Here is a 57671-nt window from a genome sequence, read left to right as displayed (position 1 = left end):
ACAGCCAGACCGGCTCGATGCCGATCTCCCGGTGGAAGAAGTCCATGAACTTCGGCCCGTTCTCCACGGGCACCTCGACGTCCTGGATGACCGCCTCCTGCTGGGGCTGCTTGCGCAGCTTCGCCCAGCGGGACGTCAGCCGGTGCCGCCGGTCGAACGCGACGATCTTGCGGTACACGTCGGAGCGGCGGTAGCGGCGCGGCCAGAACCGCCGGATCTCCGGGTTCTGTACGCCGAACGCCCGCGAACACCAGAACCAGTCGGTGTCCCAGCGCCAGATGTAGTCGTGGATCGTCAGATAGTCGGTCGTACGCTCGCGCAGCGACTGGTAGTAGATCTTCTCGCCGGTGTAGTCGCTGGTGCGTACCGAGCCGGCGTCGCTGGGCTCGCCGTCGGCGTACACGTCGTCGTCGGTGAACGCGGCGAGCGTCAGGTACATCTCGTCCGGGCTGAACACCGTGCCGTCGACGAACTCGACCGGCTCGCCGTCGTGGCTGCCCTCCGCGCAGATCCGGGCCATCGTCGCCCAGCATTCCTCCGCGTCGGCGAACTTGACGTGCCGAAGCTTCACGTACGGCCGCACCGGCTGCAGCTCGATCTTCAACCGCAGGGTGTAGCCGAGCGTCCCGTACGAGTTCGGGAAGGCGTGGAAGAGCTCGGCGTGCTCGTTGTCGGCCGTGGCCACCACGATCTGCCCGTCGCCGGTGAGGATCTCCATCTCCAGCACGGACTCGTGCGGCAGTCCGTTGCGAAAGGAGCTCGACTCGATGCCGAGACCGGCGACCGCCCCGCCCAGCGTGATCGTCTTCAGCTGCGGTACGACGAACGGCATGAAGCCCTCGACCAGGGTGGCGTCGACCAGCCGCTCGTAGGTGACCATGCCCTGGACGTCGGCCGTGCCGGCGACCGGGTCGACCGAGAGCACCTGGTCGAACGCGGACACGTCGAGACCCGCCGGGCGCTGCTCCTTACCGCTGGAGAAGCGGAACAGGTTCGAGGTCTTCTTGGCCAGCTTCACCGGCGCGCCCGCCGGCAGCGCGGCGTACTGCGCGCTCAGGACCTGCTTCGCGCGCTCGTGCTCGGCGTACCGATCAGTAAGTCCTCCCACGGTGGCACCGTACATGCACCTGCAGCCACTTGTCAGGTAATGGTTCGATGTCGATGATTGCGCGCATGGGGGACGCACTTCCGGCATGGCTCACTGGCTCGGAACTCTTCGCGGCCCTGGTGATCATCATCACCATAGTGGTGGTCGTCCGGGTGAGCAGCTGGCTGTACTTCCGGCTGCGCTACCGCGACGGTCTGCCGCTGGTCCTGCAGCCGCCGCCCGACCCGGACGAGGCCGACCTGGTGGCGGAGCTGGCCGCGTACATCGGGGCGGATCTGAGCGGCGCGCTGGCGCCCGGCGCGCTCACCCGCGCCACGCCGCCGACCCCCACGGAGGAGCAGCTCGCCTCCCCCACCGGCTTCGTCGCCGCGATCGCCGCGCTCGCCGTCGCCCGCCGGCCGGGCCTGCACGTGCAGCTCACCCGGATCGACCGGGCCGACGACGACGATCCCGAGTGGCGGATGACCGTCACCATCATCAAGCAGCCCAGCGGCCGGATCCTCGCGTCGCAGACCATCGAGGCGCCCCGGTCCGACATCGTCGCCCACATCGGCAGCTTCTGCGTCCACCAGGTCCACGGCCAGCTCGCCTTCGGCCGCGAAACCCCCCGGTGGGAACGCTGGCACTCCGCCGACGGGTACCGGCTGTACCGGGAAGGGCTGGCGCTGCGTACCGAGGGCCTGCAGATCCAGGCGGACTCCTTCGGCCTGCAGGCGGAGGCCCACCAGCTGCGCCGGGAGAACGACCGGGAGCGCCTGGAGACCACGACCGGCCGCCGCCGCACCGAGACCGGGAACCGGCGCGCGGCCGACCTGGACGAGGCCGTGGCCGCGGCCCGGCTGCGCTGGACCGACCTGCTCGAACAGGCCGCCGACCGGTTCCGCAGCGCGTCCGTCGCCGACCCGGCCAACCTGCTCCCGCTGCTCGCGCGGGCCGCGCTGACCGAGATCCTGGGCGACCGGCAGACCTCCCGCCGGCTCTACGAGATCGCCCGCAGCCTCTGGCCCGAGCAGATCGAGTCCACGTACCGGCTGCTCACCTACGATCTGTCCCGCGGGCCGGCGCCGTCGCCCTTCGACCCCGCCCCGCTGACCAACCGCCAGGCCGCCGCCGACGTCACCCGCATGCTGCGGCTGTGGCGGATCACCGCGCTGTGGGCGCGTACCTGGCTGCCGCGCTGGTGGGCACCGGGCGAACGCCGGTACTGGGCGTCCTGGCGGCGGCCGAGCCATCCGCGTACGCCCCGGCTGACCCTGCGGTCCAAACGCAAGGACCTCCGCACGGCGGCCCGCGTCGCCCTGCTCAACGTCGAGCTGCGCCGCCTGCTGGGCGAGTTCGACGCCGTCGACGAGCGCCGGGTCCGCGTACGGCGGCTGTTCGAGCAGATCGACCGGCAGCTGTCCCGGGGCAAGTGGCGCTGGCGGCTGCGGCGGCGTACGTCCGTCGACCGGCTGCTGACCGCCCGCCGCCGGATCACCAACTTCACCATGACCCGCCAGCGCCCCAGCCGCATCGCCACCCGCGGCTGGCTCGCCCAGTACAACGCCGCCGCCTTCTACTCCACCGCCCTGCTCGTGCCGCCCGCGCTGCGCCCGCCGCTCCGCCCGCCCGCCCCCGGCACCTGGACCGACGACGGCTGGCGCCGCGGCTGCGTCCTCGCCGCGGTCAGCCACCTGGCCCACGTGCTGCGCGACCCCTACAACCAGCTCGACCCCGCCTGGCTGCGCAACGACCCCGACCTCGAACCCCTGGCCAAGGCCCTCATGGACATCGGCATCGACGGCCCGCCGTTCGCCTCCTGGGCGATCTACGCCGGCCTCGTCGGCCGCCTGCCCGGCCCCGAGAATCCTCTGCCTGTACGCGTGGACGGCCCGGACGCGTCCGTCACCGGCACGGGCGGGGCGTTCGGCGAGCTGCTCCGCCGTATGCGCCGCCGCCGTCGTGGCCGGTAGCGCGATTTTGTCGGTGACCCGGGCTAGGTTCGGCGTATGGAGCCGTTCCGGATCGCTGTCTCCGACGAGGTGCTGCACGACCTGGCCGACCGCCTGGCCCGCCGCCGACCGCAGAGCCCGCCCGTGACCGGCGGCGGCGAATCGGCCGCCACGGTCGCCGAGATCGACCGGCTCGTCGCGTACTGGGCGGACGGCTTCGACTGGCGCGCGCAGGAGCGCAGGCTCAACGACCTCCCCCAGTTCCGCGCGACGGTCGACGGCGTCGGCCTCCACTTCGTCCACGTACGCGGCACCGGCCCCGATCCGACCCCGCTCCTGCTGACGAACGGCTGGCCCAGCTCCTTCATCGAGTACGCGACGGTCATCCCGCTCCTCGCCGCGGCCGGCTTCTCCGTCGTCGCCCCGGCGCTGGTGGGCTACGGATTCTCCGATCGCGGCCTTGACCGGCGGCTGACCCGCGTGGAGATCGCCGCACTCTTCGACAAGCTGATGACCGAGCAGCTCGGATACGCCCGCTACGTCGCGCACGGCGACGACATCGGCGGCGGCATCGTCAACCGCCTCGGCATCCACCATCCCGGGACGGTCGCGGCGGTCCAGAGCGCCAACTGGATCATCCCGCCCCTGCCGGCCGACGCCGACGAGGCCGAGCACGCGTACGTGGCCGCCGACGCGGAATGGCACCGCAGCCTCGGCGGATACTCCCACGTCCAGGCGACCCGGCCGCACCTCCTGGCCGAGGCGCTGAACGACTCACCGCTCGGGCTGGCCGCCTGGATCCTGGAGAAGTGGCTCACCTGGAGCGATCCGGCGACCCGGGGCCGGCTGTCCGACGACGACCTCCTCGCCAACGTCACGCTCTACTGGATCACCCAGACCATCGGCAGCTCCGTACGCCTCTACGCCCTCGCGTCGCCGCCCACGCCGACCGACGTGATCACCGTTCCAGCCTCGGTCCTCGTCCCCCACGAACCGGACCTCCCGATGCCGCCGGACGCGTTGCTGCACCGGGGTTACGCGGATCTCCGGCGGATCTCCCACGTGCCGGCCGGCGGTCATTTCCTGGCCGCCGAGGCACCGGAGACGTTCGTGGCGGAGATCGAAGCCGCCTTCGCCGACTTCCGCTGACTTCGTGATCGTCCCGGCTCCGTGATCCCGTTGGGATCAGGGAAGTCACCCGAATCATGGCCCAAGATTCGGGTGACTTCCGTGATCCAAGCCGGATCTTGGGGAGGGGCAGCGGGGTTCAGTGAGGGGCGGCCGGGATGAGAGGGGTGTGGATGAGGCGGATGATGGACTGGCTCATGCGTTCGTAGTCGCCGTCGTTGGGCAGCTCGCCGCGCAGCCGGAAGCCGGCCATCACGCCGATGCGGTCGGCGAGGGTGACGATCTCGGGCAGGTCCGACGAGATGAGCAGGATCGCCATCCCCTGCCCGGCCAGGCCCGCGATGAGTTCGTGGAAGGCGGCCTTGGTGCGTACGTCGATGCCGACCGTGGGCTCGTCGACGATGAGGATGCCGCAGTCGGCCGCGAGCCATTTGGCCAGGCTGACCTTCTGCTGGTTGCCGCCGGACAGCTGCCCGGCGAGCTGTTTCGGGGTGGCGAGCCGGATGCCGAGGCGCTGGCGGTAATCGTCCACAAGGGAGGCTTCGGCCCGGTCGCGGATCAGGCCGAGGCGTGTCAGGCGGTGCCAGACGGTCACGCCGATGTTGCGGGTGATCGGCTGTTCCAGGAACAGCCCCTCCTCTTTGCGGTTCTCCGTCACGTAGCCGATCCGGTGGCGGCGCAGCGCCTCGCCGACGCCGGAGATGCGTACCGGGGTGCCGTGGACGGAGACGGTTCCCGCCGTGACGGAACCGAGGCCCAGCAACGCTTTCGCGAGCTCCGTACGCCCGGCTCCCACCAGCCCGTACAGGCCGTAGATCTCGCCGGGCGCGACGTCGAACGAGACGTCCGCGTGGCCGTAGGAGGTGGCGACGTCCGTCAACGACAGCGCCGCGGCGTCCGAGGAAAGAGGCGTACGCGCGGCCAGCGACACCGCGGCGTGGGCCCGGCCGACCATCAGGTCGACGACCTCGTCCCGGGTGTACGCCGACAGCGGCTGCCCTTCGGCGACACTGCGCCCGTCCCGCAGGACCGTGACGGTGTCGGCGACCGCGAAGACCTCTTCGAGTTTGTGGCTCACCAGCACGACCGCGTGGCCGCTGCCGGTGAGTTTGCGGACGATCGCGTACAGGCGGTCGGCCTCGTCGCCGGTCAGGGAGGCCGTCGGCTCGTCGAGGAGCAGGACGCGGTTGTCCACCGACAGCGCCTTGGCGATCTCGACGAGCTGGGCCTGCGCCACCGACAGGGTGGACACCGGCGCGTCCGGGTCCAGGTCGAGATCGAGCAGGTCGAGGCAGCGCCGCGCCTCGTCGCGTACGCGAGATCGTCGCACCACCCCGAACCGCCGGGGCAGATGGTGCAGCACGATGTTCTCGGCCACGCTGAACTCGGTGACGAGATTGCGTTCCTGGTGCACGACGCCGATCCCGGCCCGCAGCGCGTCCAGCGGGCCGGTGAAGTGCACCGGCTTGCCGTCGAGTTCGATGGTGCCGCCGTCCGGGCGGTAGACGCCGGTCAGGATCTTGACCAGGGTGCTCTTGCCGGCACCGTTCTCGCCGAGCAGGGCGTGCACGCTTCCGGCCGCCAGGGACAGCGAGGCGCCGTCGAGCGCGCGTACGCCGGGGAAGGTCTTCACCAGACCCGAAGCCGAGAGAATCATGACGTCCTCCGGGACGAGCCGGCCGAGGTGGCCGGACGGGAGGGGCGGGACGCGAGCTTGCCGCGGACCGCGCCGATGAGGACGACGCCGAGCACGACGGCGCCGACGATCAGGTCGACCCATTGCTGGCCGATGCCGAACTGGGCGCGGGCCACGTCGACGAGCCGGACGAGGAACGCGGCCAGGCAGGTGCCGGTGACGCTGACGACGCCGCCGGCGAGCGCGACGCCGCCGATGATCGGCGCGGCGAAGCTGGGCAGCAGCAGGTCGTCGCCGATGCTGGCGTTGACCGAGCCGGACAGCGCGACCGTGAGCACGGCGGCGACCCCGGCGAGCAGGCCCGACAATGCGTGCGCGAGCAGGATCGAGCGGTCGTTCGAGACACCGGAGAGCCGTGCGGCGAAAGGACTCCCGCCGCTGGCGAGCAGGTGCCGCCCGGCCACGGTACGCGCGAAGAACAGCCCCACGCCGATCGCGACGACCACGGCCACCACGAAGACGACGGGCAGCCCGAGGATCGAGGCGCGGCCCAGCCGGACGAGCCCGGGTGAGTAGTCCTGGAACGTGTCCGGCCCGTGTACGCCGTACCGCAGACCCTCGATGATCGTCATCGTCGCCAGGGTCACGATGAACGCGTTGATCCGGGTGAAGACGACGAGCAGGCCGTTGACGAGGCCGACGAGGGCCCCGAGGGCGAGGGCGGCCAGGACGGCGAGCCAGGCCGGCAGGCCCGCCTCGATCATCAGCCAGGCCGACGCCATCGCGCAGAAGCCGGTCAGCACCCCGACCGACAGGTTCATCTGCCCGATCGCGAGTACCACCATCTGGGCCAGCCCGATGACCATCGGGACGGCGAGGAAGCGGAAGAAGGCGGCCAGCGTACCGGCGGAGAGCATGTTGCCGCTGGTGGCGATCGTCAGCCCGACGAAACCGGCGAAGGCCACCACGCCCAGGGTGAACTCGGAGGTCCGGAACACACGCGGGGAGAAGGCGACGGCGGTCATGCCCGGGCCCCCCGCCGCTCGGCGAGGACGTGGCGGACCCGGTCGAGCGAGAGCGCGACGATGAGCACCAGCCCGATGTACAGCTTGAGCTGGTCGACCTGGAACTGGAGCAAGTTGAGTCCCTTGTAGATGACCTGGGTGATGGTGGCGCCGAGGAAGGTGCCGAGGACGCTGACCGCGCCGCCGACCAGCAGGGTGCCGCCGAGGACCGGGGCGAGGAAGGACGGCAGCAGGAACGCGTCGCCGATGCCGGCCGAGAAGGCGCCGTTGTTGACCGCCAGCAGGAACCCGGCGAGGCCGGACAGCAGCCCCGAGAGGGCGTGCGCCTGGACGACGCGTCGGCCGACCGGGATGCCCGACAGCTCGGCCGCCTTGACGCTGGCGCCGGTCATGAGGATCTCCCGGCCGGTACGCGACCAGCGGAACAGCAGCCCGACCAGCAGCGCGGCCACCACGGCGATCGGCACGATGAGCGGGACCGGCGGGCCGCAGACGTTGCCGGCGCAGTAGTCGGCGAACGTGTCCGTACGCAGCGCGGCCATGCCGCCGGGCTGGGCGCCGAACGAGACGCCGTCGGTGGCCTTCGCGTACAGCAGGGAGACCAGTCCGACAAGGGCGAAGTCGAGGGCCAGGGTCACCACGAACGAGTTCACCCCGGTACGCGAGATCACCAGTCCGGCCAGCGCTCCGAGCCCGGCGCCGACGGCCAGGCCGATGAGCACGTCGACGACGAGCGGCGTACCGAGTTCCTGGTACGCGAGCCCCATCGCGAAGGCGCTCATGGCGGCCATCCGGCCGACGGCCATGTTCATGTGGCCGAGGGAGAGGACGGCCAGCTGGGCGAGGCCGACGACCACGTACACGCTGATGTCGGCCTGCATCGGGACGAGGGTGAAGTCGACGTCCAGAAAGGACGGTCGCAGCGCCGTGAACAGGACGACGAGCACCACCAGCAGGACCAGCAGGCCGAGCCGCGGATTCGCCCACAGGGGCAGGGAACGCGCCCGGGCCGCCGGAGCCTCCGGCGGCGTCTCCAGCAGGGCTGTCATCGCGCTCTCCGATCGATCGCGTCGGGGCGCCGGGAGGAAACCAGGCCGATCACTGCACTCTCCGATCGTCGATCGCGTCGCGGTCCCAGTCGATGCCGAGGCCGGGGACGTCGGGGGCCAGGGCGTGCCCGTCGCGTACCTCGATCTCCCGACGGGTGATCGCCCGCAGCTGCGGTATGTGTTCGAGATAGCGGCTGTTGGGGACCGCACAGCACAGGCTGACGTGCAGCTCCATCAGGAAGTGCGGGCACACTAGCAGGTTGTGCGCCTGCGCGAGGTGCGCGATCTTCAGCCACGGCGTGATGCCGCCGACCCGGGCCACGTCCGCCTGCACGATCCCGACCGCGCCGCGGCGGATGTACTCGGCGAACTGCGTGACCGAGTACATCGACTCGCCGACGGCCACCGGGACGCTCGTCGCCGCGGCCAGCGCCGCGTGCCCGGAGATGTCGTCCGCGGGCAGCGGCTCCTCGAACCAGTAGGGGTCCGACGGTTCCAGCAGCCGGGCGCGCCGGATCGCCTCCGGGGCCGTCAGCGACTGGTTGGCGTCGACCATGATGTCGAACTCGGGGCCCACCGCGGCGCGTACCGCGGCGAGGCGCTCCGCGTCCGCGACCGGCGAGCGGCCCACCTTGATCTTCACGCCCGGCCAGCCCGCCGCCTGCGCCGCGCGGGCGCCCGCGACCAGCTCGTCCGTCTCCAGGTGCAGCCAGCCGCCTTCGGTGTCATACAGGGGTACGCGGTCCTTCGCGCCCCCCGCCAGCACCCACAGCGGTACGCCGGCCGCCCGGCAGCGCCAGTCCCACAGCGCGGTGTCGACGGCGGCCAGCGCGAGCGAGGTGATCGCGCCGGTGGTGGTGGACCGGTTGGCGGCGAACAGGTCCAGCCAGACGGCCTCGACGCGGCGCGGGTCGGCGCCGGTCAACCGGGGCAGGAGGCTGTCGCGCAGCAGGGCGAGGACGGCCCGCCCGCCGGTCCCGATGGTGTACGCGTAGCCCGTACCCGTCCCGCCGTCGTCCACGGAGATCTCGACGAACACGGTCTCCTGCTTGACGAACGACTGCACGGCGTCGGTACGCACCGTCTCGACGGCCACGTCGACCAGACTGGCCGTGGCCTGGGTGATGCGCGGCACCCGGGTTCCTTCCACGAAGTCTCGAAAGGGGCCCGGCCGGTGGGAGTGGCCGGGCCCCGGTTGGATCACTTGCAGGTGAGGTACTGCGCGTCGAAGTCGGACTTGAGGGAGTCCGTCTTCGCCTGGCGGTCGGTGTCGTAGCTGTCCACATTGGCCTTGGTGACCACGAACGAGCCCGAGTCGACGACCACACCGGGGGTCTTCATCGTGCAGCCGCCGGCCAGCTTCATCAGCGCGTATCCGCCGACGTAGGCCTGCCCGACGGGGTTCTGCAGCACGGTCGCGGCGACCGAGCCGTCCTTGACGCCGGCGATGATCGTCGGGTCGTCGTCGATCGCGATCACCTTGATCGGCAGCCCCGCCTGCTTGACCCCCGCCGCGGACGCGACCGCCGGGTTGTACGCGGTGTTGACGATGCCGTTGATCTGCGTACCCTTGGCCGCGAGCAGGTCGGCGACGGCCTTCTGCGCGGTCTGCAGGTCGGTGTCGATGTCGGTGATGGTGTCGATGACCTTCACCTTGCCGCCGGCCTCGTCGACCGCCTTCTGTACGCCGGCGATGCGCCGCTGGGTGTTCGAGTCGACCTTGTTGCCGGTCAGGTGGACGAGGTTGCCCTGGCCGCCCATCGCCTCGATCGCCGCCTTGGCGGCCTTGTACGCCGCCTGCTGCACATCGGTGGACAGGCAGAAGTCGGCCTTGTCGGTGTCGCCCGCGGGACAGGAGGCGAGCGAGCCGACCACGAAGCCCTTCTGCTTGAGGTTGTCGAAGGTGTTGTTGATGTTCTCCGGGGCCACGCCGAAGATGCCGAAGGCGTTGTAGCCCTGGGCGGCGAGCGACGTGAGGACGTCGTTCTGCTTCGTCTGGTCCCAGCCGGACGTCTCGTTGAACGTCACGTCACCGAGGCCGAAGTCCGTCTTGGCCTTGTCACCGGCCGCCTTCCAGGGCTGGAAGTACGGGTGGGCGCCGCCCGGGACGAGGGCGAGCTTCACCTGTGCGGGGGTGAGGGTCTTGCTGCCGGACGACGCGTCGTCGCTCTTCTTGGTGCACGCCGAGGTGGCACCGAGAGCGAGCACGAGTATGGCGACGACCGAGCCGAGCCGCGCCGACGGTCGGAGGACCGCATCCTTGCTCATGACCCATCCTTTTCTACAGATCCTTGCGAGGGATCGTGGATCCTATAGGATATTGCTTGAATGTGTACTCGGTAACATCCCCGCCGTCAAGGCTCAGCTTGGCGGCACCCCCCGATCGCCCGAGCAGATCGTCCGAGAAGAGCGAAGATGTCGAACCTCGCCCCGTTGCGCCGCTCCACACTGGTCGAAGACGTCTACGAGCGCGTCAAGGCGCTGGTCATGGAGCACACCCTCGCCCCCGGCGAGCGGGTGAACATCGACGCGCTGGCGCGCGAGCTGGAGGTCTCGGCCACCCCCGTGCGGGAGGCCATGGCCCGCCTGGAATCCGACGGCCTGGTCCGCAAGCGGCCGCTCGCCGGCTACACCGTCAGCCCGCTGCTGAGCCGCCAGGAGTTCACCGACATGTTCGACATGCGCGTGGTCCTGGAGGGCGCGGCCGCGCGCTGGGCCGCGACGCGCGCGTCGGCCGAGGCCCGCGCGGCCATCTCCGCCGAGGCCGAGACCGTCGCGCCGCTCGACTCGTCGGACGGCCGCCGCTCGCACGCCGCCTTCACCGCCGTCGACGCGCGCTTCCACGACCTCATCGCCGACACCGCGGCCAATCCGCTGCTGCGCGACTCCATCCACCGGCTGCACGCCCACCTGCACATCCACCGCCTCTATTTCCCGTACGCGCAGACGGGCACCACCGGTGAGGAGCACCGCCGGATCTCGGCGGCCATCGCGGCGGGCGACCCGGACGGCGCCGAAGCCGCGATGCGGGCCCACCTCGACGCCGCCCGGAGCCGCCATCTGCCCGCGTTCGACTGAAATTCCTCCCATGTGGATAAGCGACTAAATCGTCTCCAACTGGTGCAACCTCGGGCGTGATACAGAGGTTGACGGGCGTAAACCTCCGACGTTTACTGTGTACAGCCCAGGTCCCGCCGTCCCCGGGACCGCCGTGGGAACACACCCCGTCCCCTCCCACCACCACGCCCCGAAAGGAGCCCGGTGTCGATGAAACGCATCAGTACGCTGGGTGCGGCCCTGACTCTCCTCGCGACAGGTCTCGTCGCGTTGGGCCACACGCAGTCCGCCTCCGCGTCCACGACGGATGCCGCGTTCAACTCCACGACCGGCGCGCTCAACGTCGACTACGCGAGCTATCTGTCCAAGCACGACCTCGTCTACAACACCCCCAACACGAATCCGCTGTACGGCCTGACGGTCGGCAACGGGCGTACGGGGGCGATGGCGTGGAGCCAGAACGGCCTCACGATGCAGGTGTCCGGGGCCGACCTCGCCGAGCAGTCGACGTACGCGGCCGGCCTGTTCAACCTCAACACGACACCGTCCCTGGACAGCGGGTACTCGACCTATCAGCAGCGGCTGTCGCTGTACGACGGCACGGTCACCACCAAGTACGACACCAACCGCACGGTCACGGTCCTCGGCTCGCCCAACTCCGAGGTCATGGGCGTCCACGTGGACGACTCGCGTACCGGGGTGTCGGCGGTGACGCTCGAACTGTCGCTGTGGGACCCGAGCACCGTGTCCAACAGCGCCGACGTCCCCGACCTCAACACCTGGCGGACGGTCTCGACCTACGCCGACTCCACCGGCGCCGGCTTCAGCCGCGGCCAGACCGACGCCAACGGGTTCGGCTACACCTTCGGCGCCACCGTCGAGGGCGCGAACTACACCGCGGCCGTGGTCAACGGGACCCGCGTACGGCTCACGATCACGCCCAGCGCGAGCTACACGATCTGGTTCACGGCTTCCAGCCGGATCAACGCCGCCAACCGCGACTCGGTCACCGCGGCGAAGAACGCCCTCTCGTCCGTCAAATCCACCGGGTACGCGACGACGCTGACCAACTACAAGAACTGGTGGCACTCGTTCTGGGGCAAGTCGTTCGTCCAGTACTCGAACTCGGCGGGCGACGCGGACTACCTGGAGAACGTCTACTACCTCGCGACGTACATGATCGCCGCGGGCGGCTACGGGAACTACCCGTTCCACTTCATCAACGGCGTGTTCCGGGCGACCGGCGACCAGACGAAGTGGAGCAACGGCTACTGGTACTGGAACCAGCGCGACGTCTACAACTCGTTCTACGCGAGCAACCACTCCGATCTGCTGGCCAACTTCAACAAGCTCTACAGCCGCAACTACGCCGCCCTCAAGTCCTACACGAGTACGCGCTACGGCATCGACGGGCTCTGGGTGCCGGAGACGATGGGCTGGGACGGCAACGCCCGCGGCACGATCAACTCGGACTACGTCAACGACATCTACTCGACGGGCACCGAGGCCGCCTACAACATGTACCTGCAGTACCGGTACACCAACGACTCGGCGTACCTGCAGAACACGGCGTACCCGTTCATGCGGGACGTGGTGAAGTTCTACGCGGCCAAGCTGTCGAAGGACACAGGCGGCAAGTACTACATGGCCTCCTCGAACTCGCACGAGACCTACTGGGAGGTCAAGAACGCGATCACCGATCTCGCCGCCGTACGCCTTCTCTTCCCGATCGTCATCTCGGTGAGCAACCAGCTCGGCCAGGACAGCGGGTCCCGGGCGACCTGGCAGTCCATCGTGGACAATCTGGCGCCGTACCAGACGGGCAACGGCGCGTACCTGCCGCACGACCCGCCGATCTCCTCGACGCACAACGGCGAGAACGTGGCGTCCGAGCTGATCTGGCCCTACGACCGGACCGGCATCGGGGCGGCCGACTACCAGACCGCGCTCAACACCTGGAACGTCCGGCCGTTCCCCTACGGCAACGTGTGGGCCGACGACGCCGTCCAGGCCGCCCGCCTCGGCCTCGGCGACCAGGCGTTCAACGGGATGCGCACGATGCTGCAGAAGTACCAGAACTACCCCAACGGCATGACCAGCAACGACAACGGGGTGTTCGAGTACCTCGGCGTACACCTGACGGCGCTGAACGAGTCGCTGCTGCAGAGCTACAACGGCAAGATCCGGGTGTTCCCGGCCGCGCCGACCGACTCGTCCTTCGTCGGCAGGTTCACCCTGACGGCCGAGGACGGGTTCCAGGTCAGCTCGGAACGGGAGGCCGGCGAGATCAAGTACGTCGGGCTCAAGAGCCTCTACGGCAAGAACGCCGTGGTCGTGAACCCCTGGGGCACCCAGTCCGTCCAGGTACGCCGGACCTCCGACAACGCGATCGTGCTGACCTCGTCGGCGGGCGAGCTCAGCTTCGCCACGTCGGCCGGTGCGGTCTACGTGGTCGAACGAACCGGCAAGCCGCTCTCCGCGTACTCGTCGGTGACCTTGAACGGGACCGCGAACCAGGGGGTGAAGACGCTGCGCAACACGGCGTCGACCCTGGGCATCGGCGGCACGGGCAGCGGGCCGGCGACGGTGAACGACACGCAGCTGACCTATGACTCGGGCTGGTACTACACCAGCTCGCGCGGGTACGGCGACTACAACGACGACACCCACCACACGAACACGGTGGGGGTCGCGGCGTCCTACACCTTCACCGGCACGGGCGTGGACTACCTGTCCGAACGCAACGGCGACATGGGCAACGTCGACGTCTACCTCGACGGCGTCTTCCAGACCAACGTGAACCTCTACGTCAGCGGCGCGCGCCAGGCGCAGCAGGTGGTCTACTCGAAGACCGGCCTGGCGAGCGGCAGCCACACGATCCGGATCGTCAACAAGAGCACGGCGGTCGGGATGGTCGACGCGCTGCGGATCACGACCGGCGGCACGCCGGCCTCGTTCACGGCGCTGCGGGCCACGGCCAACAGCCAGTACGTGACGGCCGGGGCGAACCCGCTCATCGCCGACGCGACCGCGATCGGCGCCGGCCAGAAGTTCGACCTCATCAACCAGGGTGGCTCGAACGTCGCCCTGCGCGCCCAGGTCAACGGCTTGTACGTGTGCGCGGAGAACGCGGGCGCGGCGTCGCTGATCGCCAACCGCACGGCCGTCGGCGGGTGGGAGACGTTCCAGCTGATCCAGAACTCCAACGGGACGGTCAGCTTCCTCGCCCAGGCCAACGGGAAATACGTGACGGCCGAGAACGGCGGGGCGGCGGCGCTGATCGCCAACCGCACGGCCATCGGCCCCTGGGAGCAGTTCACCCTCGTAGCCCCCTAGCCCCTAGCTCCATTTTCGACGATCTTGCGCGAATGTTCGGGCATCCGGGGCATAACCGGACGCCTCACGAGACATTCGCGCAAGATCGTCGGGAAGATCACGGCGGCGGGTACGGTGGGCGGCATGGCAGGTCCCGTGGCGCTCGTCGGCTCCGGCGAGTACACCGACGCGATGATCGACGTCGACAAGCAACTGCTCGACGGCCGCCCCCGGCGGTTCGTGCAGATACCGACCGCCGCCGCCCCCGAGGGCGAGCAGGTGCTCGACAAGTGGGTCGGCATGGGTGTCGCGCACGCCGCGAAGCTCGACGCCGAGCCGGTGCCCCTGCGCGTACGCGACCGGGCCGACGCGGACGATCCGGCGATCGTCGCCCAGCTCGACGGAGCCGGACTGATCTACTTCTCCGGCGGCAACCCGCTGTTCCTCTCCGACACCCTGCGCGACACCGCCCTGTGGCGCCGCGTCGTCGAGCTCCACGAGGCCGGGACCGCGCTCGGCGGATGCAGTGCGGGCGCGATGGCGTTCGGCGCCTGGGTACCCGACATCCGCCATCCCACCCAGGCGGGCCGGCCCGGTCTCGGGCTCCTCCCGCAGCTGAGAGTCCTGCCGCACTTCGACCGCTTCCTCGGCCGGATGCCGGACCTGCTGCTGCGGCCGTTCATGAAACCGATCCCCGGCGTACACACGGTGGGGGTCGACGAGGACACGGCCCTGGTCGGCGGGCCGGAGCACTACGTCGTCCAGGGGCGGCAGTCGGCCTGGATCCTCTCCGCGGGCGACCGCACCGAGTACGCCGCCGGCGCGACCGTGGAGTTGCCCGCGCACGCACAGTGATCGGTGCAGGCGGCATCGCCGCAGCTCGGGACAGTCCAGACCAGATGGTGCGGGATCGGAAGAAGATCAGTAGTATCGGCGAGACTTCCCCGGTCCCCCCTGAAGAGGTCGCATGTCTGGACGCTTCCTGCAGCAGCGAAGCGCATCGATCCGATCACGGGTCCTGCTGCTTCTGCTCGCACCGCTGCTGCCACTGATCGGCATCTGGGTTTTCAGCACGACCCAGACGGTCAGCACCGCGACGAACCTGCTCGACGGGCAGACCATGGCCGACCATATCGGCCTGCCCACCAGCGAGGTGGTCTTCCAGCTGCAGAGGGAGCGCAAGCTGTCGACCCGGCTCGCGGGCGGCGACACCGGGGTGGCGGGCGACCTGAAGGCCCAGCGCATGCAGACCGACGTCGCGGTGGCCGCCCTGCGCGGCGAGGCCGGCTCCACGGCCGTCGTCGACACCGCCGGCGACCAGGCGCTGGCCGGGATCCAGACGCTGGTCAAGACGCTGGAGACGCTGCCGGTCGAACGCGCCGCGGTCGACACGAAACGCAAGTCGCGCCTGGACATCCTTTCGTCGTACGACGACATGATCGACAAAGCTTTCACGGTCTACTATTCGATCTCCGAGGTCATCGACAACCACGAGATCGCCAACCAGGCCTCGCTGTCGGTCTCGCTGACCGAGGCCCGCGAGATGTACAGCCGCGAGGACGCCATCCTCGCCGGCGCGCTGGCCGGCGGGAGCTTCGCCGCCGGGGAGCGCAGCCTGCTCGTGCAGTCCATCGGTACGCAGCGCCACCTCTACGACGCGGCCGCCCGGCGACTGTCCCCCGAGGACGCCCTGCGGTACGCCGAGATCCAGAAGGGCGACGCGTACCTGCGGGTGCGCTCGGCCGAGGACAAGCTCGTCGAGATGACCCGCAACCAGGTGACCGGGATCGACCCGGCCATCTGGAACGCCGACTACACCCTGCTCAACCAGCAGCTGGGCGACCTGGAGTCGGCGGTGACCCGGCGTACGATCGCCGCGGCCGGTCCGGCGGGCACGGCCGTCCTGGTACGCCTCGGCGTCGCCGGCGGTATCGGCCTGATCCTGATCGCGGTGCTGCTGTTCGTCTCCATCCGGGCCTCGCGGTCGATCCTGCGCCGCATCGCGTCCCTGCGCCAGCACGCGCTCAGCGTCGCCGACCACGGCCTGCCGGCGATCATCGCCAAGCTCCGGGCCGGCGAGTCGGTCGACATCGAGGCGACCGCTCCCCCGCTGCCGCCCGCCGACGACGAACTCGGCCAGCTCGACGGGGCGTTCGCCCTGATGCAGCGCACCGCCGTCCTCGCGGCCGTGCAGGAGGCGCAGCTGCGTACCGGGCTGAACCAGGTGTTCCTCAACCTCGGCCGGCGTACGCAGACCCTCGTGCACCGCCAGCTCGCCCTGCTGGACGCGATGGAGCGGCGGATCACCGACCCCCGCGACCTCGAAGACCTCTACCGGATCGACCACCTGGGCGCGCGTATGCGCCGGCACGCCGAGGACCTCGTGATCCTCGCGGGTGCCGTGCCCGGCCGGGGCTGGCGCAACCCGGTGCCGCTGCACGACGTCCTGCGCTCGTCCGTGTCCGAGGTGGAGGAGTACACCCGGATCACGCTCATCCCGCTGCCGGAGATGGCGCTGGCCGGGCGGGCGGTGAGCGACGTCGTGCACCTGATCGCGGAGCTGCTGGAGAACGCGACCGCCTTCTCCCCCCGCGAGACCCACGTACGCCTGTCGGGCCAGCTCGTGCCGAACGGCTTCGCCGTCGAGATCGAGGACCGGGGCGTCGGCATGCCGGCCGACGACATCCTGCGGGCCAACTCGCGGCTGGCCGAGCCGCCGGACTTCGATCCCGCGCACAGCTCCCGGCTGGGCCTGTTCGTGGTCGCCCGGCTGGCCGCCCGGCACAACATCCGGGTCACCCTGAAGGACTCGCCGTACGGCGGCATCACGGCCGTCGCGCTGCTGCCCCGCGAGATCATCGTGGAGACGGTGGACGGCATCGAGGAGCCGCCGCAGCTCGCCGCGGCACCGCACGCCGCGGTCGCCGCGCCGCCCGCGCCGCTGACCGGTTCCGTGGTGCCCCCGCCGGTCGGCAGCCTGGTCACGAGCCCCTGGAACGGTTCGCCGCCGCCGGCCGCCCCGCCGGCGCAGGACGTGCCGAACCTGGCCACCCTCGGTGCGGGCGGCCTGCTCGCCGGCGGCGTCGAACCCGGGCTCGCGGGCAACTCGACCGCCGGCCTGGTCAAGATCGCCTCGACCGCGAGCCCGGCACCGGCCGAGCCCCCGGTGACCGACGCGGCCCCCGAGGCGCAGGTCGTCGACTCGGTCGTGGAGATTCCGCTCATGCCCACGCTCGACCTGCCGGCCGTCGTGCCGAGCCGGCTGCCCGACTGGGCGGCCCGGCTGGACGCGACCCCGCCCAACGGCCTCCACCTGCCGGCGAACGCGCCCACCGGTCTCCAGCCGGCGGCCCCCGCGGGAGGTGTCCGACCGGTCGACCGGCAGCCCCTCGACCGGCAGCCCGTCGCGTCCGAGCCGGTGGCGGTCGCGGAGCCGGTGCCCGCGCGTACCGCGGCCGTGCTGACCGAGAACACCGCACCGAATCCGCTGGTCAGCGCCAATGCCGGGCCCCGGCACGCCACCTCGCAGACTTTCACCCCGGAGGGCCTGCCCCTGCGGCAGCGGCAGGCCAGCCTCGCACCGCAGCTGCGCGAGGTGCCGCCGACACCGGCGCCGTCGCGCGACGCGCCGCGTACCGCCGCGCCGGACGTCGCCGACCGACCCCGGCCGCCGGAGCAACGGCGCTCCATGCTCTCGTCGCTGCAGGCCGGCACCAACCGGGGCCGCCTGGACGCCACCACGGTCGCCGAGCCCGGCGGCGAAACCCCCGCCGACCTGGACGACCCCCCAGCTAAGGAGCAGACCCCATGAGCAACCCCGCCGGCCTCGACTGGCTGCTCGACGACTTCTCCGACCGCGTACCACCCGTGCTGCAGGCCGTGGTGCTGTCCGTGGACGGCCTGCTCATGGGGGCCTCGCGCAACCTCGCACAGGCCGACGGCGAGCACATGGCCGCCGTCGCCGCCGGGTTCGCGAGCCTGTCCCGCAGCGCGGGCCGCCACTTCCAGGCCGGACCCGTACGCCAGACCATCATCGAGATGGAGACCGCCTTCCTCCTCGTGACCCCGGCCGGACAGGGCAGCTGCCTGGCCGTGCTGAGCGCGGCCGACGCGGACATCGGCATGGTCGCGTACGAGATGGCTCTGCTGGTCGAGCGGATCGGGCACAATCTCGCCACGCCGCCGCGGCCGACGGCACATGCGCGGTGAAGCGGGCGCCCACCACGAGTGGTTCGACGGCGAGGCCGGACCGCTCGTGCGATCGTTCGCCATCACCGGCGGCCGGGCCCGGGAGGGCTCGGAGTTCGAGCTGCTCAGCTATGTCGTGGCGCAACCGGTCGACGAACAGCGGCTGGCCCTGCACCTGCAGCCGGAGCACCGGGCTATCCTGTCGCGGGCCCATGATCCCGTCTCGGTCGCGGAACTCGCGTCCCACGTGGGCCTGTCGCTCGCGGTGGTACGCGTCCTGCTGGCCGACCTCGCCGAGGCGGGGGCGATCGGCACGGTCGCCGCTCAGAACCCCGCTCATCAAGTACCCGACGACGACATCCTCCAGGCGGTGATCCATGGCCTCCGCAGTACTTGACGGCCGCGCCCGCGCGGTCCCGACCGCGATCAAAATCCTGGTCGCGGGCGGTTTCGGCGTCGGCAAGACGACGTTGGTGAGCACGGCGAGCGAGATCATGCCGCTGCACACCGAGGAGGTGCTGACCTCCGCCGGTGAGATCGCCGACGATCTGTCCGGTGTGGAGCAGAAGACCTCCACCACGGTGACGATGGACTTCGGCCGGATCACCCTGGCCGACGACCTCATCCTGTACCTGTTCGGCACGCCCGGCCAGGACCGCTTCTGGTTCCTGTGGGACGAGCTGGCGCTGGGCGCGCTGGGCGCCGTCGTGCTGGCCGACACGCGCCGGCTGGACGACTGCTTCCCGTCGATCGACTACTTCGAGCGCCGCAACACGCCGTTCGTCGTCGCCGTGAACTGCTTCTACGGTGAACAGCCTTTCCAGGTGGACGCCGTACGCCGCGCGCTGGCCCTGGACGACAACGTGCCCGTGGTCATGTGTGACGTACGCGACCGCCGGTCCGGCCGGGACGTCCTGATCACGCTGATCGAGCACGTCAGGGCGCTGACCCTCGGCTCGGCGCACACGCCCGTATCGTCCCCGAGCTGACCCGGACAGCGGTAGCCTTCGGACCATGACTGAGCACTTCGACGTCGTGGTCCTCGGCGCCGGTCCGGGCGGGTACACGGCCGCGGTCCGAGCCGCCCAGCTCGGACTGCGTACGGCGGTCGTCGAGGAGAGGTACTGGGGCGGCGTCTGCCTGAACGTGGGCTGCATCCCGTCGAAGGCACTGCTGCGCAACGCGGAGCTGGCGTACATCTTCACGAACGAGCAGAAGCTGTTCGGCATCTCCGTCGACGGGAGCGTCAGCTTCGACTACAAGGTCGCCTACGACCGCAGCCGGAAGGTGGCGGACGGCCGGGTCAAGGGCGTGCACTACCTGATGAAGAAGAACGCGATCACCGAGATCGACGGTCGCGGCACCTTCGTCGACGCGAACACGCTGCGGGTCGGCGACCGGACGATCACCTTCGGCAACTGCATCATCGCGACCGGCTCCACCACCCGGCTCATCCCCGGCACGAAGCTGTCCGAGCGCGTCGTGACCTACGAGGAGCAGATCCTCTCCGACAGTTTGCCGGGCAGCATCATCATCGCCGGAGCGGGCGCGATCGGGGTCGAATTCGCGTACGTGCTGCGCAACTACGGCGTCAAGGTCACCATCGTGGAGTTCCTCGACCGGCTCGTCCCGCTGGAGGACGAGGAGGTCTCGGCGGAACTGGGCAAGCGCTACAAGCGCCTCGGCATCGAGGTGCTCACCGGCACCCGGGTCGACGCGATCGACGACTCCGGCCCCCAGGTACGCGTCACGGTCGCCAAGGACGGCGCCCAGCAGGTCCTGGAGGCCGACAAGGTGCTGCAGGCCATCGGCTTCGCCCCCAACGTCTCCGGCTACGGCCTGGAGAACACGGGCGTCGGCCTGACGGAACGCGGTGCCATCGCGGTCGACGGTCGCGGCCGGACGAACATCCCGCACATCTACGCGATCGGCGACGTGACGGCGAAGCTGATGCTCGCCCACGCGGCCGAGTCCATGGGTGTCATCGCGGCCGAGACCATCGCCGGCGCCGAGACGATGGAGCTCGACTTCGTCATGATCCCGCGGGCGACCTACTGCCAGCCGCAGATCGCGTCCTTCGGCTACACCGAGGCGCAGGCCCGCGAACGCGGCTTCGCCGTCAAGGTGGCCAAGTTCCCCTTCTCGGCGAACGGCAAGTCCAACGGGCTCGGCGACACCGTCGGCTTCGTCAAGGTGATCTCCGACGACACCCACGGCGAACTGCTGGGCGCGCACCTCATCGGCCCCGAGGTGACCGAACTGCTGCCCGAGCTCACCCTCGCCCAGCAGTGGGACCTCACCGTCCACGAGGTGGCCCGCAACGTGCACGCCCACCCGACCCTCGGCGAGGCGGTCAAGGAGGCAGTCCACGGCCTCGCGGGTCACATGATCAACATGTGATCTAGTCTGGACCGCATGGAGCAGGCGATCCTCGGCCGCACCGGCCGGTCCGTGTCCCGCATCGGCCTCGGCGCATGGCAGCTCGGCGCGGACTGGGGCGACGTCAGCACCGACGACGCCCTGGCGGTCCTCGGCGCGGCGGCCGACGCCGGGGTGACCTTCATCGACACCGCCGACGTCTACGGCGACGGCCGGTCCGAGAAGGTCATCGGCTCGTTCCTGCCGACCCGGCCGGGGCTGACCGTCGCGACCAAGATGGGCCGCCGCGTCGCCCTCGACCCCGCCCTGTACACGGTGGACAACTTCCGCGCGTGGACCGACCGGTCGCGTACCAACCTCGGGGTGGACACGCTGGACCTCGTGCAGCTGCACTGCCCGCCGACCCCCGTCTACTCCTCCGATGCCGTCTACGACGCGCTGGACACCCTCGTGGCGGAAAAGCGCATCGCCGCGTACGGGGTCAGCGTCGAGACCGTCAACGAGGCGCTCACGGCCATCGCCCGGCCCGGCACGGCCACCGTCCAGATCATCTTCAACGCCCTGCGCCTGAAGCCCCTGGACCACGTCCTGCCCGCCGCCCAGGCCGCCGGAGTCGGCATCATCGCCCGGGTCCCGCTGGCCAGCGGCCTGCTCTCCGGCCGATACGACGAGCACACCACGTTCTCCCCGGACGACCACCGCAACTACAACCGGCACGGCGAAGCGTTCGACGTCGGCGAGACGTTCTCCGGCGTACCGTTCGAAGTGGGCCTGGCGGCCGTGCGCCGGCTCGCCCCGCTGGTGCCGCCCGGCGTGGCGATGGCCCAGTTCGCGTTGCGGTGGATCCTCGACCACCCGGCCGTCAGCGTCGTGATCCCCGGCGCGCGCAACCCCGCGCAGGCCCAGGGCAACGCGGCGGCCGCGGACCTTCCCCCGCTCGGCGAGGAGGTCCACGCGGCGGTCACGGAGGTCTACGACGATCTCATCGCGCCGCTCATCCACGATCGCTGGTAGTGCAATTGCCCGACGATCTTGCGCGAGTGTCTCGAATTTCGTCCGGAGTACCCGATATGCCCGGACATTCGCGCAAGATCGTCCGATGCTGGGGTGAAGGTAACGTACCTTAGCGGGCGTTTTGTCTGGTGTGTTGGGTTTCCGGAAACCCAACACCCGCCCGGCTCGGCGTCGATAACGTCGCCGTCGGTGATATGACGATGATCCTGAACCTTGGCCTGGCCGTCGCCGCCCTGCTGACAGCGCCCGCGACCGCCCCCGTGCCGACTCCGACGACCGCGCCGACCGTGACGGTGACCATCGAGTCCGACGCCCCCGCGTCCGGGCCGACGACCTACCGGGTGGTGTTGCAGAATCCACTCTCCACGCCACTCGATCTGACTGTCACGCAACAGTTGCCCGACGAGGCGAACAAGCTCGTCGCGAAGGGCGGGAAGATCACCGGGCACCGGATCGACTGGCCGGCGAAGCTGCAGGGCGGCGCGACGCTGACGCTGCAGAGTACGGCCGTGCTGCCCGCGACGCATGAGGCACTGTCCGGCAGTGCCTGCGCGGCGAACAACGCGACCGGCGGAGTCGTCGCCTGTGCGGCCACGCTCACTGCGGCGGCGGGCGACGACGCGTCGTCGTGGACCCGCTGGATCCCGCTCGCGCTCCTCGTCATCGGGGTCGGGCTCGCCGGCTGGCTGCTCTTCCGATTCGCGAAATCCATGCGGGGCAAGGAAATCCGGCTACCGCGGCGACTCATGTGGGTACCGGTCGTCATCGGCGTGGTCCTGCTCTTCGGGATCGCCATCGCCGGCCTCGCGCTGATCAGCCGGGACGTCAAGGGCGCCGTCACCGCCGTCGGCGGGCCGAACGGCGGCGGGTGGAGCGGTCCGCGTACGGGGCTGGCCATCGGGTCCAGCGGCGCCGACGCCAACGTCGACTTCACCGTCTATCAAGCGTTCTGCGCCGGCGGCTGGTGCACCGTCGACGCCAGCATGCACAACCGGACCGGCAAGGCCCAGACGCTGTACGCGAGCATGCAACGTTTGTACACATCGGACACGGAATGGGTGAGCCCGAACACGCCCACGACTCTGCAGGCCAACGGGGGTACCGATCCGTTCGCGCAACCGCTGGCGGCGGGCGAGACGCGGCTGATGGCCATCCGGTTCACGATTCCGATGAACGTCCGACCGACCCGGCTGGAGTTGCGCGAAGGCGCCTTCGCCCGCGGCGCGTACCTGGACATGAAGTCCTAGTACGCTCGCCCGATGGATGACGTCGCGGTCATCACCGGCGGGGCCGGTGGCATCGGGTACGCGCTCGCGCAACGGCTGGCCGCCCGCGGCGACCGGGTCGTGCTCGCCGATCTGCACGCGGGGCGGGCCGAGGAGGCCGCCGCGAGGCTGGGCGCCGGGCATCTCGGGCTGGCCCTCGACGTGACGGACGAGACCGCGGTCGCCGCCGTCGTCGAGCGGGTCGAGAACGAGGTCGGCCCGATCGGGTTCTGGGCTTCCAACGCCGGGGTGGCGACCGCGCCCGGACTCGGCTCGGATGCCGAATGGCAGCTGGCCTTCGGCGTACACGTGATGGCGCACGTCTATGCCGCGCGGACCGCGCTGCCGCGCATGGCGGCCAGGGGACGCGGGCATTTCCTGGTGACGGCCTCGGCGGCGGGGCTGCTGACCGAGATGGACGTGGCCGCGTACGCGACGACGAAGCACGGCTCGGTGGCGATCGCGGAGTGGCTCGCGATCCGGTACGGGGACTCGGGTGTGGGGTTCTCCTGCCTGTGCCCGCAGGGTGTGCGGACGGCGATGCTGGCGGACGCGCCGGCGGACTCCTCGACCCTGGCGGCGGGGTCGCTGATCTCGCCCGAGGAGGTCGCGGACGCGACGTTGGCGGCGATCGCGGAGGGCCGTTTCCTGATCCTCCCCCACCCCCAGGTGGCCGCGTACGCGCAGCACCGGGCGACGGATCCCGACCGCTGGCTGACCGGGATGCGCCGCGCGTGGCGCAAACTGCACCCGAGCGCGTGAACGCCTGACGGCCGGAGGATCAGCCGAGGACGTCCTTCGAAGCGTTCCCCATGATCGTGACCGCCGTACGCCTCGGCAGCACCCGCCGCATGAACGCCGACGACCAGCGCATCAGTCCACCCGGGACGGTCACCGGCCGCTTGCCGAGCGCCCGGAAGGCCGCCGCGACAACGGTTTCGGGGCTGACCGTACCCGGCGCCCGTTTCGCCGCGGTCTGCGCGAGTCCGGGCGTCGCCACCGCACCGGCGACACAGGCCAGCACGTCGACCCCGCTGGGCCGCAGCTCCGCCCACAGGCTCTCGGCCAGCACCGCGCCGAACGCTTTCGTGCCCGCGTACGCGGCGAGGCCCGGGGAGCCCTGCTGGCCGGCGAGCGAGGACATGACGACGAAACCACCGCGGCGCCGGTCGGCCATGGCCGGAAGGTAGTGCCGGGCCAGCCGCATGGGTGCCCGCGCGTTGAGGTCGAGGGCGCGCAGCAGGTCGTCCTCGGCGGCCCGGACGAACGGCCCGATCGGCGAGAGCGCGGCGTTCGCCACGACCATCCCGACTTCCAGGTCGCCGGTCGCCTCGAACAACGCGGCGAGCCCGGCATCGGTCGCCAGATCCGCGACCACCACCCGCACCCGCCCCTGCCCCTGCCCGTACCCCGAGTCCGGCCCCAGCCCCAGTCCCGGCCCCGGCCCCAAGATCCCGTTTGGATCAGGGAAATCACCCGAATCTTGGCCCAAGATTACGTGGCGATCCCTGATCCAAACCGGATCTTGGGCAGCCCCGCCGGCCCCGCCGGAGGCGGGCGAGGCGGGCGAGGCGGGCGAGGCGGGCGAGGCCCCGCCGGGCGGCGTGAGAGTCGCGGCGAAGGCTGACAGCGCTTCCTTCCGGCGGCCGACCAGGACCACCCCCAGCCCCTGGCCGTACAGGTGCCGGGCGAAAGCCGCCCCGATCCCTTCCGACGCACCGGCGACGACCGCCCACGCCCCGTACCGCTCGACGAAACTCACGGGAGCGCCTCCCGGGGAATCGGATCCACGGGGAACGGCTCCCGGCGCATCCGGAAGATCACGACCAGCGGCATGAGCAGCCAGACCGCGTTGGCGGCCAGCACCCGCCCGAAGGACGGCGCCGAGTGGATCCCGTACCGCTCCTCCATCAGGATGATCAGCACGTTGGCCAGCATCAGCCCGCTCCACACCAGGGCCGGTACGCGTATCCAGTTCCGCCGCCGCACGAACGCGTAGATCGCGCAGGCGTAGAACGGGCCGAAGCCGAGGACGTCGATCCAGATCGTCATCCGCCAGAACGCCGGCCGTGCCATCAGCAGCGGATCGTAGGCACGCCCGTACCAGTGCACGAGGTCGATGACGGGCGCGGGTGGCCACACCGGATAGGTGAACGCCCCCGGATCGGCGATGACGATCTGTTCCAGATCGATCATGTACGTCACCACGAGCAGGTTCACCGCGAAGAAGATCACCAATACCAGGTCGAGCGGCCGCCTGCGCAGAGGGGACATGCCGGAAGCCTAGAGCGCGCCCGAGCCGGGTGGAAGGGGCATGATCTCAGGCATGACGTGGCTCGACGCGATCGGCTGGGCGGGTTCGGCCCTGCTCGTGTGGTCCCTGCTCCAGACCCGCATCCTGCGGCTGCGGGCGATCAACCTGGTCGGCTGCGTGGTGCTGATCGGCTACAACTGGGCGCGGGAGGTCTGGCCGATGGTCGGGCTCAACGTCGTCCTGGCCGTCATCAACATCTACTTCCTCGTCCACCTGCAGCGCACCCGCCATGACGAGACGGCGTACGCGGTGGTCGAGGTGGCGCCCGGCGATCAGTATCTCGGCCACATGCTCGCCGTCCACGCCCGCGACATCGAGAAGTTCAACCCCGGCTTCCGGCGTACCGGCGACGAGATCGCGTACCTGGTCGTGCGGGGGGACGAGACCGTCGGGGTGGTGCTGCTGCGCGACGCGGGCGGCGGCGTCGCGCAGATCGAGCTGGACTACGTCACCCAGCGCTTCCGCGACTTCACCCCCGGCGAGTTCGTCTACCGGCAGACCGCGCTGTTCACCGGCCGCGGCTTCCGCACGCTGCGCACACCGCCGCACATGGTCGCGCCCTACTACGGCCGCCTCGGCTTCCGGCGCACCGGCGACGGCTACTCGCTCGACCTGGCGTAGACCGCCGCTCCCGCCACGAGCCCACCCAGCAGCGCCGGCCCGTGCAGGTCCGCCGCCACGCTCAGCCCCACTCCCACCAGGAACACCACCATGGCGTACGCGTACCGGGGCGCTCGGTTCCGCAGCCCGATGCCCAGCCCGCCCAGGATCGCCGCGCCGGCATAGGACCAGGTGGTGTCGACGACCGACCCGGCGGTCAGGACGGCGTACAGCGTGCCGACGGCAGCCGCGAGCGGATCACGGCCCCGCCACGCGGCCACGGCGGTGCCGCCCGCCAACCCGGCCAGTCCTATCGAGTTGCCGGCCCCCACGTAGTCGAAGAGGATGCCGCCGACCTGCCCGAGCGCGATCCCGCTGACGTAGAACAGCAGCCACCGGCGGGGGCCGACCGTCCGTTCCGCCAGCGTGCCGAGGAACAGCAGGAACAGCAGGTTGCTGATCGTCCCGGCGACCCCGCCGTCCTGGACGAACGGCGAGGTGAACAGCCGCCACACCTGCCCGTCGCCGATGAGGGCCGGATCGCGCCGCAGATTCGTCTCCAGCGCCGGGTACGCGAACTGCAGCAGGCTCGGCACCGCGGTCAGCACGAACACGATCGCGGTGACCCGCGGAAACGAACGAGACAAGGTCATGCTCCCGGAAGTCCACGACGGGCGAGTCCGCCCAGCACGAGCGCGCTCGGCCGCACCCGCCGACGCAGCGTACGCCGGTCGACGCCGACGAGGCCGAAGAAGGCGGTGTAGCCGAGCATCCACTCGTAGTTGTCGAGCAGGCTCCAGTGCAGGTAGCCCCGGACGTCCACACCGTCCGCGATCGCCTGGCCGAGTTCCGCCAGGGCCGCCGGGATGAACGCCGCCCGCCGGTGGTCCTGGCTGTCGTCCAGGTCGGCGCCGTGCTCGGTGACCAGCAGCGGTTTGCCCGTCACCGCGTACGCGCGGCGGCACGCGTCGGCCAGCGAACCCGGGACCAGCGCCATCCCGATGTCGGTCAGGTCGTCGCCGCCGGGGCGTACGCCGTCCGGCCCGAAGACCAGCCCGGTGTAGTTCTGGACGCCGACGAAGTCGCCGACCGTACCCATCTCGCGGAGGGGGCGGTGGAGGACCTGCTCGACGTAGCGTTCGGCGGCTTCCTCACCGCCGTCCACAGCGGACACCGCCGGGATCGCCAGCGTCACTCCCACCGGCAGCCCGGGACGGGTCTCGTGCACGGCCGCCACCGCCCGGCGATGCGCCTCGGCCACCGTCGCGATGGTCGTCTCGTCGCCCGCGGCCACGAAGGTGCCGACACCCGCCGCCGGGTCCACGCCGAAGTACGCCCGCGCATCGGCCAGCATCGGCTCCCAGCGCGGATCCGGCCCGTCGTACGCGACCTGCGCGGGCGTGTTCGCCTCGTTGATCGTGCACAGGTAGCCGATCCGGTCCCCGAGGGCGGCCGCGATGCGCTGCGCGTACCCGGAGAAGACGGCCGGCGTGGACGCGGACCGCCAGCCGCCCGCGCGCACCAGCCACTGCGGCGTGGTGGTGTGGTGGAGGGTGACGACGGGAGTGAGGCCGAGGCCGAGGCAGGTGTCCACGATGCGCGAGTAGTGCGCGAGCGCGGCGGCGGAGTACTCGCCGGGCGCGGGCTCGACGCGTGACCATTCGACGCTGAACCGGAAGGCGTTGAGGCCGAGCGCGGCGAGCAGCGCGAGGTCGGCCGCGAAACGGGTGTGGAAGTCGCAGGCGTCCCCGCTCGGTTCCCGGTACGCGGTGCGCGCCAGGTGCTCCAGCGCCCACACGTCCGCGTTGGTGTTGCCGCCCTCGACCTGGTATGCCGCCGTGGATGCGCCCCAGAGAAACATCAGTCCATCATGCGGCCCGGCCGTCCATTCTGGAACCGGCGTCAGGGCGCTCCGTGCCGGCCCTGCCCGGAGCGGAAGCGCGCCAGCCCGCCGGCCATCGCATCGAGTGATCGGCGTCCATGGTGGAGTTCGACGGCGAGCGCGGCCGAATCGTCGAGGCCCTCGGCCGCCCGCAGCGCCATCAGATCGTTGCGCAGGCCGTCCTGGGGCAGCGCCGCCAGCTGATGCGCCAGCTCCTCCGCCTTCTCCCGGGCCGTTCCGCGGGGCACGACCCGGTTGACGAGCCCGATCGCGTACGCCTCCGCGGCGTCGACGGGCCGGCCGGTGAGGATCAGGTCGGCGGCCCGCCCCGCGCCCACGATCCTCGGCAGCCGCACGGTCCCGCCGTCGATCAGCGGCACGCCCCACCGGCGGCTGAACACGCCCAGCGTCGCGTCCTCCTCGGCGATCCGCAGATCGCACCAGAGCGCGAGTTCCAGGCCGCCCGCGACGGCGTACCCGCTGATGGCCGCGATCACCGGCTTGCCGGGGTGGTGCCGCGTCGGACCCATCGGGCCGTCGCCGTCACCGGTGACGAGATTGCCGTCCGGCGTACCCACGGCGTGCAGGTCCGCGCCGGAGCAGAAAGTACCGCCGGCGCCCCACAGGACGGCGACGGCCGCCTCGGGATCGGCCGCGAACTCCCGGAACGCGCCGGCGAGCGCGGTGGCGGTCGGGCCGTCGACGGCGTTACGCACCGCCGGCCGGTCGAGGATCACGGTCGTCACCGGCCCGGTCCGCACGACGCTGACGCTCATCCCGCCACCGTACGCTGACCTGCCAGTACCCTGGTGCCCGATTCTCAGGGAGTTTTGAGGTAGCGGGCACACAGTGCTGACATGGCTGACGTCGACCCACCTACCGAGCCGGTACCGGCTCCCGAACCTGTCGCACCCGTGCCGGCCCCGGCTCCCGCCTCGGTCAGCGCCACCGCCCCGGTCACCGCTCCGCCCGCCCCGCGCGGACGGGTCTTCGCCCGGCGTCCGCTGCCGTTCCTCCTCGTCGGCGTGGTCGGGCTGCTGCTCGGCTGCCTGATCGGCGGCCTCGGCGGCCTGTTCATCGGCCACGTCACCGGCGGCCACGGGCACGACGGCCGCGGCGGCCACGGCCGCCCCGGCTACGGTCCCGAGAAGGTGTACCAGCAGCAGCCGCCGCAGATCCGGCCGCGCCGGCAGCGCCAGTTCCCGATGCAGCCGCCCGGCCAGAACCAGCCCGCCCCCGCCTCCCCCGCCGCCCCCACCCCCTCCTGACCCACCCTCCGCTTCCGGCGATCCCTCCGTTTTCCGACGATCTTGCGCGAATGTCCGGGCTTTCCGGACAAACGCCGCGGAATTTGAGACATTCGCGCAAGATCGTCGGGGGTCGGCGACCCGCGGCGGGCAAGGGCGGCGGGGCGGCGGGAGGGTGGGTTACGGGATGTCGGCGTAGTCGAGGTTGGGGCCGCCGGTGGTGGTGTTCGCCGTCGCCCGGATCGTGTTCGTTCCGGCGACCAGGTTCACCGACAGCGTCTGGTTCTGCCAGGTGTCCCATGATCCGGTTCCGTTGAACGCCAGTGCCGACGACACCACCGTCCCGTTGAGCCGGACCGTCATCGCCCGGTTCGCGGTCGTGCCGTTGGCGTACCGGAAGGTGACCGTCGCCGTCCGCGCGGTCGCGCTGCTCACCGTGAACTCCACGTAGCCGCCGGTCGCGTTCACGTAGTCGACGAATCCGCTACCGCTGTACCCGGTGTGGTTGGTCGCCACCGACGCGTTGACCAGCGTCGCGTTCTCCGCCTCGTACCGGCTGCCCGCCGCGCGCCACGGCACCTGCGGCGACCGGTAGAAGTCGATCCCCATGATCCCCCAGCGCGGCGCCTGCGCGCCGAGCCGCGTCTTGAAGACGTTCCAGTCGTGCGTGCTCCAGGGGGACCAGCCCAGCTCCGCGATGGCCGGCAGGCGCGGGAACGCCATGTACTCGATGTTGTCCAGCGTCACGATGGTCTCCGTCCACAGCGGAGCCTCCACGCCGAGCACCGACGCCTCGGCCACCCCGCTGAGATAGGTCCCCGGATTCCACCCGTACGCGGTCTGCACCTCGATCAGGCCCGCCCAGTCCTGTCCCAGCGGGGTCGCGTTGGTGTACTTCATGTCCAGGTACGCCTTGTTCGCCGGGGACATCAGCACCTTCGCCCCCGCGTTGACGGCCGCCGTGACGCTCGCGTCCGACGTGGTCGTGTCCCAGAACTGGAGTACGCGTCCCGGCGACGCCTGCCCCTGCGCGATCTGATGCCAGCCGATGACGGTCTTGCCGAGCGCCGGGACCATCGGCTGCACCCGGTTGACGAAGGTGGTGTACTGCGACGTCGACAGTGTGCTCGCCTCGTCCCCGCCGATGTGCAGGTACGCCCCGGGCGTGATCGCGGCCAGTTCGGTCAGCACGTTGTTCACGAAGGTGTAGACGCTGTCCTTCGACGTGCACAGGGAACTGAAGCCGACGTCGGTCCCGGTGTACAGCGCCGGCGCGACCCCGTTGCAGGTCAGCTCCCCATAGGAGGCGAGCGCCGCGTTGGTGTGCCCCGGCATGTCGATCTCCGGGACGACGGTGATGAAACGCGCGGCCGCGTACGCGACCAGGTCGGTGTAGTCGGCCTTCGTGTAGTAGCCGCCCGCGCCGCCGCCGACCTGCGTACTGCCGCCGTAGGTGGCCAGCCGCGGCCAGGCGTCGACCACGATGCGCCAGCCCTGGTCGTCGGACAGGTGCAGGTGCAGGTAGTTGACCTTGTAAAGCGCCAGCTCGTCGATGTACCGCTTCACGGTCGCCACGGGGAAGAAGTGCCGTCCGGTGTCCAGCATCGCCCCCCGGTACGCGAACCGCGGATGGTCGACGATGTGCGTACCCGGGGCGGTCCACGGTCCGGACTGGACGGTCGCCGCCTCGATCTGCGCCGGGAGGATCTGCCGCAACGTCTGTACGCCCGCGAACAACCCGGCCGCCGTCTGCGCGCGCAGCACGACCTTGGCCGCGTCGGTGTCGAGTTGGTAGCCCTGCGCTCCCACGCTGCTGTCGGCCCCGCTCAACAGCAGCGAGATGCCGGACGCCGGCGTTCCGGACGCGGTCTGCACCGGCAGCGCGTACCCGGTGGAGGGGCGCAGGATCGCCGCGAGGGAGTTCGCGACCCCGCTCGCGCCCGCATCGGCGAAGATCGCGGCGGTGGAGGTCAGGGTGAAGGTCGTGCCGGTCGCGGTGACCGATGCGGGCACCGGCACCACGTCGGTCAGGGCGGAGGGGGTGGCGGCCTGGGCGGTCGGTGGTGCGGCGAGGAGGGCGGCGCCGAGCAGCACGATGCCGCCCGCGCGCGCGAACAGCCTGGGAGCGGGCATGGGAGATGCCTCCGGGGGTGCGGACAATAATAGGTAACCTTATTGCCTAATAGACAACAGTCAAGATACGACCCGGCGGCGAGTGCGGCGAAGGCGCGCACTGACGAAGATTGTCCGAATGCGACCGGCGACCCACCCGCGCGATCTTGGCCATGTGCACCGGAGGGGTGTTTCAAAGCGCGCGAAACACCCCTCCCGTGTACATCGGGAGATCAACTGCGGATGCGCGCGTTCGTCGGGTCGTAGAAGGGCCGCAGGGACGCCTCCGCCGGGTAGACCGCACCCGCGATCTCGACCGTCCACTCGCCTGAACCGACGAACGCTCCGTCCACAGCGGACGATCCGTCGGAGACCATGGCCAGCCCGACCGCTCCCCCGAGCGTGAAACCGTAGGACGCCGCGCGGATGTAGCCGACGGGGATCCCGTCGCGGCGAACGACCTCGCCGTGGAAAAGGAGCGGAGTCGGGTCCTTGACCAGCACCTGGACCAGCCGCCGCCGCAAGGGTCCCGCCGCCCGCGCGGCGATGACGGCGTCCCGGCCGACGAAGTCCGACGAGAGGTCCACGGCGAAGCCGAGACCGGCCTCGTCGACCCCGTCGGTGTTGTCGATGTCGTGGCCGTAGTCGCGGTAGCCCTTCTCCATCCGCAGGCTGGCCAGCGCCTTCAGCCCGGCCGGCCGCGCGCCCGCCGCGACGAGCCGGTCCCACACGTCCAGCGCCTGCGACGTCGGGATGTACAGCTCGTAGCCGAGTTCGCCCAGGTAGGTGATGCGTACGCAGAGGACGCGGGCGTAGCCGAGGTCGATCTCGCGTACCGTGCGGAACGGGAAGGCCTCGTTCGACAGGTCCGCCGAGGTCAGCGCCGACAGCAGTTCGCGCGAGCGCGGGCCCTGCACGTTGAGCTGGGCGTAGCCGTCGGTCACGTCGGTGACGGCGTACGGCAGGCGGCGGCGCAGCCGGGCGAGGACGTGGCCGTGCGCCGTGTCCGAGGCGACGACGAGAAAGCGCTCATCGTCCAGCTTGGACACCGTCAGGTCGGCCTCGATTCTGCCGTCCTCGCCCAGCCATTGCGTATAGGTGATGCGGCCCGGCTCGCCGTCGACGCGGTTCGCGCTCAGGAATTCCAGTTCCCGGCCCGCGTCGGGGCCCTGGACCAGGAACTTCGACATGAACGACATGTCCATGACGATGACGTCCTCGCGCGCCGCGCGATGCTCCTGCGCCCAGTACGGGAACCAGTTCTGCCGTCCCCAGGTCAGCTCTTCCACCACCGGCTCGACGCCCGCGGGCGCGTACCAGTCCGCGCCTTCCCAGCCGCTGACGTCGCGGAAATAGGCGCCCAGTTCCACCAGCCGCGCATGCACCGGCGAGCGCTTCACACCCCGCGCGCTCTGCATCGAACGCCCCGGGAAGTGGGTCTGATAGACCATGCCCAGAGCCTCGACGGTACGCGCCGCGCGGTACTTCGGATTGCGCTGATACGGGTGCAGCCGATCGATGTTGATCCCGGTGACGTCGATGTCGGGGCGGCCGTCGACGATCCATTGGGCCACGGCGCGACCGAGGCCGCCGCCGGTGAGGATGCCGATCGAGTTGAGCCCGGCGGCGACGAAGTAGTTGCGCAGTTCGGGCGCCTCGCCGACGATCGGGGCCAGGTCGGGGGTGAAGCTCTCGGGGCCGCAGAAGAACTTGCGCACGCCGCTGTCCACGGTGATCGGAATGCGCGCCATGGCCTTCTCCAGGTACGGCGTCATCCGCTCCCAGTCCGGGGGCAGCTCGCCGAAGGAGAAGTCCGGCGGGATCCCGCCGACCTTCCAAGGCGCCGCCTGCCCCTCGAAGAGGCCGACCATCAGGCCGGTGCCCTCCTCGCGGTAGTAGCCGTACGAACCGGGATCCTCCAGGACGGGCAGGTCCCGGTGTACGCCGTCGATCGGCTCGGTGATCAGGTAGTAGTGCTCGGCCGCCTGGAGCGGGATGTTCACGCCCGCAAGCTCCCCCAGTTGCCGGGCCCACATGCCGGCGCAGTTCACCACGTACTCGGCCTCGATGTCGCCGAGCGGCGTACGCACACCGGTGACGGCCCCCTTCGCGGTCAGGAAGCCGGTGACCGGCACCCCTTCGAGGATCTTGACGCCCTGCTGGCGTACGCCTTTGGCCAGGGACATCGTCACGTCGACCGGATTGACCCGGCCGTCCTCGGCGACGTAGAAGCCGGCCAGCAGATCGTCGGTGTACGCGAGCGGGAACAGCTCCTTCACCTCGCGGGGCGAGATCTCGTGCACGTCGATGCCGCACAGCCGGTTGAACGCGGCGACCCGCCGGTACTCCTCCAGCCGCCCCTCGTCGGCGGCCACCTCGATGAAGCCGCACTGGCGCAGCCCCGTGGCGAGGCCCGTCTCCGCTTCGAGGGACGCGTACAGGTCGCGGCTGTACTTGCGCATCTCGGTGGAGGTCTCCGAGAGCGAGCCGAACGTGACCATCAGACCGGCCGCGTGCCAGGTCGTGCCCGAGGTGAGCCGGTCGCGTTCGAGCAGCACGACGTCGGTCCAGCCGAGCTTGCCCAGGTGGTACGCGACCGACGTGCCGATGATGCCGCCGCCGACGACCACGACGCGCGCCCTGTCCGGAATCTGCACCGCGAGACCCATGTGTCGCCCTTCGTTATCCAGCTGAAGTCCAGCCGGCCGGGATATCTTCTGTGAGCATGGATGAGAACCGGGCCCGAAGAGTAGTCGACGCACTGCGTGACCGGGGCGTCCCGGCGCACATCGCCCTCGGTGGCGGGTACGCCCAGCCAGGCGTACGCGTGAATCTGCCGGACGGGCGCGAGGCGCTGTGGGACACCGACGGGACCGCAGGCCTGGAGGCGCAGGTCATGCGGGACGGGATGCTGGTGGGGTTCGTCCCGATGATCGAGGGGTCGGAGACCTTCACCGAGGCGCAGGTCATCGACGCGATCGCCCGCACGGACTACGACCAGCCGGTGGCGCGCCAGCGTCGGGAGGCGCCGCCGCCGGCCAAGCCGCTGCCGATGGAGGGCGGCTTCTTCCGCCGTTTCCGCGACGGCTTCCGCCAGGATTAGCGCTTGACCCTGATGCGGCCGCGGGCGCCGTGGAAACGCGGCGCCCGGTAGTCGACCGCGACCTGGTCGCCCAGCCCCACCGTCACGGGCGCCTCGGCGAGTCCGAACGAGTCGCCGCCGGGCGTGTCCACGAGTATCCGCAGCGTGTGCGGGCCGGCCGCCACCGGCAGGACGTGGCTGCCCCAGGCTCGGACGGGCTGCTCGATCCCGTCGATCGTCAGCCGGGGCGAGCTGTCGGCGTATCCACCGCCGAAGGACGGGTACGCGAACGTCACCTTTATCGCGCCCTGACCGATCGACACGGGCCACCTCCTGTCAGCAATCATCGCGGGAGTCACCGGTTTGGCGGGGTTATTCCCACACGAATCGCCAGCAACACCACCAGCGCGGCTAGTGGTTAAGCGCGCCGCCTTTGGGAACGATTGCGCGAATGGACCACGCACGCAGCCCGTACCGACGTCTCACATCCACCGCCGAAGCCGTGCTGAACCGCAACTGGACAGGCGATCACATGGTCCCGTCCCGGACGCTGTATCCGCACCAGTGGAGCTGGGACGCCGCGTTCATCGGGATAGGGCTGGCCCACGTCGCCCCCGAGCGCGGCTGGCACGACCTGGCGAGCCTGTTCGCCGCCCAGTGGCCGGACGGACGCGTACCGCACATCGTGTTCGATCCGGGCGTCGCCGAGAAGGACTACTTCCCGGGCCCGGCGTTCTGGGAGGTCCCGCCGGTGCGCCAGGACGGGCGGAGCGTACGCACGACGGGGATCGTCCAGCCGCCCGTGCACGCCCTGGCCGCCCTGCACCTGCACCGGGTAAGCCCGGCCGCCGACCGGCTGCGCGAGCTGTACCCGGCCCTGGTCGCCCAGCAGGAGTACCTGCTCAAGCACCGGGACGCCGGCGGGCTCGGCCTGGTCAGCATCGTGCACCCGTGGGAGTCCGGCCTCGACAACAGCCCGTCCTGGGACGCCGCGCTGGCCCGCGTACCGGCCGATCCGGAGGTGCTCGCCCGGTACGAGCGGCGGGACACGAGCAAGGCGGTCGCGAGCCACCGGCCGACCAATGCCGACTACGCGCGCTACATCGGGCTCGCCGAGAGCTACCGCGACGCCGGGTACCGCGACTTCGACCTGGCCGAGACGCATCCGTTCGTCGTGGAGTGCCCGGCGTTCAACGCGCTGACCGCGGCCGCCGAGGCCGCGCTGGCCGAGATCGCGACCGTGGTCGGCGCCGACCCCGCCCCGCATCTCGAACGGGCCGCGGCGATCACCGAGGCGCTCGTCGGGCACCTGTACGACCGTGAAACCGGACAATTCCACACGCGCGATGTGCGTACAGGGGAACTGTCGAAGGCTCGCTGCGTGAACGGGCTGGTGCCGCTGATCCTGGCCGGGCTGCCCGGCGAGGTCGCGGAAAGCCTGGTCGCGGTCGCGGAGTCGGCGCGTTTCGGGCTGCCGGTGCCGAGCTACGACCGGACGGCGGCGGACTTCGACACGCTGCGCTACTGGCGCGGGCCGGTCTGGATCAACATCAACTGGCTGCTGTGGCGGGGGCTGGCCACCCACGGGTACGCCGACCGCGCCGACCGCCTGCGCACGGCGATGCTGGACCTGGTCGAGCGGTCGGGCTGCTTCGAGTACTTCCAGCCCGACACCGGCGAGGGCATCGGTACGCCGGACTTCAGCTGGACGGCCGCGCTGGTACTTGACCTGCTGGCAGAGACCCCGCCGGAACGGGAGTAGCCGGCGGCTCGATCCAGGCGAGCGCCTCCGCCGGACCGAGCGGACGCGCGTAGAGGAAGCCCTGGCCGTACTGGCAGCCGAAGCGGCTCAGCAGGTCGCGTTCGGCCTCGCGCTCGATCCCCTCGGCGATGACGTCCAGCCCCAGCGTCTGCGCCAGGCGCACGATGCCGTCGACCAGGGCGGCCTGCTTCGCCGAGGTCGCGATCGTGCTGGTGAACAGCCGGTCGATCTTCAACGCGTCGAGCGGGACGTGCCGCAGGTAGCTCAGCGACGAGTAGCCCGTGCCGAAATCGTCGATCGCGACGCGTACGCCGAGCCGGCGCAGCTCGACCAGGTCGTCCCAGACGGCGTCGTCGTCGCGCAGCAGGAGGCTCTCGGTGATCTCGACCATCAGGCGGTCGGCGGCCAGCCCGGCGGCCCGCAGCCCGTCGCGTACGCTCGCCACGAAGCCGGGCGCCCGGAACTGGCGTACCGAGACGTTGATGCTGATGTAGGGGCTGGATCCGGCGCAGACGGCCTGCCAGCGGGCGGCGGCGGCGAGGGCGGAGCGCATCACCCACTCCCCCATCGGCACGATCAGGCCCGACTCCTCCGCGACGTCGATGAACTGGTCGGGCTTCAAGGTGCCGCGCGTCGGGTGCTCCCAGCGTACGAGCGCCTCGAAACCGGTCGTCCGGCCGCTGCGCAGGGCCACGATCGGCTGGAACTCCAGCCGCAGGTCGCCGTGGGTGATGGCCTGGTCGAGCTCGGCCCGCAGTTCGAGCCGCCGGACCATGTCGGTGTGCAGGGTCGGCTCGTAGCGCCGCCACTGGCCCTTGCCGGCGTTCTTGGCCACGTAGAGCGCGAGGTCCGCCCGGCGCAGCAGCTCCTCGGAGGATTCTTCGCCGTCGCCGACGACCACGCCGATGCTGGCCAGGCCGGACACCGTCCGCTCGCCGATCGCGAAGGGCTCCGACAGCGCGCCGACGATCCGCTCGGCGACCCCCTCCACCACGGCCCCGTCCGGTGCCCCCGCGATGAGCACGGCGAACTCGTCGCCACCGAGCCGGGCGGCGGTGTCCTCCGGCCGCAGCACGCCGAGCAGCCGCCGGCTCACCGCGTGCAGGAGCAGGTCGCCGTACTCGTGCCCGAACGTGTCGTTGACGACCTTGAAGTCGTCGAGGTCGAGGAAGAGGACGCCGAGGACGCCGCCGCTGTCGCGTACCCGCCCGACGACGTCGCGGATGCGCTCGGTGAACCGGGTCCGGTTGGGCAGCCCGGTCAGGCCGTCGTGGAACGCCTGGTACTCCAGCTCCTCACGCAGCTGCCGCTGGTCGGTCACGTCCCGGATGGTGAGCACCAGGCCCCGGACCGTCGCGTCCTCGCGCAGGTCGCGGCCGGCGATCTCCAGCTGGACCTCCTCGCCGCCGTGCCGCACGATCGCCCACTCCAGCTCCTCGTCGCCGCGGGCCAGCTTCGCCAGGCAGTCGGGCGTCAGCCCCAGCAGCGCGCCGAGATCGTGTCCCGTCGCCTCCAGGCCCAGCACGGTACGCGCGGACGGGCTCGCGTACCGGATGCGGCGGCCGTCGGGTTCGACGATGAGGATGACATCGGTCGTGTTCTGCACGAGGGTGCGGAAGTACTGCTCGCTGTTGCGCCGGGCGATCTCGCTGCCGAGCGAGATCCGCTCCAGGGCCAGGGCGGCCTGCGCGGCCAGCAGCTCCATCGGCGTCTGCAGGTAGCCCAGCGACACCTCGTCCGCCGCGATGAGCACCACCCCGATGTGCGGGTCGCCGGACGGCCGGTCGGCCAGGGCCAGCGGGCACACCAGCGCGATCTCGAACCCGCCGAGCTGGCCCGCGATCGCGATGTGCAGCGTACGCGTGTAGCAGAGCCGCAGCCCGGTGGCCGGCCGCCCCTCGAACAGCTCCGGAACGGTCCCATCGTTCATGATCACGAGTACGCGGTGCGGCGTACCTTCGGGCAGCAGCTGGGCGGTGGCGGTCCGCAGCGCCTCGGCGACCCCGCCGGCGTCGGTGGCCGACAGCAACGCCGCGTTGGCCTCCCGCAGCCCGCGGCCGCGCAGAATGCTCCCGCGGTAGCTGTTGATCACGCCGAACAGCCGGATCAGCACGAGCATGAAGATCACGGCGACGAACACGTCGATGACGACCGGGTAGACGCCGTAGCCCCGGGCCGAGACGAAGAACAGCACGGTCAGCGGGATCAGCAGGAACAGCGTGAGCAGCACCTGGTGGGCGACGCCCATGTCACGGGGCCGGACCACCCGCGGCTCGGTGAGCATGCGCATCGACGGGTGCAGGGCGGCCGCGCCCCAGCAGGCGTAGAACACGATCCAGCCCAGGTCGACCGGCCCGCCGACGCTCCACTCCGCGTTGATCTGGATGAGCCCGTAGAGCACGTCCGCGACGAGCGTGCCGAAGGCGCCGACCGCCAGCAGCAGCACAGTAGGGGTCGCCCGGGCCACGAAGACGAGCCGGAGCGCGACCGCCACCAGCAGCACGTCCCCCAGCGGGTACGCCACGGAGATCGCCCGTTCGAGCAGGCTGTGACCGGGCTCGGTGAGCCGCGGGGCGATGAGGAACATCCAGCAGAGCATGCCGATGCCGACCGTGAAGATCGTCGCGTCGAGGGCCACCGCCCTGTTCCGGCTGGCCGCACCGGCCCGGGAGAGGCCGACGATGCCGACCGCGGTCAGCCCGTACATGGCCAGGTACAGCAGGTCGGCGACGGACGGGAACGGGTTCGGATCGCTGCCCACCTGCACGATCACGTTGTACGCGGTGTCGCCCGCCCCGAAGCACAGCACTCCCGCGGCCAGCCACCACCAGGGCGCCCGCCATCGGGGCCGGTACCGGTGCACCCCGTAGACGATCGCGAACGCGCTGCTGACCGTCAGCAGCCCCCAGGTCGCGATGTGCCAGGAGGGCAGCGCGTAGAAGGCCGCCGTGAGGAGCGACATCCACACGGCGTAGGCGGTCAGCACTGCTCGGTTGGACATGCACCCCCCGGTTGCTCGCTACCTTTGCACCAATTGCGGTTCTAGGCAGGTTTTTGGAATCATGACACATTTTCCCGTTCTGATCACACTCCGTGATGGGGTCGATGCGTACCACCCGTTCGGCCGATAAAACCGGCCACTGAACGGACATACATCACGAAAAGGGACGGCGATGACCGGCGGCGACAACGGGGCGCCAGGGCGCGTCCGGGAACACGGCGGGGCGCATCCGGCACCCGGCGGGCCACCCCGGGACACAGTGGACGTCCACAATGGCCATCGTCGGATATCGACGCCCTTCGGGGCTAAAGTGTGGTGTCGGCGGTCACGACCCGTATATCCTCCAGGTAGGCGGGCTTGTGCGCTCCGACGCCGGGGCGCCGCGCCCGCCTGTGACTACCCTGGACGGGGACGCCCGCCCCGGCCGGCGCGGGAGGGCTGGAAGTGCTCCAGCAACAATCGAAGGACGGGGAGGTCGTCACCCCCGACGGCCGTACGCTGCGATACTGCGTCACCGGAGCGCTCAGCGGATCGCCGGTCTTCCTCCTGCACGGCCAGCCCGGCAGCCGCAACGGACCCAAGCCCCGCGGCAGCGTGCTCTACCGGCTCGGCGTACAGCTGATCGCCTACGACCGGCCCGGCTACGGCGGATCCACCCGCCACAAGGGGCGCAGCGTGGCCGACGCCGCCGGCGACGTGCTCGCCATCGCCCAGGCCCTCGGCATCGAGCGGTTCGCCGTCGTCGGCCGGTCCGGCGGCGCACCCCACGCGCTCGCCTGCGCAGCCCTGCTCCCGGCGGTCACGCGTACGGCGGCCCTGGTCAGCGTCGCCCCCTCGGACGCGGACGACCTCGACTGGTTCGGCGGCATGACCTCCGGCAACGTCGCCGACTACAACGTGGCCGACGCGGACGGCGTACGCCTCGCCGAACAACTGCGCATCCGGGCCGACCGCATCCGGCGCGACCCCGACAACATGCTCGAGGACATGCTGGCCAGCCTGAGCGCGGCGGACCTGCGCGTCGTCGGCGACATGGCGCTGCGCAAACTGCTCACCGAGACGTACGCCGAAGCGCTCCGCGAAGGCCCCTACGGCTGGATCGACGACGTGTTCGCCCTGCGCAGCCCATGGGGTTTCCGGCTGGGCGACGTCAAGGGCGAGGTCCTGCTCTGGCACGGAGCCGACGACACGTTCTCGCCGGTCAGCCACACGCGCTGGCTCGCCGAGCACATCCCCGGGGCGAAGGTGCAGGTACAACCGGCGATGGCCCACTTCGGCGCGGTCGAGGTCCTCCCCGACCTGCTGGGATGGCTGACAGCCGGCACCCACCAATTCCAGATCTGACCCGGCACCCACCCCCGCCCCACCCCGGCACCCGTGCAGCATCCGACCACGTGTTCCGACAATCTTGCGCGAATGTCCCGAATTTCGTCCGGTGTACGCGAAATGCCCGGACATTCGCGCAAGATCGCCGGACTCGGGCCGCGGTCATGCGGCGAGCAGGCGGTCGGCTTCCCCCGGGCTTTGTCGCGACTGTCCGATACGGGGCGGGTTTTGACGTCTCTACCGCTGTAGATCACGCCCGAGCTGCTTGATCGTCGGCTTTCTCCCGGGGTGTGGGAAGGATCTTCCGGTAGGTGGGCCCGGGTCGCCGATTTCTTGATCGATGACGGGTGAGGTGTAAATCCGGCCCGATCCGCATGATCGTTTGCGTGTCAGGTGTAGCCGGAGGCGGTCAGCGTGCTCCAGAACCGCAAACGATCATGCACTCGGCGGCCGTTTTACACCTGAGCCGTAAACGATCGCCCCGCTGGCCACCACTGGGCACCCAGATCGAACAGTCGCGACAAAGGCCAGCCACGCCCGGGACGGACGACGCCCCGAATCGTCGGGGGACTCGGGCGCGGGTCGGAGGCTCGCGTGCGGGTTGGGTTGGGTCGGGGACTCGTGGACGGTGAAGCGGGGGCTGGGGCGGTCTAGTGGGGATGTGGTTCCACTACCCGGTGGAGGTGGGCGCCGGCGCGGAACGCCTCGACCGTCGGATGCTCCGGGCCGAGACGGTCGGCGAGTCGTTGGAGCGCGCGGTCGAGACGCGTACCGGCGTCGGGGAAGCGGAGCCGGTCGCGGACCATCGCCAGGTTGGCCTCGCATCGGATCGCGTCGGGGTGGTCCGCGCCGAGACGGGCGGTGAGGCGTACGGCGGCGGGTTCGAGGAGGATCCGGGCGGCGTCCGGGTCGCCGCTCTCGGCTGTCACGATCGCCTGGTTCATGCCGGCCGCCAGGGTGCTGGGATGGTCCGGTCCGAGGACCCGTTCGAGGCCCGCCACGGCGGGGTACGCGTACTCGGCCGCGGTTTCGAGGTGGCCGGCGGAACGTTCGGCGGCGGCGAGGTTGCTCAGGCAGATCAGGGTGTGGGGATGGTCCGCGCCGAGCGTCTCCTCGTACGCGCGGCGTACCGCCCGGAATTCGGCGGCGGCCCGTTGCGGTTCGCCGAGGGCGAGGACGGCGGCCGCCCGGCTCATCCGGCAGGCGAGGGTGTCGGGCGCGGTCGGGCCGAACATCTTGTCCAGTTCTTCGTACGCGTCGTCCAGCAGCCGGGCCGCCTCGGCCGTCCGCCCCGCGGCGCGCAGCGAGACGGCCTTGTTCGCGTGGGCGTTGAGCGTGTCCCGGACGGTTTCGGCGGCGTTCTCCTGCAGCAGCCGGATGACGCTTTCGAGCAGGACGATCGAGTCGGCGTACTCGCCGGCGTCGCGCAGGTCGCGGGCCAGATTCGAGGCCGTGAGCAGGGTGTTCGGGTGCTTGTCGCCGAGGACCACCCGGTAGCGGCTGTACACCGCCTGGTCGCGTACGCGGGCCTCGCGGAAGTCTCCCATCAGCCGGTACGCCGACGCCAGGTTGTTCAGCGCCACCAGCGTACGCGGATGATCGTCGCCGAAGTCCTCGCGCCAGGCGGCGTAGGTGGCCTCGTCGCGGGCCAGCGAATCGGCGTACCGGCCGAGGGCGCGCAGGTCGGCGGCGAGTCCACCGGCCGTCATGAGGGCGTCGGGATCGGCCGCCCCGAACAGCCGCCCCTGATCGGCCAGCACCTCCTCGTCCAATGTGTACGCCTCCGCGTACCGGCCGAGGCGCCGCAGGATGTTCGCGAGGTTGAACCGGATCTGCAGCAACTGCCGGGTGAGCACCTCGTCGGCCGGTTTCCGGGCCCATTCGGCGATCACCTGGGCCGCCAGCCGGGCACCCCCGTCGAGATCCCCGCGCAGGTAGAGGTAGCGGACCTGGTCCACGAGCAGGTCGCGTACGCCGGGGTCGGGGCAGGTCATCGCCTCGGTGGCGGCGACGTGCGGCCAGAGCAGTTGCAGGCGCGGCCAGGTCTCGGGGTCGTCGACGCTGCCGCCGGGCCGCGACGCCGCCAGCACCAGGTGCGCCTCGTGCCGGGTCTGGCCCAGTTCGGCCGCGCTCATGCGGCCGCGGACGACCTGCTGGAGAAGCCGGTGGACCAGGACGCGGTTGCTCTGCGCGTCGACCTTGAGCAGCGCCAGCCGGTTGTTCTCCTGGACGAGCTTGCCGCGGCCGATGCGCGAGGCGAAGCCGCCCTCGACGCGGCGCAGCGCGGCGGCCATCTCGTCGCCGTAGACCAGGTCGAGCGAGACCTCGGGCGCGAGCACCGAGCACAGCTGGAGCAGGCGGAACGCGGCGGGTGACCGCCCGCGCAGCCGCTCCAGCGACAGGTCCCAGGTGGCCTGCACCGCGGGGTCGTCCTGGCCCACGCGGGTAAGTTCCGCCACATAGGACTCCACCGGCACGCCCGAGTCCGCGAGCCACGCGCCCGCCGCCGCCACCGCGATCGGCAGGTCGCCGAGCATCTCGGCCACCCGCGCCGCCGGCTCCGACCCCAGCCCCGCGACTCGTTGCCGCAGGTGGGTCACGCTCTCCTCGCGGCTGAAGACATCCACCCCCAGGGTGTACGCGATCTCGGCCCAGGACCGGGCCCGCGACGTGATCAGGACGCTGCCGCCGCTGCGGGGCAGGAAGTCGCGGATGCGCTCGACGTCCTCGGCGCTGTCGAAGATGAGCAGCCAGCGGCCGAAGTCCCCCTTTTCCAGGGCGACGAGGGCGGCCCGGGCCGACCCCGCGACCGTACGCTGCTCCGAACCGGGTACGCCGAGCCGCGTACCGAGGTCGGCCAGTTCCGCGTCCGCGAAGGTCGCCGGCTCCGCCCGGATCCACCAGACGACGTCGTAGGACGAGCGGAAGCGGTGCGCGTACTCGATCGCGAGCTGGGTCTTGCCGACCCCGCCCATCCCGCAGAGGGCGACGAGCCGGGTGGGCTGATCGGCGGCCGGACCGTCGGCCCGCAGCCGGTCGCGCAGGGTCGCCAGCGCGCTCTCCCGCCCGGTGAACGCCGGATTGCGCCCCGGTACGCCGAAGACCGCCGGCCCGTGCCCGGGATAGCGCGCACTGAACGGGTCGGGCCGGCCGCCGGTGTGCCCGACGAGGACCAGCAGCCGTTCCGCGGCCGCCCGCGGGGCGAGCCCGTAGACGGAGACCCCCGGATACGGCCCGGCCGGGCGGGCATGGTTGACGTGCACGATGAACGGCAGCGACGCGGCCGGCCCGGGCAGCGCGGCGGTCACGACGTCCCGCGGCCAGTCCGCGTGCGACACGATGATCAGTTCGCGGGCGGCCGGCGTACGCCCGGTCGCGGCGGCCCGGGGATCGTGGACGCGTACGCCCGCCGAGCGCAGCAGGTCCCCGGCCCACTCGGCCCACACCTGGTCGGCCGGCTCGTACCGCAGGACGATCTCCTCCTCGACGGTGCTGTACCGCCGCGTGAACCGCCGGCTGTACGCGACCCGCGCGTCGTCGTCCATCGGCGGGAGCGCGGCGACCTCGCCCTGGCTGACCAGCCCGGTCAACCGCTCGTACGCGCGCAGCAGCGACCGCGGCTCGCCCGGCCGGTCGGCGAACGTGGCCAGGGTCTCCTCGAAGGCGTAGTACGACTGGTAGGGCACCCCCACCTCGGCCCAGTACGCCGACCGCTCCGGCTCGGGCAGGTCGGGGAAGCCGGCGAACCGGCGCGTGGCGACCTGCCGGGCGATCTCCGCCTTGACCTTCTCGGCCGGATCGACCCGCATCGGCACCGGCAGTACGCGGATGTTGCGGGCCCGGTACCGGTCCCGCACCTTCCGGGCGGTGTTCACCGCGCCGACGATGCTCTGCTCGCTGTAGGTGAAGCAGTCGACCAGCGTGTCCGGCAGGTGGATCGCGCAGATGTCGGCCACGTCGCTGTAGCCCGTCCGGCTGTCGATCAGCGCGTAGTCGTAGCCGGCCTTCATGTCGGCCCGCAGCGCGTCCAGGAACTGGCCGCCGCCCAGATGATCGTGGAACGTGTCCCAGTCCATGTTGTTGAGCGTCGCCGTGTACTCGTTGTTCTGCCGCCCGGCGGGCAGGAAGTCGATCCCGCCCCCGCCCGGGAACTCCCACGTCAACGGGACCGCCCAGCGGGCCACGCGGGCGTACTCGGCGTACCAGTCCTCGCGCCGGGGGACCCGCCGGGTCGCGGCCCACTCGTACTCCCGGATGAGATCGATGATCCCGCCCGTGCCCGCCAGGTCGTACGCGTCCAGGAACGGATGGAAGAACCGGTACAGCCCCGGCGACTCCAGATCCCAGTCGGCGGCCAGGACGCGCTTGCCGTTGGCGGCCAGGATCCACGCGACGTTGGCCAGCGCCATCGTCCGCCCGACACCGCCCTTGTAGGAGTAGAACGTGACGACCTGGCCGCGGCGGTTGTCCACGCGTACTCCCCGAGACATAGCAGAGCATGAATCTCCAGAGTATGCGCGGACGATCCACCCCGGACAGTGCTCCGGCCGGAGTACGCCCGTCAGGGGGTGAGAGCCAGCCGGACAGCGGTAAGGTTCAGGCAGCGTCGCGGTGTACCCGGCAACTCGTCCGCCGAGGGCATGGAGGCGCGGTACCTGACGGGACCTTTCGTCATGACCCCACCGAGCCGGCTGTCCGCCCTCGGCAACCAGTTGATCGACATCCACATCCGCCTGCGGGAACAGCTCGCCGACCTGCGGGACGGACGCGTACCGGCCGCGGATCTGCGAGTGCATTGCGCGGCGTTCTGCACGGCGGTGACCCGCCACCACACCGCCGAGGACGCCGACGTCTTCGCCACCCTCGCCGCCGAGTACCCGGAACTCACGCCGGTGCTCGACGAGCTGCGGGCCGACCACCGGATCGTCGCCGACGCCCTCGTACGCGTACGCGAGTCGCCGAGCCCGCAGGAGCTGGACACGCTGGCGGCACTCCTCGAAACGCACTTCACCTACGAGGAGCGCAAACTTGTCGACGCCCTCAACCGCCTGACCAGCGACAAAGATGTAGAACTCCAGTTAGACTAACTGGAGTTCTACATCGGGAGCACCCTTGATCGAGAAACCGCCGCTGATCTTCGACCGGACCCGCGAGTGGCGGGCCCTGAGCGACTTCGTCGAGACGCCCGGCCCGGGTGCCCGGCTCGGGCTGGTCTACGGCCGACGTCGCCAGGGCAAGACCTTTCTGCTCGCGAGCCTGGTCGAGGCAGCCGGCGGCTTCATGTTCGGGGCGACGCAACAGTCCGCCGCGCAGAACCTCCGGGCGCTGAGCGAGGCGTACTGCCGCCGGCTCGGGCGGCCGGTCTCCTACTTCAGCGACTGGCCGGCCGCCGTCGACGCGTTGTTGCGGCTCGGCGACGATCAGAAGACCGGGTTTCCGGTCGTCATCGACGAGTTCAGCTACCTCACCGACTCGGTCGAGGGGATGGCCTCGATCATCCAGATCGCCCTCGATCCCGGCCAGTGGGCGCACACCGGCGGCAACGCCCGGCTCATCCTCTGCGGCAGCGCGCTGTCCACCATGCGCGACCTCCTCGGCGGCTCCGCTCCCCTGCGCGGCCGGGCACAGGTCAACGTCATGATCCACCCGTTCCGGTACCGGGACGCCGCCGAGTTCTGGGGACTGGGCGACCGCCCCGAACTCGCCTTCCGCGTCGACGCGCTCCTGGGCGGTACGCCGGCGTACAAGGGGATGGTCGGCGAGGTGCCGGAGAGCGTCGAGGGTTTCGACGACTGGGCCTGCCGGCGATTGCTCGACCCCAATGAGGTGATCTACGCCGAGGGCGACGTTCTCCTGCAGCAGCAGCCGGAGCTCGTGGATCCCGCGCTCTACTTCGCGGTACTCGCCGCCGTGAGCCGGGGCGCGCACCGCCGGGCCGAGATCGCCGCGGCGCTCGACCGGCTGCCGAACGCCATCGGCCACGCGCTCGCCGTGCTGGAGGAGGTGCGGTTCATCGAGCGTACGGACGACGCGTTGCGTGCGCAGCGGCCGGTCTACTCGGTGGCCGAACCGGTCATCCGATGGCATCAGCTCGTCGTGGCTCCCAACGAGGCGCCGCTCGCGATCGGCGCGGCCGAGCGGGTCTGGCGGGCCGCCGCGGCGACCGTCTCCTCGAAGATCTACGGTCCGCATTTCGAGGCCATGGCCAGGGCGTGGACGCTGGAACACGCTGACGACGAGGTCCTCGGCGGCCTGCCGACCTCGGTACGCCCGGCGACGCTCGCCTGCCGGGAGCACCGGCAGGGTCACGAGCTGGACGTCGTCGCGATGCACTCGGAACCGTTCGCCGGTGACCGCATCCTGGCGATCGGCGAGGCGAAGGCGACCACCCGCCCGGTCGGCGACGGTGAGCTCGAACGGCTGCGCCACCTGCGCGATCTGCTGCCCGCCGACAAGGTGACCGAACGCGTACGCCTGTTGTTGTTCAGCCGCAGCGGTTTCACCAGGGAACTGCGGGAATCGGCGGCCGACGTGGAGCTGATCGACCTCGACCGTATGTACCACGACTAGCCATAATTGCCCCGTGGCCAATGATGTCTACCTCCTCGACGCCGTCCGGACCCCCTTCGGCCGCTATGGTGGCGCGCTCTCCGGCGTACGCCCAGATGATCTTGCAGCGCACGTCCTGACCGCTCTCATGGAGCGGACGGGCCTCGACCCCGGCGAGGTCGACGAGGTGTATCTCGGGGCCGCGAACCAGGCGGGCGAGGACAACCGCGACGTCGCCCGGATGGCCGCGCTGCTGGCCGGGTGGCCGACGAGCGTGCCGGGCACGACGGTGAACCGGTTGTGCGGGTCGGGGCTGGACGCGGCGATGCAGGCCAGCCGGACGATCGCGGTGGGTGACGCGAGCCTGGTCGTGGCCGGCGGCGTGGAGGCGATGAGCCGGGCGCCGTGGGTGATGTTGAAGCCGGCCAAGGGTTTCCCGCAGGGGCACGAGACCATGCACTCGACGACGCTGGGCTGGCGCATGGTCAACCCGCGGATGCCGGAGCGGTGGACCGTGTCGCTCGGCGAGAGTACGGAGATCCTGGCCGAGAGGTTCAAGATCGGTCGGGCGGAGCAGGACGAGTTCGCGCTGGCCAGCCACCAGAAGGCGGCGCGGGCGTGGGACGCGGGCTTCTACGGCTCGCACGTCGTCGCGGTCCCCGGCGCCGATCTGGAACGCGACGAGAGCGTCCGGCCGGACACCAGCCTGGCGGCGCTCGCGAAGCTGAAGCCGGTGTTCCGGGCCGACGGCACGGTGACGGCCGGCAACTCCTCGCCGCTCAACGACGGGGCGTCCGCGGTACTGCTGGGTGACGAGGCGGCCGCGCGGCGGTTCGCGCCGCTGGCCCGGATCGCGGGGCGCGGCGCGGCGGGGGTGGATCCAGACGTGTTCGGGGTCGGGCCGGTCGAGGCGGCGCAGCGCGCGCTGCGGCGGGCCGGCATCGGGTGGGGTGACCTCAAGGCGGTCGAGCTGAACGAGGCCTTCGCGGCGCAGTCGCTCGCGTGCCTCGCCGCCTGGCCCGAGCTCGACCCCGCGATCGTCAACATCGCCGGGGGCGCGCTCGCCGTCGGCCACCCGCTCGGCGCGTCCGGCGGGCGTATCCTCGGGCAGCTCGCGTACCAGCTGCGGGAGGCGGGTGGAGGGTACGGTCTGGCCGCGATCTGCATCGGGGTCGGTCAAGGTCTCGCCGTGGTCCTGGAGGTTTAGATGACGACTGTACGCACACCCGACGGCCGCGCTCTCGACGTTCTCGTGGACGGCCCCGAAAACGGTGTCCCGCTCGTGTTCCACCACGGTACGCCGGGCGCCGCGACCCAGTACGGACCGTATGTGAAGGCGGCCGCCGAGGCCGGACTGCGCCTGATCACCTATTCACGGCCGGGTTACGACACCTCCGATCCGCAGCCGGGGCGTACGGTCGCCGACTGCGCGGCCGACGTGGTGTCCATTTTGGACCATCTCGGCCTGGACGGGTTCTATTCGATCGGCGCTTCCGGGGGCGGCCCGCACTCGCTCGCCTGCGCGGCCCTCCTGCCGGACCGGTGCAAGGCGGCCGCCACCATCGCGGGCGTGGGGCCGTACGGCGTACCGGGGCTGGACTTCCTGGCCGGGATGGGTCCGGAGAACGTCGAGGAGTTCGGGTTGGCCGTCGCCGGCGCCGAAGCGCTGCAACCGTGGCTGGCCCAGGCCGGGCCGCACTTCGCCGCCGCCGAGGTGGACGGGATGATCGAGGCGATGGCCGGCCTGCTGCCGCCGGTCGACCGGGACGCGCTGACCGGCGAGGCCGCGCGGTACTTCGTCGACAGCCTGCGTACCGCCGTGTCGCACGGGACCGACGGCTGGCGGGACGACGATCTCGCCTTCGTCGCCGACTGGGGATTCGACCTGTCCGACATCAAGGTTCCGGTCGCCGTCTGGCAGGGCGACCTCGACCTCATGGTCCCGTACGCGCACGGGCGGTGGCTGACCGAGCACATCCCGGGCGTACGCGCGCGGCTGCGCCCGGGGCACGGGCACATCTCACTGTCGCTGGACGCGTTCGCCGAGGTCGTGGCGGACCTCGTGGAGGCCGACGGCTGAGCGGATCTGGTAGCGGCTAACGGCTGAACGGGGTGCCGAACGCCACCAGGATGTGCCAGAGGTACTTGACCAGCTGGCGGGTCTCGTCCGGCGTACCCCAGGACGACCAGGCGGCCGGGTCCTGGCCGACCGCCGCGGCGGCCCGCCCGAGCACCTCGGCCGTCAGCCGCTCGGCGTCGAACGTCTTGGCCACCAGCGCGGCGAACGCCGGCATCTCCGGACCGCGGAACTCGTCGTCGACGGCCTCCGGGGCGATCTCGTATCCGGCGTGCCACTCCAGGACCACGCCGCAGCGGTCGGCCAGGTCGGCGAGGTGGTCGGCACTCGGCGTACCGGCGAAGCTGGGGTCGAGCACGAAGGCGTCGACGTCCCGCGCGATCTCGACGGTGCCGTGCACCTGAGCCTCGACGTACTCGTCGAGCGCGCGGCCGATGCCCCGGCGCAGCGGCTGCGCGCGCAGGATGGTCAGCAGGTCGAGGTCCGAGCCGAGGTTGCCGGCCCCGCCCGCGCGCAGCCCCGCGACGATCGGTTCGAAGGCGTCGATCGTGCCGGTGTCGGCCGGGCCGAGGTGGCTGTCACCGACCGTGAACGTGCAGCGCTCGTTGACCTCCGGGCGCAGCCGGACGTGGCAGGACCCGAACCGCGGCGAGGCGCCGTCGGCGTGGCCGGCCAGGTTGAGCGCGCCGTACTTGGGCCGCTCGGCCGGGGCGTACTGCCCCGCGTGGTAGGCGTCGCCGAACAGGCGCTGCTCCCACAGGTCCCGGTCGCCACCCGGGTACGCCGTCCGGCCGCCGTTGGAGATGCCCGTCTCGAACTGTCCTCTATAGACACCCTCGGCGGACAGCGCCTCGGCGACGGTACGCCGCCGGGGAGCGCTCGCGCGAGCCGCCAGGAGTTCGGTCGGCTCGGCCACCTGCCGGTCGGGATGGAAGTTGAGGGTGACCGGCGTCGAGACGCGTACGCGGGAGATGAAAAGCCGCAGGTCGGGCAGGTCGGCGAGGCGGTCGAGATCGGCCTGCCGGCGGGCGTTCGCCTGATCGCGGACGTGGGCCAGCGCGGCCGTCTGACTCGGCGTCAGTTCCACCATCCCCGGACTTCATCACATACGTGCCATCCGGGGCAACTCGGTTCAGATCAGATATGGGACCCTACATTGACCAACTTGGCGTGCGCCGTCACCCAGGCCGCCAGGTTGTCCTGCTTCAGGGCCGCGAAGTAGGACACCTGCGACCCGTCCAGCTTTTCACCCAGATAGCTCGATCCGCTGTAGACCCCGCTGCCCGGGAAGCCCACCTGGCTGATCGCGGACGGGGACAGGTGCCGCAGCGCGTACGCGAACTCACTCGGCTTGCGGCCGCGGCCGTCGAAGGTGAGCGTGCCGCCGAGGGCGTCGAAGATCTTCTGGAAGGCGGCCGGGTTGGTGAACACGTCGGTGCTCATGGCCTTGCCGACGATGGCCTCGATGAGCTGGCGCTGGTGGCGCTGGCGAGTGTAGTCACCGCCGTCGATGTAGCGGGTCCGCGCGTAGTCCAGCGCCATCCAGCCGTTCATGTGCGTCTGCCCGACCGGGTAGGTCATCTGCGGGCCGGTGTAACCGTGCGGGCAGTGACCGCACTCGGGCCGGGGCAGGCCGTTGGGCTGGCGGTGGATCGAGGTCGTCTTCTGGTCGACGTAGAGGTCGATCCCGCCGAGCGCGTCGACCAGCCGCATCAGGCCGTGGAAGGTGAGGATCGCGCCGGCGTCGAACCGCGCGATGCCGGTGTACGCGCTCACCGCCTTGGCCGTCAGCTGGAACCCCTGCGCGATGTTGGGCCGGTTCTGCCCCGGTACGCGCGACCCGAACGCCATCGCCGCGTTGATCTTCGTCTTGCTGCCGGAGAACCTGGCCGGGGCGAACGCCGGGATGTTCACGACGAGGTCGCGCGGCAGCGAGGTCAGCCAGGCGTGCTGCAGATCCTTGTCGACGTGCAGGATCATGATCGCGTCCGTACGCGGGAACCACGTCGGGATCGACTCGCGCGTGTCCAGCCCCAGGATGAGGATGTTCAGCGGGCCCTTCAGGTCCGACCCGGGCAGCGGCGACGGGCTGCCGGCCGGCGACGGCGAACCCGCCGGGGACTCGCTCGGCCCGAACAGGTCGGTCTGCGGGATCGCCTTGTCGATGTGATCGCGCGTCAGCACGACGGCCGCGTACGCACCCCCGCCCAGCAGGACGACGATGGCCGCGATGATGACACCGAGACGGACCGAACGCGACATGCGTACCTCCCCGGGCCGGAACTCTACGCCCTCCCGGCGCCCCGCGCGGGGTTGGCGTGAGCGGACTTCGAGGAGGCAGACTGCCAGGGTGAACGACGATCTCGGCGCGGTGGCGACCCTGCACGATCCGGTCCGCCGGACGCTCTACGAGTACGTCGCGGGCCAGGGCCGGCCGGTCGGTCGCAACGAGGCCGCCGAGCACACCGGCATCTCGCGTACGCTGGCCGCCTTCCATCTCGACAAGCTCGTCGACGCGGGGCTGCTGGACACCGGATTCGCGCGGCTGTCGGCGGCACCCGCCGGTCCCGGTGGCGGCCGGCCGGCGAAGGTGTACTCGCGGGCGCGTACACCTCGCAAGGTCACGCTGCCCGAGCGCGACCACAGCGACCTCGCCACGCTGCTCGCGGCGGTGGTCCACGACCTCGACGCCGACGACCGCGCGGTGGCGGCTGCGCGCGCGTCCGGCGAGCGGCTGCACAGCCCCGGCGGCTGGCTGGACACGCTGCGGGCCCGCGGTTACGAGCCCTATGAGGAGGATCGACGCGTACGCCTGCGCAACTGCCCGTTCCATCCGGTGGCCGAGGACCAGCCGCTGCTGGTGTGCGCGATGAATCTGGCGCTGTGCCAAGGGATCGCGGGCCCGGACGCGACCGCGGAGCTGGACCCGCGACCCGGCGAGTGCTGCGTCGCGCTTTCTAAAACCAATCAGGATTGACATAGACTCCGTACGCGTGGTCTGCTCCTCCCATGCATCTGGCGCAGATCAACATCGCCCGCCTCGTGGCGCCGATCTCGTCGGCCGAGCTGGCGGACTTCGTGGCGCTGCTGGAGCCGATCAACGACCTGGCCGACGCCGCCCCCGGCTTCGTGTGGCGGCTCAAGGAGTCCGACACCGACCCGAGAGCGGTGTACCAGCACGACTTCGGCGACGACCTGCTGATCAACATGTCCGTCTGGCGTACGCGCGAGGATCTGTGGAACTTCGTCTACCGCAGCCGGCACCTGGCCGTGCTGCAACGGCGACGGGAATGGTTCACCCGCATGGCGGAGCTGTACTCAGTGATGTGGTGGGTCCCGGAGGACCGGCTGCCGACCGCCGCCGAGGGCGTACAGCGGCTGGAACTGCTGCGGCGCGACGGGCCCGGCCCGCAGGCCTTCACCTTCAAGGACTTCCACGAACCGTGACCCACCCCCGGGGCCGCGCCGCCGTGACGCGCCCGCCCCGCCGCGCTGCCGCGCGGCCCCCAAGATCCCGCTTGGATCAGGTTTTTCACCCGAATCATGGACCAAGATTCGGGTGATTTCCCTGATCCAAACGCGATCTTGAGGCGCGGGCGGGGCAGGGCGGGCAGGGCAGGGCAGGGCGGGCGGGGTAGGGCGGGTCAGTTGACGGTGCGCAGGACCGGGGCGGTGAGCAGGTCCGACGGCTCCAGCGCCCCGCCCGTGACCGTGAACGTCGCCGTCTCGCCCGGGAACAGCGACACCAGCTGCTCGTCCACCTCGGCCGACGGGTCCAGCCGGTCGGCGAACAGCGCCAGATCCCGCAGGAACGTCCGGGCGGTCACCATCACCTTCCAGGTTCCCGGATCCCCCACGACCACGGCTTCGTACGACGCCGGGGCGTAGTCGACGTCGCGGTCCTCGGCGAAGAACCACCAGGCCCGCTCGGCTCCGGCCGCCGACACGACGACGCACTCGGCGGTGACCTCGTCCGGAGTGGACAGTTCGGCCGGCAGGGTGAACCGCGTCGAGGACCCGGCGGCCAGGGCGACCGGCAGTTCCGCCGTGGCGAGCACCTTGCCGTCGAACGACCGCCGCGCGATCGTCACGCTGGTGTCCCAGGCCGAGGCGCCGTCGTTGACCGCGAACACCGAGAGGCCTTCGGGGCCGGGCTGGACGGTGAGCAGCCGGTCGGCGAACGCCCGGCGCAGGGCGTACCAGAGGGGTTTGCGGCGGCCGTCGCCGTCCACGGCGGACCAGGACGTCACCGGCCAGCAGTCGTTCAGCTGCCACACGACCGCGCCCATGCAGTACGGCCGCAGCGACCGGAAGTACTCGACCCCGAGCTGGATCGCGCGCGCCTGGTTGAGCTGCGTGTAGTACAGCCAGTCGTCGAAGTCGGCGGGGACCGGCAGATGGGCGTCGAGACCCCGGCGCAGTTTCAGGTCGCCGTCGGCCGCCTTCTGGTGGTGCGCCATCCCGGGCGAATCGGGGGCCAGCGGGCGGTCGTGCAGTGCCCGGGTCAGCGTCGCGTACGCGGGCGGGGCCTGGTAGCCGAACTCGGCCACGAACCGCGGCCGGTGATCCCGGTAGTGCGTGTAGTCGAGCTGGTTCCAGACGTCCCAGATGTGCATCGTCCCGGCCTCGGCCAGGTTCGGGTGCCGGTCGCGGTCGCCGGACCAGGGGCTGCCCGGCCAGTAGAACCGGCCCGGGTCGGCATCGGCCACAATGGACGGAAGCAGGTCGAAGTAGAAGCCGGCGCCCCACGTCTTCCCGGCCAGCGGCTCCTTCCAGTCCCAGTCCTCGTGCCCCCAGATGTTCTCGTTGTTGCCCGCCCACAGCGCGAGACTCGGGTGCGGGGCGAGGCGTACGACCTGCTCACGGGCTTCGGCGGCCACCTCCGAGCGGAACGGTTCCTCCTCCGGGTAGGCCGCGCACGCGAACAGGAAGTCCTGCATCACCAGCAGGCCCAGCTCGTCGCACAGCTCGTAGAAGTCCGCCGACTCGTACCGGCCGCCGCCCCAGACCCGGACGAAGTTGACGTTGGCGCCGACCGCCTGCCGCAGCCGCGTCGCGAGCCGCTCCCGGCTCACCCGGGTCACGAACGCGTCGTCCGGGATCCAGTTCACGCCTCGCGCGAAGGTCGGCCGGCCGTTCACCACCAGCGCGAACCCGTCGTCCGTGCGGTCGACGACCAGGTCGCGGAAGCCGACCTTCCGCTCCCACCGGTCCAGCTCCGCGTCGCCCGCCCGGAGGGTCACCGTCAGCGCGTACAGCGGCTGGTCGCCGAGGTCGCGCGGCCACCAGCGGTCCGGGGCGGGCACCCGCACGCGCACGGTCCCGCTGTCCGCGGTCACCTCGCCCACCACGGTCACACCCGCGATCTCCACAACCACATTCAGGGGTACGCCGTCCAGCCGCTCCAGCTCGTAGGACACGTCGACGACACCGTCGGTGCCGTCGAGGGCCACGTTCGGGCGTACCTCGGCCAGCCGCGCCGTGTTCCACGAGTGCAACGAGATCGGCTGCCAGATGCCGGCCGTCACCAGGGTCGGCCCCCAGTCCCAGCCGAAATTGCAGGCCATCTTGCGGATGAAGTTGAACGGCTCGGGGTACGCGTTCGGCCGGTCGCCCAGCCGGGCCTGCTGCTCCTGCGCGTACGCGTACGCCGAATCGAAGTGCACTGACAGCTCGTTGCGGCCGGGCCGCAGCAGGTCGCGGACCTCGAACCGGTAGGAACGGTGCATGTTGGCGGTACGCCCCAGTTCGTGCCCGTTCAGGGTGACCGTGGCGACGGTGTCGAGCCCCGCGCACAGCAGGTCGACACGGTCAGCGTCCGGCGACCACTCGAAGGCGGTGGTGTAGGTCCACGCCGACCGGCCGATCCAGCCCAGCCTGGTCTCGTTGTCGTCGAGGTAGGGGTCGGGGATCAGCCCGCTCGCGAGCAGATCCGTGTGTACGCACCCGGGCACCGTGGCGGCGACGCTACGCCCCGTGAGGAACTCGGGGGCCGCCGCGCCGGGCTGGACCGCGAGCGTCCATCCGTCGTGCAGGTTGCGGACGGAGCTCAATTCTTCACCGCGCCTTCCATGATTCCGCGCACGATCTGACGGCCCCCGACGAAGAGGGTGATCAGCAGTGGCAGGGTTGCGATCAGGGCGCCCGAGAGCACCCGTCGGTAGAGTACATAGTTTCCGCTGGCCAGGTCCGAGAGAGCCACCATGGAGGTGGGGAAATCGGTCCCGCCGAGCGTGATCAGGGGCCACTGGAAGTCGTTCCAGGTCGCCACGAAGGTCAGCAGGCCGAGCACGGCCAGGGCGGGCCGGATCGCGGGCAGCACCACGCTCCAGTAGACGCGCATCGTCGTCGCGCCGTCCACCCGGGCCGCCTCCACCAGCTCGTCCGGCACGCTGGTGAGGATGAACTGCCGCATGTAGAAGACGCCGAACGCGCTGACCAGGCCGGGGGCGATCACGGCGAGCAGGGTCCCGTTCCAGCCGAGCTTGCCCATGACGATGTACAGCGCGACCACGCCGAGCTGGTTGGGGATCGTGAGGGTGAGCACGACCATCAGCAGCAGCGCCCGGCTGCCCCGGAAGCGCAGCTTCGCGAAGGCGAATCCGGCCAGCGAGCAGAAGAACAGCTGCGACACGGTCACCGTCACCGCGACGATGGCGCTGTTGATCAGCGACGCCGTGAAGTAGACGTCCTGGAGGGAGAAGACCTCCTCGATGTTGGTCAGCAGGTGGCCGCCCGGCAGCAGGACCGGCGGGCTCTTGCTGACGGCCTCCTCGGTGCTCGTCGCGATGACGAACATCCAGTAGAGCGGGAACGCCGAGAAGGCCAGCAGGATCAGCAGCCACAGGTAGGACCACAGGCCGGCCCGGGTGTCCTGCGGGGCCCGGCCCGTCGCCCGCGCGCGTACGCGCCGGCGGGCCGGCGCGGTCATCGTTTCGCTGCTCATTTCGAGCGTCCCCCTCCGAGCCGGTTGGTGATGAGCGCGTTGGCCGCCGCGATGATCACGATGATCAGGAACAGCGCCCAGGACATGGCGGCGGCGTAGCCCAGGTTGAGGTTCTTCCAGCCGACCTTGTAGATGAGCTGCGCGATGGTCTGCCACTGCCCGCCCGCGCCGCCCGTGGCGGCCTGCGGATTCTGCTCGAACAGCATCGGCTCGGTGAACAGCTGCAGCCCGCCGATGGTCGACAGCACCACCGTGAAGATCACGACCGGCCGGATCATCGGCACCGTGATCCGCCACAACGTACGCCACGGCCCGGCCCCGTCCAGCGCGGCGGCCTCGTAGACGTCGCGCGGGATCGACTGCATCGCCGACAGGTAGAGCAGGGCGTTGTAGCCGGTCCACTTCCAGTTGACCATCGTGGCGATCGCGATCCAGGAGCTCAGCTTGGTCGCGTGCCAGTCCAGCGGGGTGTCCGGGTGGTAGCCGAGCACCTGCAGCACCCAGTTGGCGATGCCGTTGTCCCGGGCGAACACCACGTCGAAGACGAGCGTCGAGGCCGTCACCGGCGTGATGTAGGGCATCAGCGCGCCGACCCGGAAGAAGGTCTGCGCCCGCAGCCGGCGGTTGAGCACCGAGGCGATGACGATCGCGAGGAACAGCTGCGGGATCGTCGACAGCGCGAAGATGCCGAAGGTGTTGTAGAGAGCGTTCCAGAAGTCGGAGTCGGACAAGAGCTTCGCGAAGTTGTCCCAGCCGGCCCAACCGGCGTGCTCGGGGTCGTCCAGCCGCCAGTTCCGGAACGCGACGACGCCGTTGAAGATCGTCGGGAACAGGCCGAACACGAGGAACAGCAGGAAGAACGGCGCGATGAGCAGGTACGGCGTGTAATGCAGGTCGAACCGCAGCAGCCGGTGGCGCCAGCTGCGCTTGCGGGCCGGCGGGCGCTCGGTGCCGGGCGCTTCCGGCAGGGACGTCACCGAGACCATGACGGGAACCTCCAGGGGTGGGCGGCGGGAGTGCGGGGTGGGCGCCTGCGTCCCGCAAGGAATTTCGGCGCCCACCCCTCCCCACCTGCGAGGGGTCTTGAGGATCAGGCCTTGGCGGCCTTGTCGGCCTCCTTGATCGCGTCGGCCCAGCCGTCGTCCGGCTTGACCTGCCCGCTCTGGATCTGGTTCAGCACGTTCTCCACCGCGACCCGGGTCGGGCCGGCCTTCTTGCCGAGGTACTGCGGCTGGAGGCCTTCGGCCGTGCCAGAGAAGATCTGGCCGACCGGGGCGTTGTTGAAGAACGGGTTCTTGAAGTCGAGGATGGCGGGATCCTTGTAGAGCGCCGGCTGCGAGGGCAGGTTGCCGACCTCCTTGAAGATCTCGATCTGCTGCTCCGGCTGGATGAGCCATTCGAGCAGGTCGTACGCCTCCTTGACGTGCTTGCCCTGCTTGGGGACGGTCAGGAACGAGCCGCCCCAGTTGCCGCCGCCGCCGGGGATCGCGGCGATGTCCCACTTGCCGCTGGTGCCCGGCGCGGTGTCCTTGATGTGGCCCAGCATCCAGGCGGGACAGGCCAGCACGGCGAAGCTGCCGTTGACGAAGCCCTGGTCCCAGCCGGCCGAGAAGCTGGCGAGGTTGGCCGACAGGCCCGCCTTGATGGTGTTGACGGAGGCGTCGAAGGCGATCTTCGG

46 protein-coding genes and 1 pseudogene (2 of these 47 running past the window's edge) are annotated in these 57671 nt (G+C 70.8%); 24 read left to right on the top strand and 23 right to left on the bottom strand.

The window, feature by feature from the left end:
• Positions 1-1108, bottom strand: partial view of an FAD-binding oxidoreductase gene (locus tag G401_RS0125790; protein ID WP_027344747.1) — the 5' portion only. The gene continues 311 nt to the left of window position 1, outside the view; 1108 of the gene's 1419 nt are visible here — the first part of the coding sequence; the start codon lies at positions 1106-1108; its stop codon lies off the left edge, out of view.
• 65 nt (positions 1109-1173) lie between these two features.
• Here G401_RS0125790 and G401_RS0125785 point away from each other — a divergent pair, with 65 nt between their 5' ends.
• Complete coding sequence (locus G401_RS0125785) at positions 1174-3060, top strand: hypothetical protein (RefSeq protein ID WP_027344746.1); 1887 nt, start codon at positions 1174-1176, stop codon at positions 3058-3060.
• Positions 3061-3096: 36 nt separating this feature from the next.
• The gene (locus G401_RS0125780; protein WP_027344745.1) at positions 3097-4188 is read left to right on the top strand and encodes an epoxide hydrolase family protein; all 1092 of its coding nucleotides are present in this window, start codon (positions 3097-3099) and stop codon (positions 4186-4188) included.
• Positions 4189-4306: 118 nt separating this feature from the next.
• Here G401_RS0125780 and G401_RS0125775 read toward each other — a convergent pair whose 3' ends face one another.
• The 5 genes from G401_RS0125775 to G401_RS0125755 form a co-directional block, all read right to left on the bottom strand.
• Positions 4307-5824: a sugar ABC transporter ATP-binding protein gene (locus G401_RS0125775; protein WP_027344744.1), complete on the bottom strand. Its 1518-nt coding sequence runs from the start codon at positions 5822-5824 to the stop codon at positions 4307-4309.
• On the bottom strand, positions 5821-6828 hold the full coding sequence (locus tag G401_RS0125770; RefSeq protein WP_027344743.1) for an ABC transporter permease: 1008 nt from the start codon (positions 6826-6828) through the stop codon (positions 5821-5823). Before G401_RS0125770 ends, G401_RS0125775 begins: the two co-directional genes overlap by 4 nt.
• Complete coding sequence (locus tag G401_RS0125765) at positions 6825-7877, bottom strand: ABC transporter permease (protein ID WP_027344742.1); 1053 nt, start codon at positions 7875-7877, stop codon at positions 6825-6827. Before G401_RS0125765 ends, G401_RS0125770 begins: the two co-directional genes overlap by 4 nt.
• Positions 7878-7926: 49 nt before the next feature.
• Complete coding sequence (locus tag G401_RS0125760; RefSeq protein WP_027344741.1) at positions 7927-9012, bottom strand: mandelate racemase/muconate lactonizing enzyme family protein; 1086 nt, start codon at positions 9010-9012, stop codon at positions 7927-7929.
• Positions 9013-9077: 65 nt separating this feature from the next.
• Positions 9078-10145 carry a sugar ABC transporter substrate-binding protein gene (locus G401_RS0125755; protein ID WP_027344740.1) on the bottom strand — a complete coding sequence of 356 codons (1068 nt, stop codon included), beginning with the start codon at positions 10143-10145 and terminating at the stop codon, positions 9078-9080.
• A 147-nt stretch (positions 10146-10292) separates the two neighbouring features.
• Here G401_RS0125755 and G401_RS0125750 point away from each other — a divergent pair, with 147 nt between their 5' ends.
• From G401_RS0125750 to G401_RS0125700, 11 genes are all read left to right on the top strand, one after another.
• The gene (locus G401_RS0125750) at positions 10293-10955 is read left to right on the top strand and encodes a GntR family transcriptional regulator (protein WP_027344739.1); all 663 of its coding nucleotides are present in this window, start codon (positions 10293-10295) and stop codon (positions 10953-10955) included.
• A 189-nt stretch (positions 10956-11144) separates the two neighbouring features.
• Positions 11145-14270 (top strand): glycosyl hydrolase family 95 catalytic domain-containing protein, encoded by a 3126-nt coding sequence (locus G401_RS58425; protein ID WP_027344738.1) that lies wholly within the window; start codon positions 11145-11147, stop codon positions 14268-14270.
• A gap of 123 nt (positions 14271-14393) precedes the next feature.
• Positions 14394-15104, top strand: a complete 711-nt coding sequence (locus G401_RS48440) for a Type 1 glutamine amidotransferase-like domain-containing protein (protein WP_157546324.1) — start codon at positions 14394-14396, stop codon at positions 15102-15104.
• Positions 15105-15216: 112 nt separating this feature from the next.
• On the top strand, positions 15217-18060 hold the full coding sequence (locus G401_RS48435; protein WP_051367155.1) for a sensor histidine kinase: 2844 nt from the start codon (positions 15217-15219) through the stop codon (positions 18058-18060).
• A complete protein-coding gene (locus G401_RS0125730) occupies positions 18057-18458 on the top strand; it encodes a roadblock/LC7 domain-containing protein (RefSeq protein ID WP_027344736.1) in 402 nt (133 codons plus the stop codon). Before G401_RS48435 ends, G401_RS0125730 begins: the two co-directional genes overlap by 4 nt.
• Complete coding sequence (locus G401_RS0125725) at positions 18448-18834, top strand: DUF742 domain-containing protein (RefSeq protein WP_027344735.1); 387 nt, start codon at positions 18448-18450, stop codon at positions 18832-18834. Before G401_RS0125730 ends, G401_RS0125725 begins: the two co-directional genes overlap by 11 nt.
• Positions 18815-19426 (top strand): GTP-binding protein, encoded by a 612-nt coding sequence (locus tag G401_RS48430; protein ID WP_051367154.1) that lies wholly within the window; start codon positions 18815-18817, stop codon positions 19424-19426. Before G401_RS0125725 ends, G401_RS48430 begins: the two co-directional genes overlap by 20 nt.
• Positions 19427-19451: 25 nt before the next feature.
• Positions 19452-20837: a dihydrolipoyl dehydrogenase gene (lpdA, locus tag G401_RS0125715; RefSeq protein WP_027344734.1), complete on the top strand. Its 1386-nt coding sequence runs from the start codon at positions 19452-19454 to the stop codon at positions 20835-20837.
• 15 nt (positions 20838-20852) lie between these two features.
• Entirely contained in the window at positions 20853-21830 is a 978-nt protein-coding gene (locus G401_RS0125710) for an aldo/keto reductase (protein ID WP_027344733.1), read from the top strand.
• A gap of 200 nt (positions 21831-22030) precedes the next feature.
• Positions 22031-23077: a hypothetical protein gene (locus G401_RS0125705; RefSeq protein WP_157546321.1), complete on the top strand. Its 1047-nt coding sequence runs from the start codon at positions 22031-22033 to the stop codon at positions 23075-23077.
• Positions 23078-23089: 12 nt separating this feature from the next.
• A complete protein-coding gene (locus tag G401_RS0125700; protein ID WP_027344731.1) occupies positions 23090-23857 on the top strand; it encodes an SDR family NAD(P)-dependent oxidoreductase in 768 nt (255 codons plus the stop codon).
• Between the two features lie 19 nt (positions 23858-23876).
• Here G401_RS0125700 and G401_RS57900 read toward each other — a convergent pair whose 3' ends face one another.
• The 3 genes and pseudogenes from G401_RS57900 to G401_RS0125690 all read right to left on the bottom strand — a co-directional run bounded on the left by G401_RS57900 (position 23877) and on the right by G401_RS0125690 (position 25369).
• Complete coding sequence (locus G401_RS57900; RefSeq protein WP_051367153.1) at positions 23877-24482, bottom strand: SDR family NAD(P)-dependent oxidoreductase; 606 nt, start codon at positions 24480-24482, stop codon at positions 23877-23879.
• 231 nt (positions 24483-24713) lie between these two features.
• Positions 24714-24857 (bottom strand): annotated as a pseudogene (locus G401_RS58645) (SDR family NAD(P)-dependent oxidoreductase); the annotation flags it as partial.
• Complete coding sequence (locus G401_RS0125690) at positions 24854-25369, bottom strand: EXPERA domain-containing protein (RefSeq protein WP_084557599.1); 516 nt, start codon at positions 25367-25369, stop codon at positions 24854-24856. The pseudogene G401_RS58645 and the gene G401_RS0125690, both read right to left, overlap by 4 nt.
• A gap of 52 nt (positions 25370-25421) precedes the next feature.
• On the opposite strand from G401_RS0125690, the gene G401_RS0125685 reads away from it, so the two are divergent.
• Complete coding sequence (locus tag G401_RS0125685; RefSeq protein WP_027344728.1) at positions 25422-26030, top strand: hypothetical protein; 609 nt, start codon at positions 25422-25424, stop codon at positions 26028-26030.
• Here the strand turns inward: G401_RS0125685 and G401_RS53325 are convergent.
• Genes G401_RS53325 through G401_RS0125670 form a run of 3 tightly spaced genes read right to left on the bottom strand, consistent with a single transcriptional unit; the run spans position 26009 to position 28667 of the window.
• Positions 26009-26662 (bottom strand): rhomboid family intramembrane serine protease, encoded by a 654-nt coding sequence (locus tag G401_RS53325; RefSeq protein ID WP_051367152.1) that lies wholly within the window; start codon positions 26660-26662, stop codon positions 26009-26011. The two genes, G401_RS0125685 and G401_RS53325, sit on opposite strands and share 22 nt — an antisense overlap.
• The gene (locus G401_RS0125675; RefSeq protein WP_034593119.1) at positions 26659-27870 is read right to left on the bottom strand and encodes a family 1 glycosylhydrolase; all 1212 of its coding nucleotides are present in this window, start codon (positions 27868-27870) and stop codon (positions 26659-26661) included. Before G401_RS0125675 ends, G401_RS53325 begins: the two co-directional genes overlap by 4 nt.
• 41 nt (positions 27871-27911) lie before the next feature.
• Positions 27912-28667, bottom strand: a complete 756-nt coding sequence (locus G401_RS0125670; RefSeq protein WP_027344726.1) for a crotonase/enoyl-CoA hydratase family protein — start codon at positions 28665-28667, stop codon at positions 27912-27914.
• An 81-nt stretch (positions 28668-28748) separates the two neighbouring features.
• Here G401_RS0125670 and G401_RS57225 point away from each other — a divergent pair, with 81 nt between their 5' ends.
• The gene (locus G401_RS57225) at positions 28749-29159 is read left to right on the top strand and encodes a hypothetical protein (RefSeq protein WP_084557597.1); all 411 of its coding nucleotides are present in this window, start codon (positions 28749-28751) and stop codon (positions 29157-29159) included.
• Between the two features lie 159 nt (positions 29160-29318).
• Here G401_RS57225 and G401_RS48415 read toward each other — a convergent pair whose 3' ends face one another.
• Positions 29319-31271, bottom strand: a complete 1953-nt coding sequence (locus G401_RS48415) for a family 20 glycosylhydrolase (RefSeq protein WP_051367151.1) — start codon at positions 31269-31271, stop codon at positions 29319-29321.
• Between the two features lie 212 nt (positions 31272-31483).
• Entirely contained in the window at positions 31484-33919 is a 2436-nt protein-coding gene (locus G401_RS0125655; RefSeq protein WP_027344724.1) for a GcvT family protein, read from the bottom strand.
• Between the two features lie 56 nt (positions 33920-33975).
• On the opposite strand from G401_RS0125655, the gene G401_RS0125650 reads away from it, so the two are divergent.
• The gene (locus tag G401_RS0125650; protein WP_027344723.1) at positions 33976-34353 is read left to right on the top strand and encodes a hypothetical protein; all 378 of its coding nucleotides are present in this window, start codon (positions 33976-33978) and stop codon (positions 34351-34353) included.
• On the opposite strand, the gene G401_RS0125645 is transcribed toward G401_RS0125650, so the two are convergent.
• Positions 34350-34655: a hypothetical protein gene (locus G401_RS0125645; RefSeq protein WP_027344722.1), complete on the bottom strand. Its 306-nt coding sequence runs from the start codon at positions 34653-34655 to the stop codon at positions 34350-34352. The genes G401_RS0125650 and G401_RS0125645 overlap by 4 nt on opposite strands.
• 128 nt (positions 34656-34783) lie before the next feature.
• On the opposite strand from G401_RS0125645, the gene G401_RS0125640 reads away from it, so the two are divergent.
• Positions 34784-36094, top strand: coding sequence for an MGH1-like glycoside hydrolase domain-containing protein (locus G401_RS0125640; protein WP_027344721.1), 1311 nt, complete (start codon positions 34784-34786; stop codon positions 36092-36094).
• On the opposite strand, the gene G401_RS48410 is transcribed toward G401_RS0125640, so the two are convergent.
• The gene (locus tag G401_RS48410; RefSeq protein ID WP_157546319.1) at positions 36033-39095 is read right to left on the bottom strand and encodes a putative bifunctional diguanylate cyclase/phosphodiesterase; all 3063 of its coding nucleotides are present in this window, start codon (positions 39093-39095) and stop codon (positions 36033-36035) included. The genes G401_RS0125640 and G401_RS48410 overlap by 62 nt on opposite strands.
• Before the next feature lie 444 nt (positions 39096-39539).
• On the opposite strand from G401_RS48410, the gene G401_RS48405 reads away from it, so the two are divergent.
• Positions 39540-40439, top strand: coding sequence for an alpha/beta fold hydrolase (locus tag G401_RS48405; protein WP_034593116.1), 900 nt, complete (start codon positions 39540-39542; stop codon positions 40437-40439).
• Positions 40440-41071: 632 nt separating this feature from the next.
• Here the strand turns inward: G401_RS48405 and fxsT are convergent.
• Complete coding sequence (gene fxsT, locus G401_RS0125625) at positions 41072-44893, bottom strand: FxSxx-COOH system tetratricopeptide repeat protein (protein ID WP_027344720.1); 3822 nt, start codon at positions 44891-44893, stop codon at positions 41072-41074.
• A 201-nt stretch (positions 44894-45094) separates the two neighbouring features.
• On the opposite strand from fxsT, the gene G401_RS0125620 reads away from it, so the two are divergent.
• Genes G401_RS0125620 through G401_RS0125605 form a run of 4 tightly spaced genes read left to right on the top strand, consistent with a single transcriptional unit; the run spans position 45095 to position 49050 of the window.
• The gene (locus G401_RS0125620) at positions 45095-45508 is read left to right on the top strand and encodes a hemerythrin domain-containing protein (protein ID WP_027344719.1); all 414 of its coding nucleotides are present in this window, start codon (positions 45095-45097) and stop codon (positions 45506-45508) included.
• A 25-nt stretch (positions 45509-45533) separates the two neighbouring features.
• Entirely contained in the window at positions 45534-46991 is a 1458-nt protein-coding gene (locus tag G401_RS0125615) for an AAA family ATPase (RefSeq protein ID WP_051367149.1), read from the top strand.
• A gap of 13 nt (positions 46992-47004) precedes the next feature.
• The gene (locus tag G401_RS0125610) at positions 47005-48177 is read left to right on the top strand and encodes a thiolase family protein (protein ID WP_027344717.1); all 1173 of its coding nucleotides are present in this window, start codon (positions 47005-47007) and stop codon (positions 48175-48177) included.
• Positions 48178-49050 carry an alpha/beta fold hydrolase gene (locus G401_RS0125605; protein ID WP_027344716.1) on the top strand — a complete coding sequence of 291 codons (873 nt, stop codon included), beginning with the start codon at positions 48178-48180 and terminating at the stop codon, positions 49048-49050. It abuts the gene before it with no gap.
• A 16-nt stretch (positions 49051-49066) separates the two neighbouring features.
• Here the strand turns inward: G401_RS0125605 and G401_RS0125600 are convergent, their stop codons facing one another.
• Both G401_RS0125600 and G401_RS0125595 read right to left on the bottom strand, forming a co-directional pair.
• Positions 49067-50137, bottom strand: a complete 1071-nt coding sequence (locus G401_RS0125600) for a DUF3626 domain-containing protein (protein ID WP_027344715.1) — start codon at positions 50135-50137, stop codon at positions 49067-49069.
• A gap of 47 nt (positions 50138-50184) precedes the next feature.
• Positions 50185-51309 carry an LCP family protein gene (locus tag G401_RS0125595; RefSeq protein ID WP_027344714.1) on the bottom strand — a complete coding sequence of 375 codons (1125 nt, stop codon included), beginning with the start codon at positions 51307-51309 and terminating at the stop codon, positions 50185-50187.
• 88 nt (positions 51310-51397) lie between these two features.
• Between G401_RS0125595 and G401_RS0125590 the strand changes: the two genes are divergently transcribed.
• Both G401_RS0125590 and G401_RS0125585 read left to right on the top strand, forming a co-directional pair.
• Positions 51398-52024 (top strand): helix-turn-helix transcriptional regulator, encoded by a 627-nt coding sequence (locus G401_RS0125590; protein ID WP_027344713.1) that lies wholly within the window; start codon positions 51398-51400, stop codon positions 52022-52024.
• A gap of 32 nt (positions 52025-52056) precedes the next feature.
• Positions 52057-52494, top strand: coding sequence for a DUF3291 domain-containing protein (locus G401_RS0125585; protein ID WP_027344712.1), 438 nt, complete (start codon positions 52057-52059; stop codon positions 52492-52494).
• A gap of 197 nt (positions 52495-52691) precedes the next feature.
• Here G401_RS0125585 and G401_RS0125580 read toward each other — a convergent pair whose 3' ends face one another.
• The 4 genes from G401_RS0125580 to G401_RS0125565 all read right to left on the bottom strand — a co-directional run.
• A complete protein-coding gene (locus tag G401_RS0125580; protein ID WP_027344711.1) occupies positions 52692-55100 on the bottom strand; it encodes a glycoside hydrolase family 2 protein in 2409 nt (802 codons plus the stop codon).
• Positions 55097-55993 (bottom strand): carbohydrate ABC transporter permease, encoded by an 897-nt coding sequence (locus G401_RS0125575; RefSeq protein ID WP_245601840.1) that lies wholly within the window; start codon positions 55991-55993, stop codon positions 55097-55099. Before G401_RS0125575 ends, G401_RS0125580 begins: the two co-directional genes overlap by 4 nt.
• Positions 55990-56979 (bottom strand): carbohydrate ABC transporter permease, encoded by a 990-nt coding sequence (locus tag G401_RS0125570; RefSeq protein ID WP_027344709.1) that lies wholly within the window; start codon positions 56977-56979, stop codon positions 55990-55992. Before G401_RS0125570 ends, G401_RS0125575 begins: the two co-directional genes overlap by 4 nt.
• A gap of 104 nt (positions 56980-57083) precedes the next feature.
• Positions 57084-57671 carry the 3' portion of an ABC transporter substrate-binding protein gene (locus tag G401_RS0125565; protein WP_027344708.1) on the bottom strand. The gene runs 687 nt beyond the window's last position, so the window shows 588 of its 1275 coding nt (coding positions 688-1275); the start codon falls outside the window, past its right edge — the gene reads right to left on this strand; it ends in the stop codon at positions 57084-57086.

This window comes from Hamadaea tsunoensis DSM 44101, from assembly GCF_000428945.1.
Taxonomy (GTDB): Bacteria; Actinomycetota; Actinomycetes; order Mycobacteriales; family Micromonosporaceae; genus Hamadaea; species Hamadaea tsunoensis.
The sequence above is the reverse complement of the archived record's forward strand: the minus strand, read 5'-3'. Positions and strand labels throughout refer to the sequence as shown.

Excerpts from the sequence above, each read along its gene's own strand:
- G401_RS0125785 (WP_027344746.1), top strand. The coding sequence starts at position 1,174 with ATGGGGGACGCACTTCCGGCATGGCTCACTGGCTCGGAACTCTTCGCG.
- G401_RS0125780 (WP_027344745.1), top strand. The coding sequence starts at position 3,097 with ATGGAGCCGTTCCGGATCGCTGTCTCCGACGAGGTGCTGCACGACCTG.
- G401_RS0125775 (WP_027344744.1), bottom strand. The coding sequence starts at position 5,824 with ATGATTCTCTCGGCTTCGGGTCTGGTGAAGACCTTCCCCGGCGTACGC.
- G401_RS0125770 (WP_027344743.1), bottom strand. The coding sequence starts at position 6,828 with ATGACCGCCGTCGCCTTCTCCCCGCGTGTGTTCCGGACCTCCGAGTTC.
- G401_RS0125765 (WP_027344742.1), bottom strand. The coding sequence starts at position 7,877 with ATGACAGCCCTGCTGGAGACGCCGCCGGAGGCTCCGGCGGCCCGGGCG.
- G401_RS0125755 (WP_027344740.1), bottom strand. The coding sequence starts at position 10,145 with ATGAGCAAGGATGCGGTCCTCCGACCGTCGGCGCGGCTCGGCTCGGTC.
- G401_RS0125750 (WP_027344739.1), top strand. The coding sequence starts at position 10,293 with ATGTCGAACCTCGCCCCGTTGCGCCGCTCCACACTGGTCGAAGACGTC.
- G401_RS58425 (WP_027344738.1), top strand. The coding sequence starts at position 11,145 with ATGAAACGCATCAGTACGCTGGGTGCGGCCCTGACTCTCCTCGCGACA.
- G401_RS48440 (WP_157546324.1), top strand. The coding sequence starts at position 14,394 with ATGGCAGGTCCCGTGGCGCTCGTCGGCTCCGGCGAGTACACCGACGCG.
- G401_RS48435 (WP_051367155.1), top strand. The coding sequence starts at position 15,217 with ATGTCTGGACGCTTCCTGCAGCAGCGAAGCGCATCGATCCGATCACGG.
- G401_RS0125730 (WP_027344736.1), top strand. The coding sequence starts at position 18,057 with ATGAGCAACCCCGCCGGCCTCGACTGGCTGCTCGACGACTTCTCCGAC.
- G401_RS0125725 (WP_027344735.1), top strand. The coding sequence starts at position 18,448 with ATGCGCGGTGAAGCGGGCGCCCACCACGAGTGGTTCGACGGCGAGGCC.
- G401_RS48430 (WP_051367154.1), top strand. The coding sequence starts at position 18,815 with ATGGCCTCCGCAGTACTTGACGGCCGCGCCCGCGCGGTCCCGACCGCG.
- lpdA (WP_027344734.1), top strand. The coding sequence starts at position 19,452 with ATGACTGAGCACTTCGACGTCGTGGTCCTCGGCGCCGGTCCGGGCGGG.
- G401_RS0125710 (WP_027344733.1), top strand. The coding sequence starts at position 20,853 with ATGGAGCAGGCGATCCTCGGCCGCACCGGCCGGTCCGTGTCCCGCATC.
- G401_RS0125705 (WP_157546321.1), top strand. The coding sequence starts at position 22,031 with ATGATCCTGAACCTTGGCCTGGCCGTCGCCGCCCTGCTGACAGCGCCC.
- G401_RS0125700 (WP_027344731.1), top strand. The coding sequence starts at position 23,090 with ATGGATGACGTCGCGGTCATCACCGGCGGGGCCGGTGGCATCGGGTAC.
- G401_RS0125690 (WP_084557599.1), bottom strand. The coding sequence starts at position 25,369 with ATGTCCCCTCTGCGCAGGCGGCCGCTCGACCTGGTATTGGTGATCTTC.
- G401_RS0125685 (WP_027344728.1), top strand. The coding sequence starts at position 25,422 with ATGACGTGGCTCGACGCGATCGGCTGGGCGGGTTCGGCCCTGCTCGTG.
- G401_RS53325 (WP_051367152.1), bottom strand. The coding sequence starts at position 26,662 with ATGACCTTGTCTCGTTCGTTTCCGCGGGTCACCGCGATCGTGTTCGTG.
- G401_RS0125675 (WP_034593119.1), bottom strand. The coding sequence starts at position 27,870 with ATGTTTCTCTGGGGCGCATCCACGGCGGCATACCAGGTCGAGGGCGGC.
- G401_RS0125670 (WP_027344726.1), bottom strand. The coding sequence starts at position 28,667 with ATGAGCGTCAGCGTCGTGCGGACCGGGCCGGTGACGACCGTGATCCTC.
- G401_RS57225 (WP_084557597.1), top strand. The coding sequence starts at position 28,749 with ATGGCTGACGTCGACCCACCTACCGAGCCGGTACCGGCTCCCGAACCT.
- G401_RS48415 (WP_051367151.1), bottom strand. The coding sequence starts at position 31,271 with ATGCCCGCTCCCAGGCTGTTCGCGCGCGCGGGCGGCATCGTGCTGCTC.
- G401_RS0125655 (WP_027344724.1), bottom strand. The coding sequence starts at position 33,919 with ATGGGTCTCGCGGTGCAGATTCCGGACAGGGCGCGCGTCGTGGTCGTC.
- G401_RS0125650 (WP_027344723.1), top strand. The coding sequence starts at position 33,976 with ATGGATGAGAACCGGGCCCGAAGAGTAGTCGACGCACTGCGTGACCGG.
- G401_RS0125640 (WP_027344721.1), top strand. The coding sequence starts at position 34,784 with ATGGACCACGCACGCAGCCCGTACCGACGTCTCACATCCACCGCCGAA.
- G401_RS48410 (WP_157546319.1), bottom strand. The coding sequence starts at position 39,095 with ATGTCCAACCGAGCAGTGCTGACCGCCTACGCCGTGTGGATGTCGCTC.
- G401_RS0125620 (WP_027344719.1), top strand. The coding sequence starts at position 45,095 with ATGACCCCACCGAGCCGGCTGTCCGCCCTCGGCAACCAGTTGATCGAC.
- G401_RS0125605 (WP_027344716.1), top strand. The coding sequence starts at position 48,178 with ATGACGACTGTACGCACACCCGACGGCCGCGCTCTCGACGTTCTCGTG.
- G401_RS0125600 (WP_027344715.1), bottom strand. The coding sequence starts at position 50,137 with ATGGTGGAACTGACGCCGAGTCAGACGGCCGCGCTGGCCCACGTCCGC.
- G401_RS0125595 (WP_027344714.1), bottom strand. The coding sequence starts at position 51,309 with ATGTCGCGTTCGGTCCGTCTCGGTGTCATCATCGCGGCCATCGTCGTC.
- G401_RS0125585 (WP_027344712.1), top strand. The coding sequence starts at position 52,057 with ATGCATCTGGCGCAGATCAACATCGCCCGCCTCGTGGCGCCGATCTCG.
- G401_RS0125575 (WP_245601840.1), bottom strand. The coding sequence starts at position 55,993 with ATGAGCAGCGAAACGATGACCGCGCCGGCCCGCCGGCGCGTACGCGCG.
- G401_RS0125570 (WP_027344709.1), bottom strand. The coding sequence starts at position 56,979 with ATGGTCTCGGTGACGTCCCTGCCGGAAGCGCCCGGCACCGAGCGCCCG.